The 57,671-nt window shown below is 60.0% G+C and carries 50 protein-coding genes (1 of these 50 running past the window's edge); 16 read left to right on the top strand and 34 right to left on the bottom strand.

From position 1 onward, the window contains the following. The 5 genes from AAA069_RS06390 to pckA all read right to left on the bottom strand — a co-directional run. On the bottom strand, positions 1-158 hold the beginning of the coding sequence (locus AAA069_RS06390; RefSeq protein ID WP_217107928.1) for an MGMT family protein. Its footprint begins 163 nt before the window's first position; only the first 158 of its 321 coding nucleotides appear in the window; the start codon lies at positions 156-158; the stop codon falls past the left edge of the window. Between the two features lie 80 nt (positions 159-238). Beyond that, positions 239-1,093: a DegV family protein gene (locus AAA069_RS06385; RefSeq protein ID WP_346978793.1), complete on the bottom strand. Its 855-nt coding sequence runs from the start codon at positions 1,091-1,093 to the stop codon at positions 239-241. Positions 1,094-1,212: 119 nt separating this feature from the next. Then, complete coding sequence (locus AAA069_RS06380; RefSeq protein ID WP_035137250.1) at positions 1,213-1,662, bottom strand: MarR family transcriptional regulator; 450 nt, start codon at positions 1,660-1,662, stop codon at positions 1,213-1,215. A gap of 170 nt (positions 1,663-1,832) precedes the next feature. Continuing rightward, a complete protein-coding gene (locus tag AAA069_RS06375) occupies positions 1,833-2,552 on the bottom strand; it encodes a phenylalanine--tRNA ligase beta subunit-related protein (protein WP_349127868.1) in 720 nt (239 codons plus the stop codon). 227 nt (positions 2,553-2,779) lie between these two features. Continuing rightward, positions 2,780-4,450, bottom strand: a complete 1,671-nt coding sequence (gene pckA, locus AAA069_RS06370) for a phosphoenolpyruvate carboxykinase (ATP) (RefSeq protein WP_349127867.1) — start codon at positions 4,448-4,450, stop codon at positions 2,780-2,782. A 379-nt stretch (positions 4,451-4,829) separates the two neighbouring features. Between pckA and AAA069_RS06365 the strand changes: the two genes are divergently transcribed. Continuing rightward, positions 4,830-6,410 carry a lipopolysaccharide biosynthesis protein gene (locus AAA069_RS06365; protein ID WP_349127866.1) on the top strand — a complete coding sequence of 527 codons (1,581 nt, stop codon included), beginning with the start codon at positions 4,830-4,832 and terminating at the stop codon, positions 6,408-6,410. 315 nt (positions 6,411-6,725) lie between these two features. Here AAA069_RS06365 and AAA069_RS06360 read toward each other — a convergent pair whose 3' ends face one another. Further along, on the bottom strand, positions 6,726-7,565 hold the full coding sequence (locus AAA069_RS06360; RefSeq protein WP_349127865.1) for a metallophosphoesterase family protein: 840 nt from the start codon (positions 7,563-7,565) through the stop codon (positions 6,726-6,728). Between the two features lie 253 nt (positions 7,566-7,818). Here AAA069_RS06360 and AAA069_RS06355 point away from each other — a divergent pair, with 253 nt between their 5' ends. Both AAA069_RS06355 and AAA069_RS06350 read left to right on the top strand, forming a co-directional pair. Further along, entirely contained in the window at positions 7,819-9,420 is a 1,602-nt protein-coding gene (locus AAA069_RS06355; RefSeq protein ID WP_349127864.1) for a potassium/proton antiporter, read from the top strand. Between the two features lie 413 nt (positions 9,421-9,833). Next, positions 9,834-10,511: a DUF3800 domain-containing protein gene (locus tag AAA069_RS06350; RefSeq protein ID WP_349127863.1), complete on the top strand. Its 678-nt coding sequence runs from the start codon at positions 9,834-9,836 to the stop codon at positions 10,509-10,511. 7 nt (positions 10,512-10,518) lie between these two features. Here the strand turns inward: AAA069_RS06350 and AAA069_RS06345 are convergent, their stop codons facing one another. The 10 genes from AAA069_RS06345 to AAA069_RS06300 form a co-directional block, all read right to left on the bottom strand. Then, positions 10,519-10,731: a hypothetical protein gene (locus AAA069_RS06345; RefSeq protein ID WP_349127862.1), complete on the bottom strand. Its 213-nt coding sequence runs from the start codon at positions 10,729-10,731 to the stop codon at positions 10,519-10,521. Positions 10,732-10,759: 28 nt separating this feature from the next. Next, on the bottom strand, positions 10,760-12,124 hold the full coding sequence (locus AAA069_RS06340) for a hypothetical protein (RefSeq protein WP_349127861.1): 1,365 nt from the start codon (positions 12,122-12,124) through the stop codon (positions 10,760-10,762). A gap of 77 nt (positions 12,125-12,201) precedes the next feature. Next, the gene (brxL, locus tag AAA069_RS06335; RefSeq protein ID WP_349127860.1) at positions 12,202-14,553 is read right to left on the bottom strand and encodes a protease Lon-related BREX system protein BrxL; all 2,352 of its coding nucleotides are present in this window, start codon (positions 14,551-14,553) and stop codon (positions 12,202-12,204) included. 11 nt (positions 14,554-14,564) lie between these two features. Further along, positions 14,565-17,273, bottom strand: coding sequence for a BREX-1 system phosphatase PglZ type A (gene pglZ / locus AAA069_RS06330; protein ID WP_349127859.1), 2,709 nt, complete (start codon positions 17,271-17,273; stop codon positions 14,565-14,567). Positions 17,274-17,296: 23 nt separating this feature from the next. Continuing rightward, positions 17,297-18,265 carry a hypothetical protein gene (locus tag AAA069_RS06325; RefSeq protein ID WP_349127858.1) on the bottom strand — a complete coding sequence of 323 codons (969 nt, stop codon included), beginning with the start codon at positions 18,263-18,265 and terminating at the stop codon, positions 17,297-17,299. A 74-nt stretch (positions 18,266-18,339) separates the two neighbouring features. After that, a complete protein-coding gene (locus AAA069_RS06320; protein ID WP_349127857.1) occupies positions 18,340-18,939 on the bottom strand; it encodes a hypothetical protein in 600 nt (199 codons plus the stop codon). Positions 18,940-18,948: 9 nt separating this feature from the next. Continuing rightward, entirely contained in the window at positions 18,949-21,438 is a 2,490-nt protein-coding gene (gene pglX / locus AAA069_RS06315; protein WP_349127856.1) for a BREX-1 system adenine-specific DNA-methyltransferase PglX, read from the bottom strand. Positions 21,439-21,504: 66 nt separating this feature from the next. Beyond that, the gene (gene brxC / locus AAA069_RS06310; protein ID WP_349127855.1) at positions 21,505-25,167 is read right to left on the bottom strand and encodes a BREX system P-loop protein BrxC; all 3,663 of its coding nucleotides are present in this window, start codon (positions 25,165-25,167) and stop codon (positions 21,505-21,507) included. Positions 25,168-25,244: 77 nt separating this feature from the next. Further along, positions 25,245-25,937 (bottom strand): DUF1788 domain-containing protein, encoded by a 693-nt coding sequence (locus AAA069_RS06305; RefSeq protein WP_320678079.1) that lies wholly within the window; start codon positions 25,935-25,937, stop codon positions 25,245-25,247. Position 25,938: 1 nt separating this feature from the next. Further along, positions 25,939-26,589 carry a DUF1819 family protein gene (locus AAA069_RS06300; protein WP_349127854.1) on the bottom strand — a complete coding sequence of 217 codons (651 nt, stop codon included), beginning with the start codon at positions 26,587-26,589 and terminating at the stop codon, positions 25,939-25,941. 342 nt (positions 26,590-26,931) lie between these two features. Between AAA069_RS06300 and AAA069_RS06295 the strand changes: the two genes are divergently transcribed. The 3 genes from AAA069_RS06295 to AAA069_RS06285 all read left to right on the top strand — a co-directional run bounded on the left by AAA069_RS06295 (position 26,932) and on the right by AAA069_RS06285 (position 29,599). Further along, complete coding sequence (locus AAA069_RS06295; RefSeq protein ID WP_349127853.1) at positions 26,932-27,105, top strand: hypothetical protein; 174 nt, start codon at positions 26,932-26,934, stop codon at positions 27,103-27,105. Positions 27,106-27,238: 133 nt separating this feature from the next. After that, positions 27,239-28,363, top strand: coding sequence for a 3-phosphoserine/phosphohydroxythreonine transaminase (serC, locus tag AAA069_RS06290; RefSeq protein WP_349127852.1), 1,125 nt, complete (start codon positions 27,239-27,241; stop codon positions 28,361-28,363). A 72-nt stretch (positions 28,364-28,435) separates the two neighbouring features. Beyond that, the gene (locus AAA069_RS06285; protein ID WP_349127851.1) at positions 28,436-29,599 is read left to right on the top strand and encodes a phosphoglycerate dehydrogenase; all 1,164 of its coding nucleotides are present in this window, start codon (positions 28,436-28,438) and stop codon (positions 29,597-29,599) included. Between the two features lie 348 nt (positions 29,600-29,947). Here AAA069_RS06285 and AAA069_RS06280 read toward each other — a convergent pair whose 3' ends face one another. After that, on the bottom strand, positions 29,948-30,997 hold the full coding sequence (locus tag AAA069_RS06280) for a hypothetical protein (protein ID WP_349127850.1): 1,050 nt from the start codon (positions 30,995-30,997) through the stop codon (positions 29,948-29,950). Positions 30,998-31,139: 142 nt separating this feature from the next. On the opposite strand from AAA069_RS06280, the gene AAA069_RS06275 reads away from it, so the two are divergent. Beyond that, the gene (locus AAA069_RS06275) at positions 31,140-32,372 is read left to right on the top strand and encodes a M20 family metallopeptidase (RefSeq protein WP_349127849.1); all 1,233 of its coding nucleotides are present in this window, start codon (positions 31,140-31,142) and stop codon (positions 32,370-32,372) included. A gap of 39 nt (positions 32,373-32,411) precedes the next feature. After that, entirely contained in the window at positions 32,412-33,095 is a 684-nt protein-coding gene (locus AAA069_RS06270; protein WP_349127848.1) for a DUF1015 family protein, read from the top strand. A 129-nt stretch (positions 33,096-33,224) separates the two neighbouring features. On the opposite strand, the gene AAA069_RS06265 is transcribed toward AAA069_RS06270, so the two are convergent. From AAA069_RS06265 to AAA069_RS06255, 3 genes are all read right to left on the bottom strand, one after another. Further along, positions 33,225-33,860 carry a histidine phosphatase family protein gene (locus AAA069_RS06265; RefSeq protein ID WP_349127847.1) on the bottom strand — a complete coding sequence of 212 codons (636 nt, stop codon included), beginning with the start codon at positions 33,858-33,860 and terminating at the stop codon, positions 33,225-33,227. A gap of 17 nt (positions 33,861-33,877) precedes the next feature. After that, positions 33,878-34,420 carry a histidine phosphatase family protein gene (locus AAA069_RS06260; protein ID WP_349127846.1) on the bottom strand — a complete coding sequence of 181 codons (543 nt, stop codon included), beginning with the start codon at positions 34,418-34,420 and terminating at the stop codon, positions 33,878-33,880. Between the two features lie 83 nt (positions 34,421-34,503). Continuing rightward, positions 34,504-35,175, bottom strand: a complete 672-nt coding sequence (locus AAA069_RS06255; RefSeq protein ID WP_343000604.1) for a nitroreductase family protein — start codon at positions 35,173-35,175, stop codon at positions 34,504-34,506. A gap of 235 nt (positions 35,176-35,410) precedes the next feature. Here AAA069_RS06255 and AAA069_RS06250 point away from each other — a divergent pair, with 235 nt between their 5' ends. Then, positions 35,411-36,013, top strand: coding sequence for a DUF308 domain-containing protein (locus tag AAA069_RS06250; RefSeq protein ID WP_117797862.1), 603 nt, complete (start codon positions 35,411-35,413; stop codon positions 36,011-36,013). After that, positions 36,014-36,496, top strand: a complete 483-nt coding sequence (locus tag AAA069_RS06245) for a DUF188 domain-containing protein (protein ID WP_006235439.1) — start codon at positions 36,014-36,016, stop codon at positions 36,494-36,496. Between the two features lie 167 nt (positions 36,497-36,663). Here the strand turns inward: AAA069_RS06245 and AAA069_RS06240 are convergent, their stop codons facing one another. Continuing rightward, on the bottom strand, positions 36,664-37,758 hold the full coding sequence (locus AAA069_RS06240; RefSeq protein WP_343000605.1) for a putative manganese transporter: 1,095 nt from the start codon (positions 37,756-37,758) through the stop codon (positions 36,664-36,666). 171 nt (positions 37,759-37,929) lie between these two features. On the opposite strand from AAA069_RS06240, the gene AAA069_RS06235 reads away from it, so the two are divergent. From AAA069_RS06235 to AAA069_RS06215, 5 genes are all read left to right on the top strand, one after another. Beyond that, positions 37,930-38,898 carry a 3'-5' exonuclease gene (locus AAA069_RS06235; RefSeq protein ID WP_349127845.1) on the top strand — a complete coding sequence of 323 codons (969 nt, stop codon included), beginning with the start codon at positions 37,930-37,932 and terminating at the stop codon, positions 38,896-38,898. 353 nt (positions 38,899-39,251) lie between these two features. Continuing rightward, entirely contained in the window at positions 39,252-40,316 is a 1,065-nt protein-coding gene (locus AAA069_RS06230; RefSeq protein ID WP_349127844.1) for a hypothetical protein, read from the top strand. A 561-nt stretch (positions 40,317-40,877) separates the two neighbouring features. After that, positions 40,878-41,222 carry a metalloregulator ArsR/SmtB family transcription factor gene (locus tag AAA069_RS06225; RefSeq protein WP_050766151.1) on the top strand — a complete coding sequence of 115 codons (345 nt, stop codon included), beginning with the start codon at positions 40,878-40,880 and terminating at the stop codon, positions 41,220-41,222. A gap of 63 nt (positions 41,223-41,285) precedes the next feature. Beyond that, positions 41,286-41,504: a heavy metal-associated domain-containing protein gene (locus AAA069_RS06220; RefSeq protein ID WP_035137286.1), complete on the top strand. Its 219-nt coding sequence runs from the start codon at positions 41,286-41,288 to the stop codon at positions 41,502-41,504. Positions 41,505-41,604: 100 nt separating this feature from the next. Next, entirely contained in the window at positions 41,605-43,557 is a 1,953-nt protein-coding gene (locus tag AAA069_RS06215; protein WP_349127843.1) for a heavy metal translocating P-type ATPase, read from the top strand. A 282-nt stretch (positions 43,558-43,839) separates the two neighbouring features. On the opposite strand, the gene AAA069_RS06210 is transcribed toward AAA069_RS06215, so the two are convergent. The 9 genes from AAA069_RS06210 to AAA069_RS06170 all read right to left on the bottom strand — a co-directional run bounded on the left by AAA069_RS06210 (position 43,840) and on the right by AAA069_RS06170 (position 53,484). After that, a complete protein-coding gene (locus AAA069_RS06210; protein WP_148332816.1) occupies positions 43,840-44,229 on the bottom strand; it encodes a metal-dependent transcriptional regulator in 390 nt (129 codons plus the stop codon). Between the two features lie 207 nt (positions 44,230-44,436). Continuing rightward, positions 44,437-45,207 (bottom strand): Cof-type HAD-IIB family hydrolase, encoded by a 771-nt coding sequence (locus AAA069_RS06205; RefSeq protein ID WP_349127842.1) that lies wholly within the window; start codon positions 45,205-45,207, stop codon positions 44,437-44,439. 6 nt (positions 45,208-45,213) lie between these two features. Then, the gene (locus AAA069_RS06200) at positions 45,214-47,073 is read right to left on the bottom strand and encodes an ABC-F family ATP-binding cassette domain-containing protein (RefSeq protein WP_349127841.1); all 1,860 of its coding nucleotides are present in this window, start codon (positions 47,071-47,073) and stop codon (positions 45,214-45,216) included. 205 nt (positions 47,074-47,278) lie between these two features. Further along, complete coding sequence (gene pstB / locus AAA069_RS06195; RefSeq protein ID WP_349127840.1) at positions 47,279-48,151, bottom strand: phosphate ABC transporter ATP-binding protein PstB; 873 nt, start codon at positions 48,149-48,151, stop codon at positions 47,279-47,281. Next, a complete protein-coding gene (pstA, locus tag AAA069_RS06190) occupies positions 48,148-49,074 on the bottom strand; it encodes a phosphate ABC transporter permease PstA (RefSeq protein WP_117770186.1) in 927 nt (308 codons plus the stop codon). Before pstA ends, pstB begins: the two co-directional genes overlap by 4 nt. Beyond that, positions 49,067-49,975: a phosphate ABC transporter permease subunit PstC gene (pstC, locus tag AAA069_RS06185; RefSeq protein ID WP_138112856.1), complete on the bottom strand. Its 909-nt coding sequence runs from the start codon at positions 49,973-49,975 to the stop codon at positions 49,067-49,069. The genes pstA and pstC overlap by 8 nt, the downstream gene beginning before the upstream one ends. A 24-nt stretch (positions 49,976-49,999) precedes the next feature. Beyond that, positions 50,000-50,941, bottom strand: coding sequence for a phosphate ABC transporter substrate-binding protein (locus AAA069_RS06180; RefSeq protein ID WP_349127839.1), 942 nt, complete (start codon positions 50,939-50,941; stop codon positions 50,000-50,002). Positions 50,942-51,330: 389 nt separating this feature from the next. After that, complete coding sequence (locus tag AAA069_RS06175) at positions 51,331-52,767, bottom strand: M20 family metallopeptidase (protein ID WP_349127838.1); 1,437 nt, start codon at positions 52,765-52,767, stop codon at positions 51,331-51,333. 54 nt (positions 52,768-52,821) lie between these two features. Next, positions 52,822-53,484, bottom strand: a complete 663-nt coding sequence (locus AAA069_RS06170) for an HAD hydrolase-like protein (RefSeq protein WP_349127837.1) — start codon at positions 53,482-53,484, stop codon at positions 52,822-52,824. Between the two features lie 156 nt (positions 53,485-53,640). Between AAA069_RS06170 and AAA069_RS06165 the strand changes: the two genes are divergently transcribed. After that, positions 53,641-54,501 carry a DegV family protein gene (locus AAA069_RS06165; protein ID WP_152067858.1) on the top strand — a complete coding sequence of 287 codons (861 nt, stop codon included), beginning with the start codon at positions 53,641-53,643 and terminating at the stop codon, positions 54,499-54,501. 93 nt (positions 54,502-54,594) lie between these two features. On the opposite strand, the gene AAA069_RS06160 is transcribed toward AAA069_RS06165, so the two are convergent. The 4 genes from AAA069_RS06160 to tgt all read right to left on the bottom strand — a co-directional run bounded on the left by AAA069_RS06160 (position 54,595) and on the right by tgt (position 57,428). After that, a complete protein-coding gene (locus AAA069_RS06160) occupies positions 54,595-54,903 on the bottom strand; it encodes a type II toxin-antitoxin system YafQ family toxin (RefSeq protein ID WP_055250871.1) in 309 nt (102 codons plus the stop codon). Positions 54,904-54,905: 2 nt separating this feature from the next. Next, positions 54,906-55,205 carry a type II toxin-antitoxin system RelB/DinJ family antitoxin gene (locus AAA069_RS06155; RefSeq protein WP_152067857.1) on the bottom strand — a complete coding sequence of 100 codons (300 nt, stop codon included), beginning with the start codon at positions 55,203-55,205 and terminating at the stop codon, positions 54,906-54,908. A 112-nt stretch (positions 55,206-55,317) separates the two neighbouring features. Beyond that, the gene (locus AAA069_RS06150) at positions 55,318-56,076 is read right to left on the bottom strand and encodes a TIGR00730 family Rossman fold protein (protein ID WP_152067856.1); all 759 of its coding nucleotides are present in this window, start codon (positions 56,074-56,076) and stop codon (positions 55,318-55,320) included. A 212-nt stretch (positions 56,077-56,288) separates the two neighbouring features. Continuing rightward, on the bottom strand, positions 56,289-57,428 hold the full coding sequence (gene tgt, locus AAA069_RS06145; RefSeq protein ID WP_055285790.1) for a tRNA guanosine(34) transglycosylase Tgt: 1,140 nt from the start codon (positions 57,426-57,428) through the stop codon (positions 56,289-56,291). Between the last annotated feature and the right edge of the window lie 243 nt (positions 57,429-57,671).

The raw sequence follows: 57,671 nt of genomic DNA, 5'->3' as shown, positions 1-57,671 counted from the left end.
TCGCCGGGGCGCGGATTGCTATGCAGGGCATACCCCACATACCGCGCACTTCGTGGTCGACCGGCAAGCAGCGCCACCTGACCATACGTGGCGACCATCCCCTCGGGGATCTGCTCGACCACCTCGTACACCCGTTCAAAAAAGCCCTCAGACGCCATTGCTCGCTCCCTTCCACCCTGAAAAGCATAAACCACCGCAAAGGGGACAGGCACCTTTGTGGTGGTTTATGGCAGGTCAGTTAGTTGGCGGGCTGGAAGAAGGCTACGGCTACGGCGCCAGGGCCTACGTGGGTACCGATGGTGGCGCCGATGGTGTGAACGGGCAACTCGCCCTCGGTGTGGCCAGCCCAAAGTGCCGCGCTGTCCTCGATATACTTCTTGAGCACCGCATCCGAAAGACCCGTATAGCCGAGCGCCAGCGGCATGGAAAAGTCGATGCCGCCCGCCTTTTCGACCTTTTGGTTCAGCAGGTTGCGGCCGTTCTTGGAACCGCGCGCCTTGCCCAGCTGCACGATCAGACCGTCCTCGACAGCCACCACAGGCTTTACGTTGAGCAGCGTGCCCACGGCGCCGGCCGCAGCAGACAGACGACCGCCGCGCACCAGGTACTCCAGCGTCTCGAGCAGGCCGATGACGACCACGCGGTCACGGACGGCCTCGACGGCCGCCGCGATCTGGGCCGCACTACGGCCCTCGTTCACCAGGCGCAGGGCATACTCGACCAGGACACGCTCGCCCAGAGTGACGTTATTGCTATCCACCACGTACACGTCGCCGCCCGGCGCCTCGGCAAGTGCGGTACGGGCACTCTGATTGGTGCCTGATAGCTTAGCGCCCACGGTAATAATCACAGCCTCATCGCCGGCTTCACGAACCTTGGCAATCGCCTGCGAAAACGCGTACGGGTTGACCTGGCCGGTCTTGGGCAGCTCATCGCGCTCCACGAGCATCTCGTAAAAGCGCTGGTGATCGATGTCGATGCCATCCATGTACACATCGGTGCCAAAGGTGACGGACAGCGGCAAAACGGCCAGTGCTGGGTGCTCGACCGGCGACATATCGCTTGCGGAATCGGTAATAATGCGGACGGACATAGCGAATCCTTTCTTGCGCAGGTCCCGCGCAGGGAATTTTGACAGCAAGGCCCCGGCACGGTATACGCGCTCAAACAGGACTATGCAGTTGTTAATTGGAAGCAAAAGCCTTGGCGGCCCTACAGCTCGCGCAGGGTGTTGAGAATCGTGCGCAGCGACGCATACATCTGCTCGCGCTGCTCCACACCCATAGCCTTACCGGTGGTATCGAGCACCTCGCGAATGATGCGGTCCGCTTCGCTCATGCTCTCGCCGCCCAGAGCGGTCAGGCGCACCGGAGCACGATACTTAACGGCGGCATCGCCCGAATCGTCGACCTCGACGTAGCCGCCCTCCTCCAGATGCGCGAGCGTACGCGAGACGGCGGCGCGGGTCACGCCTGCCATGCGAGCCAGGTCAGCGCCAGTCAGGCCGTCCTTGCTGCGCTCAAGATAGTAAAGGCACATAACATCGGAGCCCTTGAGGCCCAGCCTTGCGCCCTCGGATGTCTTAATGCGCTGAATCTCCTTGTAGAGCCCGCTGATCAGTCCGACAAAGTCCTCGAAACGTGTCTCGTCGTTCTGCTGCATGGGAGACGACCGCCTTTCGCTTGCATAATGCTTACGGGTAAACATCTTAGTCGCATAAGGCGACACCCGTACCCAAATACCCCATTTGTTAACCCATCAACATAAAAACCACCACAAAGGGGACAGGCACCTTTGTGGTGGTTTGGGGCATCAATAGGTTCTAGGCGCCGCTACAGCTCCACGCAGGGATTGTCGCGAGTCACAAGCGTCTTAACGACAACCGTCGCTCCCAGATAACGCTCGAGCAACTCAGCGAGGCGATCGATCGCGGCCTGGCATTCCCCCATCCGCTCGGGCTCCACGCACTCAATCGCCAGGAACGCATCGGCCGAATCATCGGACAGCGCCGTGCGAACGCCGTCGCGCCAGTTCCAGCAGCGGCACACAGCGCCCGCATCGTCGATGTAGGCGAGCTCGCCGGGCAACGTCGGATCGTCCGCCTCCTCGCCAAGCGGCAAGAACGCATCGCCACCGTCGGTCACCTTCAAGCGAAGGTCTCCCTCGATCGCATGCAGATCCTCGCCTCCCACGGGCAGCGCGTAGGTCAGCGACACCGTGTTGTAAATATCCACCGCGGGCGTAATGTGGCCCACCGGCTTGCCTTTGAGCACGCGTTTGAGCAAGTTCTCGATCGAGCAGCGCGCGCCTTTCTTGGTCTTGAACAGACGATAGGCCTCGCGCCATGCCTTGACCGGTGCGTTCTCGCTGATAGTGTCGCTGGTCAGATGACGCTCCGCATCGATATTGGCGCGGTCGAGCAACGCCGCAATCGCATCCACGTCCTCTTGAGGAATCTGAGCCGTGGGCTTCATGCCCTCCACGACCACAACACCGACCGCTGCCTGCGGAAACAGCTCCCAGAATGAATCCTCGGCAATAAAGCTCTTCATACGCTCTCCCTTCATTGTGCGCGCCCGAGTGAGGGCGCCTAAACAAAAAGCGCCCTTACGACGGCCACCTTCAAAGTCCTACGGTGCCGTCACAAGAGCGCTTGCGCTGTCCCCATCCGGAGAAGGGGACGATATGTCAGGCGTATTGTAACCCGAGTCTTCCGCGCGAGCAAAACCACCACAACGGTGTCTGTCCCCTTTGTGGTGGATATGGACTCGCGGCGACGCTAGTGGCGAAGTCCCAGCAACCCGCGGCCGCGATGACGAGCGTCGGCGTGTACTTGGGCGTGCGGGCCGGCGGCTTTGACGGACTCGGGCAGGTGCGAGTACTTCTTCTCGAAGTTCTCCTCGAACATCACCGCCAGGTTGTGCGCGGCCTCGTCATAGCGCGCGGTGCTCTGCCAGTATTGGCGCGGCACCAGGATGCCATCGGGCACGCCGTGGCACGTCGTGGGAATGTCGACGTTAAAGATGTCGTCGTGCAAGAACTCGCTGTCCTCGATGGTACCGTCGAGGGCGCGGGCCACCAGGGCGCGCGTGTAGGCAAGCTCGATGCGATGGCCCACACCATAACCGCCGCCAATCCAGCCGGTGTTGACCAGGTACACGCGCGTACGACCGTCGGCGATACGCTCGCCGAGCATCTTGGCATAGACCATGGGGTCGAGCGGCATAAACGGCTCGCCAAACAGCGAGGAGAACGTGGGCGTGGGCTCGGTGACGCCGACCTCGGTGCCGGGAATCTTAGCCGTAAAGCCCGTCACAAAGTGGTACATAGCGGCATCGGCCGTCAGACGTGAGATGGGTGGCAGCACGCCAAAAGCGTCGCAAGTCAGGAACAGCACGACACTCGGAGTGGTGCCCATGCCCTTAGTCCACGCGTTAGGAATGTGCTCCACGGGATAGGCCACGCGCGTGTTGTGCGTGATCGAGATGTCGTCGTAGTTGGGCTTGCGGTTCTCGTCGAGCACCACGTTTTCGCAAATGGCGCCAAAACGGACGGCGTTGAAGATCTCGGGCTCGTGGAAGGCGTCCAGGCCCTCGCATTTTGCGTAGCAGCCACCCTCGATGTTGAAGATACCCATGTCGGACCAACCGTGCTCGTCGTCGCCGATCAGCAGGCGCGTGGGATTGGCCGAAAGCGTGGTCTTGCCGGTGCCGGACAGGCCAAAGAACACGGCGGTCTCGTGCGTGACGGGATCCATGCTGGCCGAGCAGTGCATGGGCAGCACGTCGTCCTCGACGGGCAGCAGATAGTTCATGACGCTAAAGATCGACTTTTTAATCTCGCCGGAGTAGCCGGTGCCGGCGACCAGAATCACGCGTTCCTGGAAGTTGATGACCACCGCGGCGCTGGAGTTGAGGCCCTTGATGGCGGGGTCGCACTGGTAACCGGGCGCTGCGAGCACGCAGAAGTCGGGCTCGCCGGTGCGCGCGATTTCGCGAGCGAGCGGGCGGGCGAGCATCTGCTTAATAAAAAGTGCCTGGCTGGCACGCTCGCAGGCAACGAGCAGTCGACGCGTGTGGTTGCGGTCGGCACCTGCCATGCCGCGGGTGACGAACACGTCGCGCTCGTTGAGATAGTCGACGATGCCGGCCTTGATGGCCTCATAGCTCTCGACGGACAGCGGGCGGTTGACCGCGCCCCAGGCAATCTTGTCGTGAACATCGGGGGTGTCAACGATAAAGCGGTCATTGGGGGAACGGCCGGTACGCTCCCCCGTCTCGATCACCAGCGCGCCGTTGGATGCCATGCGGCCTTCTTCGCGGCGGATAGCGTGCTCGACGAGCTCCGCGGCGGGCAGATCGACCAGCAGACGGGGTTGATTCTCGGCGGGATCTTCGACCAGCGTAATACCAAAATTGGACAGAACTTCTGCAGGGGTAACACCAGGCATGGGGCCTCCTTTAAAAACGCGGCACGTGGACGCGGCGCGCACTTTACTCACGTAAAGCCCGTTGTACCCGATATGCAAAAACGTTTTTGCGGCAAGGGCGGCAAGCCCGCCCAACGGTCAAAAATCGCAGGCAAGCGGCCCAGTCATTGGGGACGTTCTTAAACGACTAGTCATTGGGGACACTCTTGAACAGGCAACATTCAAGGAGTGTCCCCGGATGCCGGCACTTAGGGACGTTCCCAAAGTGCCTGCACATAAGGAACGTCCCTAAGTACCGACTACTGAATGGCGCCGCCGAAATTATTGAACAACCTGTTCAAAAACACGAATGGATACCACCGCGAATATACTAGAGCGCAGCAATAGAAAGGACCCCGCTTTGAGCATCACGCCCCTCGATAGCATTCGCCGCGCCATCGCCCGCCGCAATGGCGTCGCCGACCCCGCCGTAGCGGGCAGCGGCACCGCAAGGGCCCAGGGCGGCCGCATCGAGAACGGCCTCTTCCCTGCCTCCCACACGGCCGAAGAGCTCGCACGCATCCAGGAGCTGAGTCAGCGCAACGCCGGCGGACCCGATAGCTGCCAAGCCACACGTCGCCGGCGCGAACGCGATCGCAAGCCCGGCCCCGTCCGTCGCATGGTCAACGCTTGGTGGAACCGTCTGCTCGGCGCCGTCTACGGCGGCGGGTTCTCCACGCAAGAGGCTGAATACGAAGAGCACGCCACCAGCCGCGACTATCTTTGGAACGCTCTCGGCACCGCCGTGTGGGGCTTGGCGTTTCCGCTGCTCACCATCGTGTCCACACAGCTCGTGGGCGCCGAAGAAGCCGGCAAGTTCTCCATCGCCTTTGTCACCGGCACGCTCATCATGATCGCATGCAACTACGGCGTGCGCAATTTCCAGGTCTCAGACATCGACGAAAAGACGTCCTTTGCCTCCTACCAGCTCAACCGCTGGCTTTGTGGAGCGCTCGCCCTAGGCTGCGGCTTCATGTACAGCAGCGCCCGCGGCTATGATGCGCAGATGGCGACGATCGGCCTGGGCGTCTACCTGTATAAGGTCATCGACGGCGTCGCCGACGTGTACGAAGGCCGCCTGCAGCAGGCCGACAAACTCTACTTGGCTGGAATGAGCCAAACGCTACGCTCCGTCGGCGTCATCGCGGTCTTCAGCGTGGCGCTGTTCCTCACGCGCAGCATGCCCATCGCGGCCATGGCCATGGGTGTCACCGCGATCGCCTCGCTCGTGCTGGTCACCGCGCCGCTCGCCCTGCTCGAGACCGAAAAATCGCGCCACGTGAGCCTGCGCGAGGTCGGCCACCTGTTTGTCCAGTGCGCCCCGCTCTTTGGTGCACTGTTCCTGTTCAACCTTATTGAGAGCATGCCCAAGTTTGTGATGGAAGGCACGCTGGCATACAAATATCAGCTGTACTTTAATGCCCTGTTCTTTCCGGCGCAGGCTATTTTGCTGAGCATTGGATTTATCTATAAACCGCAGCTCCTGCGCTTGTCGAGCATTTGGGCTAATCCTCGCAAGCGTCGTCGCTTTGACCTGATTATTGTTGCCGTTATGGCGCTGATCGTGGTCATCACCGGCGTGTGCGCCGTATTTATGGCAGGTCCCGGTATTCCCCTCATGAGCTTTATGTACGGCCTCAGCTTTGAACGCTACCGTACGCTGGCGCTGCTAATGGTCGTTGCCGGCGGCGTCACCGCGGCCATCGACTTTATCTACGCCATCATCACGGTGCTGCGCCATGCCGGCGACGTCACCAAGGTCTACCTGATTTGTTTTGCCGTGAGCGTGGTGCTGCCGGTGATTCTGATCAATCTGCTCGGCCTGATGGGCGCCGTCGTGAGCTACCTAGCCATCATGGCCCTACTCCTGGTGCTGCTGATAATCGAGTACGCCCACATCCGCCAACGCATCGAGCGCGACCGGAACCCATACGGCGCCTAATTAGCTGCCCCGGTCACCGGAATTTGCGATGGAATCGCCCCGGCTGGGGTCTCGTTGAAGACAATATGCATCGCGTAAAACTAAGTGAGTAGGTTTTTACCGAATCCCCGACCACACCGACAGAGCACAAGTTTGTGACCTGCGGTTTTATTGAGGCAAATATGTTGGGTGCTCGGCATTTCCAAAAAAGTCTACTCACTTAGCCGGCGGGCAGCCAAATGATTATTTAATCCCCGTCCCAGAGAAATCAATTAGCGGGCAGAAGGGCAAAAGAAGTCAAAAAACCCTTCCCAAATTAGCTACCACTTGCACCGATTATTCGCCCGGGTTGATGTTCGCGTAGAACTCGGCCCCGTCGTCCAGTCGCAGGATGCCCACGCGGCCGAACTCGGAGCCGGTGGCGGCGGCGCAGTCGATGTCGATGCGATCGGGCACACCGGCGGCATCCTCGCCGCCCAGGCGCACGATCTGCCCGCGGCCCGACTCCTCATCGAGCCCCGCAAGACCACCGACCTCGCAATAACGCCCGAGCGACACCGTTGGCGTGTGACCGCTCACCACGACCGGACCCTTGCCCTCGGCAGAAAGCAGCCCGGTCGGCACATCCCAATAGCCGTGACGAATCCACAGCAGGTCATCGGACGACTGCACCGCGAGCATCTGCTGCAGCAGCTCGCAATCGGCACCCACCGCTCCAACGCCATCGGCACAATCGACGCCATGCTCAAGCAAAAACGCGCGCGCCGCCTTCATCTCGATTCCAGCATGCACCAGCAGATACGGGCGCTCCTCGGTCTCGGCCACCGCGTAGAGCGGCAGCGCGGCCATCCATCGCACGAGCTCCTCGTATGCCTCAAATTCCATGTCGTTGAGCTGCTCGCGCGTCGTCCAGCCACCGTTGATATCCCAGGTCTCGGCATCGAGCGGATCCTGACCAATGATGGCATCGAGCATGATCTGCTCGTGATTACCCTTGAGCACGTGGGCGTTGGGCAGCGAGCGCACGAGCTTAATAACGCCGACCGGATCGGGCCCGCGATCGATCATGTCACCCAGCACGTACAGCGTGTCGTCGGACGTCAACGAGATCTTAGACAGGGCCTCGTCAAGCGCACGCACGTGCCCGTGAGCATCAGATGTCACATAGATCGCCATGGTACGCCTCTCCTTGCATTGCGGCCGAAGCCCGGTGCCGCAACTAAAACTTCAAGTTGAACTTAAACGTTACCCATTGTACTCCGTTGCAATAAAGCTGGAAAGGGTTTCCGAGCAGAGGCAAAGATGGCAGCCGTCTATGACGATATCGCGCACGCCCGCAATCCAACCCCATAAACCCACCATCTTTGGGTACAAATAACCACAGACAATTGACCGTGCCACGCCAACCACCCAGGAGCGGACACTATCCATGAACCAGATCCTTCTCTTTATCGGCCTCGTCATCATTTTGTGCCTGACCATCAAACCCGTCGGCAAAAAACTCCCCTTCCCCACCCTGCTAATCTTTATCGCGCTGGGCATGCTGTTGGGCGTCAACGGCCCGGCGCACATCGATTTTAGCGACTACGCGCTTACCGAAACCGTCTGCAGCACGGCGCTGCTGTTCATCATGTTCTACGGTGGCTTTAACACCAACATCGACCGTGCCAAACCTGTCGCCGCGCCCGCGGTGCTGCTGAGCACGCTCGGCGTCGTCATCACCGCTGGCATCACCGGCGCGTTTGCGCACTTCATGCTGGGCTTCGACTGGATCGGCGGCCTGCTGCTAGGCTCGGTCGTGGCATCGACCGATGCGGCGAGCGTCTTTAGCGTGCTGCGCGAACACAACCTTTCGCTGAGGGACAGCACCGACTCGCTGCTCGAGGTGGAATCGGGCTCCAACGACCCCGTCGCCTACATGCTCACCGCGGTGCTCGCGACCCTCGCGGCGGGCGGCAACATCGACATTCCCGTGCTGCTGGCCAAGCAGATCATCCTGGGCGTGGGGCTGGGCCTTGCCATCGGCTGGATATCCAGCCGCCTGATTGAACGCGCACATGCAACGGCCGAGGGCGCGCAGACTATCTTTTTGTTCGCCGTGGCGATCGTCGCCTACGCGCTGCCGAGCTACCTAGGCGGCAACGGCTTTTTGGCCGTATACCTGGCGGGCATTGTGCTGGGTGCGAGCGACATCACCGGCAAGGTCGAGATGGCGCACTTTTTTGACACCCTTACCGAGATGGCCGAGATGACCATCTTCTTCTTGCTGGGCTTGCTCGTCACGCCCGCACGCCTGCCGCAAATGCTGCTACCGGGTCTGGCACTCATGGCGTTTATGCTCTTTGTGAGCCGCCCCATCGCCGTGGGCATGCTGCTGGCGTCCTTTAAGACCAATCCTCGCCAGGTCGCACTCGTAAGCTGGGCGGGCCTGCGCGGCGCAGCTTCGGTCGTATTTAGCCTCTTTGCCGTGGTGGCCGGCGTTCCCGGCGGTCACGACCTGTTTGACCTGGTGTTTGTGATTGCCGTGTCGAGCATTGTGGTGCAGGGATCACTGCTGCCGTCGGTGGCGAAAAAGCTCGACATGATCGATGCAGAAGGCGACGTGCGCCGCACCTTTAACGATTACCGCGACGAGGACGGCATGTCGTTCGTTAAGCTCAAGGTGGGCGCGGGCCATCCGTTTGCCGGTCGCTCGCTTGCGGACATTGGCAGCGTCACCGACATGCTCGTGGTCCTGGTGCTGCGTGACGGCGCACACCCCGTGCTGCCTAACGGTGATACCGTAATTGAAGAAGGCGACCTTCTGGTTATGGCCGCGCCGACGTTTGAAGAGCGTGCCGAGGTTACGCTGCGCGAGGTCACCGTGACGCCCCACGGCCGCCTGGCAGGACAGCGTCTGCGCGACGTGCCACAGGGCAAGCACCCCTTTATCGTAGTGATGCTCAAGCGCGACGGCCAAACCATCATCCCCGACGGCAACACCCTCATATACGCCGGCGACGAAGCCGTCATCGCTACACTGGCGTCGTAGCCATCCCCACCCATAAGTTGCGGTGAAATAGGGATTGAATAGGCCTCTGAACAGCCATTTCAGTCCCTATTTCACCGCAACTTATTGAGGGGATGGATTGAAAAACATTTGAATTGACACCGAAATGAAAAAAGCCGGGGGATGTCCCCCGGCATTTTTATGCGAGTTAAGACTAAATACTTCTCGGGAAAACGCCGGCCCATTGCGTCAGCAATTTACGAGCCGCTCTACCCACCTCTGGACGGCTAAGGACTTTTCGCAGGTAGTTTGACGAACATATGTTTGCTTATTATAATATTACTTGAAAGCACCCCTTATCTCATGGTATAAAGAATACGGTTCCCTCCAAAAGAGGGGCCTCCAAGAGCCGGGGTCTTACCCCCGGCATTTTTTTGCAAAAATGGAGGCCCATCATGAGCGAACTCTCCGTCTTTGTTGACGAATCTGGCGACCTCGGAGGCGTCTCCAACTACTACCTCGTCACCCTCGTTTTTCACGATCAAAACGATGCAATCGTTGAACGCATTGACCGCTACGAGCGCGCCCTGTCGCAGTCCTCGCTTCCCAATACGCCTTTTCATGCAGGACCCCTACTGAATGGAAACGGCGACCACAAAGATCTCCCCAAGGAGCAGCGAAGGCACATGTTGAGCGCATTTCGCGCGTTCATTCAGCATCTCCCCATACGCTATCTCTGTCTGCAATACCGAATGAGCGAATTCGCCGGCAATCAAAACGGTCTCGCGGAGAGAATGAGGCGAGACCTCACAGTTGAACTTTTCGACCATCTGGAATTCTTCCAGCGATACGACACCGTTAAGATTTACTACGACAACGGCCAACCGATTGTAACGGAGGTCATTCATTCTGCGCTTGAGTACGCTCTAGCAAGGGATGTCATCGTATACCGAGAAGCCACACCACGAGCCTACCGGCTATTCCAAGTTGCTGACTACATCTGTACGATCGAGCTAACGGCTATCAAGTTTGACAGCAAGGAAGATACAAAGACTGATCGGCTATTTTTTGGAACCCGAAGGACGTTCAAAAAGGGATTTCTCTTATATCTCAGGAAGAAAAGGATGAACTGACCCGGGGTCACCAGTCGTCAGACGCTCCGCAGTCGTCATCGACGGCAAGGTCGCGGGGGTCGAGGCCTTCGCGTTCGGCTCGAGCTAGGAGCTCTTGGGGCGACTCGTCCTCGATATCCATCACATCGAGCATGGCGGCCGGAAAGTCCACACCCGCCGCAGACCCCGCGCGGTCGAGCAGGCTCTCGCGCAGCTGATCTACGTCAACTTCGATCTTCATGATGAAACCTCCTACCAGGCCAGGATCCCTACTCAGCAGCGCCAAGCTCATCCACGGCAGCAACAAAAGCCGCAACCTGCTTGTCGTCCATCTGTGCAGCCAAACGCCCCACTGGCTCGTCGTAGGCGTACTGAACCTTATCGATAAAGCAGTCCCAAGCACGCTCGTCCACACGAACGGCGGCCTCGCAATACTGGCTGAGCTTTTTGAGTCCATACCAAAACGCATTCACATGGCGCATAGGATCCTCATCCAGCACACCATCGTAGCGACGCCCATTAAACTCACGCATGCGCGCCACGGCAACCTCGAGCGAGTCGCCGCCCTCGGTCGAAGCCTCATCCACAAGCTCGGGAATCGGAACCTCACGGCGAACATCATGCCTGGTAGCGCCATCGTACTCGCCCACCAGCACGTCTTCGTCAAGCCGAGAATCATAGTCGAAATAGCTCGAGCCCCTGCAAATACCATGCGGCGAGCCAGAGCCAAACGCACAGAACAACCCGCCGTCGGCAACAACACGACGGTAGGTCTCAAACGACTTCTTAACCTGAACGAGCAGCTCGGAAAGCAAACCGGCATCGCACGCCGTCTCGCATGCAACGCGCGCAGACTCGGGCAACGATACCGGCTCAACCGTGCTCCCCGCAACGCGGGCGGCACGCTCAGCCCGATATGCCTGCGCGGCCAAGCGTGCCCGCTGCGCAGCGCCGTGCACGTTGGCAAGCTCGCGCTCCAACGCCACGTCGCCAGCAACATCACCGGCCACGTCGTCCACAAGCCCGTCAGCGCCCAGCGACCCCGTCGCACTCAGCTCAGACTTAAACGTCGCTGTGATCATGCCCGCAAGGTCCGTCGCATCGGCGGCACAACGCAACTGCTCCAGCTGCGTACACAGCAGGTCGGCATCCAGGGGCACGGCATCCACAACGCGCACGTCACTCAGCCGCACCACGTCCTGTAGCACCATAGCCCCCGCGGCATCATACGCCGCACGAACCCTGGCCGCCGTATTGGCGCGCAGCTTTACCTCGATAAACGCAAGCGTCTGTTCCAGGCGCGTCAGCAGCTCGGCCTTGTCCTCCATGCGCAAAAAGGCAGCATAGCGCCGCTCCATCTGCAGCGGACCTACAACGCCCGCCTGCTTGCGAGCGCGTACAAGGACCGCACCCTCAACACGGCGCACGTACGTATCAACAGCCCGCACGGCAGAGTCGCGCGCAGCGTGCTCGGCAGCCTCGACGCCCCCAAGCACGTCCAGCAGCTCGCGTGAGCGTGCCTTGCGCATCAACTCCCCGCGATCGTACTGCTCAAGCGCCGCTTGACGCTTGGCTACCGACTCAAAGCCAAACAGCTCGTCGAGCAGTTCACCAACAGAACGCTCGCTCGCCATGGCAAGGCCTCCCTACTCGAACACGCCAACATGTACGCGGGGCGCCCGAACACCGGACGCCCCGCTCGCCCTCACCCCTACAGATCCAGAGCCTTTTTCGCGGCGTCGACCGGGTCGCCATCCATGTAGAACACCGGGCTCAACCCCGAGATAATCTCAGACGAAACACTCTGCAAACACGCAATGGCGCTCAGCGGCAAAATCACGCGCTTGGCGCCGGCGTTTTTGGCCACGCGCATAATGTCCTCGAGCCCGCGGATCTCGTCCATAGAGCCCGACATGCGCAAGATTCCCGGAATCGCCAGTGCGGGCATCACCGGACGGTTGCACGCCGCGGAGCACAGGCCCACAAACTCGGCGAGCGAAACTTCCTCGGACAAGCCCTTGCTCTGCAGGTCGTTATAGAACAGCAGATAATCCTTGGAGCCAATGTGCATGCCCGGCGCCACGCGGTTCGCCAGGTTCACAAAGTTGTCAAACGCGGCTTCCAGCGTATCGCGCACCGGCTTGTTAAAGGCCACGCCCTCGTGCTTAAACTTGCACTCGCCGGCAACGGCCTTGTTCTCCAGCTTGTACACGGCGACCTCGCCGCCCTGCGACCTGCCCACGCCAAATACGTGGCCGGACAGCAGAGGCCCATCGGGAATCAGCGTGTCCTCGGTCTGCTCGGGCACGCGCACAACGTGCACGTCCTGTGGGTTGTCGGCATCCATATAGCCCAGGTTGACGTCGATAAACTCGACGCCCGCCATAATCTTGAGCTGTTCCTTTACGCGACGACGGCCCTCGATGGCGTAGTCCAGCAGCCAGCGCACATCGTCCTTGTCCATGGCCTCGTCGGGGAACAGCAGCTTGGCCAGACCGCTAAAGGTCTTGCGCACGGCGATCTCGTCGCGCTTGTTAAAGTCGCTGTTAAAGCGGAAGTAACGGTCTATATGGTGCGTAAAGTCCTTGCGGCGCATCTCTTTGCAAAACTCCGACAGGCAGTCGGTGATCAGACCGTAATGACCAGTCAGCAGGCTCGAGCGCATCTTAGGAATTTCCCAACCCGGCAGGTAATAGTGGATACGGTCAAAGAAGGCCGAATCGTTGTTAAACTCCGGCGGGAACGGATCAAACAGGTGCGTGGTCTTAAGGACATTTTGCACGGTGTCGTTGATGTTGCCCTCAAAGACCATGGAGGCATCGGCGTTAATCTGGTCGCGGCCGCGCGCATAGCTGCCGCTCGCCATGTAGTCCTTCATGATCTGCACGGCGTTGGTGTCCTTAAAGCGCATGCCGGCGACCTCGTCGAACGTCACGCAGTCCCAGTGGCCCACCAAGCCCACGCGATCGGCGCGCATGGAGTTCATGCGGCCGAACAGGTTGGCCGTGGTGGTCTGGCCGCCCGAAAGCAAGATGGCGTAGGGCGAGACCTCTTTGTAGATATGGCTCTTGCCGGTGCCGCGGGGGCCCAGCTCGCACAGGTTGTAGTTGCGCTCGATCAGCGGCACCATGCGCTCGATAAAGTGCAGGCGCTCTTTCTCGGAAAGCTCGCTGGGTTCGTAGCCAGCCGAACGCAGCAGCATGTTGAGCCACTCGTCGCGCGTAAAGTATTGGCGCTCGTCAACCATGGCATCCAAGTCCAAATTGGGCATCTGGATGGGCGTGAGCGAAGCCACGCTAAACGGAGAATCCTCGGGTCCGCGCTTTTTGCGCTTGGCCTTGGAGCGGCGCGGCGCATCGTCGCCAAAGACCTCCATGCCAAACTCGTCTTCCTCATCCACGGGATGGCGATACTCGATGCTCATAATGCACCAAATACCACCCTGCAGAATCTTGGAATAGTCGCGCACGTACTCGGCCGGCATCACAAACGGCTCGATGGTCAGGTTGGCAAACGAGGCCACGTAAATATCTTTGTACTCGTCGAGCTTGGCCGTCACCTTATCGATGATGGTAAAGCGGCCCAGCTCGCGAATCTTGGACTTAATGCGCTCGGACTCGTCGGGGCGCACGTAGTTATCGGTAAGAATCCTGCGAATGCGGTCAAGGCCCTCCGCCACGGCTTCCTCGTCATCGGTTGAGCAATACATGCCCAGCAGGTACTCCAGCACAAAGGTTGGCACGTTGGCGCCACGCTTCATAAGGGCCGTCAGGTCCTTGCGCACGATCTTGCCAGCAAAGTGCTCGAGCAGTTTGCCGTCAAGGCCATCCATGTCGTAGCCGTCGTCCTCGGGAGCCTCGTCAACAGCCTGGTCATAGCCATCGGTCGAGGATTCGTCCTTGGTGGTCGCCGCAGACTCAACGGGCACAGCACCCAACGGCTCCGGGGCAGGCACGGCCTCCTCCGCAGGCACGGCCTCCTCCGCAGGCACGGCCTCCTCCACGGGCACATCCACATCAATCGAGGGAACTTCCCACAGATTGTCGTCATTGCTATCAAACATAGGGCACACTCCTAAAAACCAAAGTCAGCAACAGGGGCAAACGAAACAGCGATGGTATACGTCTCGCACCAAACGATCTTGCCCGTCTCGCGCTCGCGGCAGACCAGATAGTACGGACCCTTGGCCGAGAATCCATCCGCTGCATGCAAGGCAAACTTGGCATGCACTACACGCTCCTGCGAATTAACAGAAGTCTTGTTAGCATGCGCCTTGACCGTATCGCTCACCTCGTTGCCGCTTGCATCGGTAAACACCAGCTCGTATTCGCACGGCAAGACCTTGCCTTGGGCTGGTTCTTCCTGGATCAAGTTGAGCGAGAAGAGCGAGTTGGTCACCCGGCGCCCCTCACTTAGCACGCGCAACGTCGCCGCGCGCGTGTCGACAAAGTCCTTGGAACCCGAGCGCGCACGCCAAAATCCAATAACGGGCACGCAAAGCTCCTGCAGGCTCATGCCGCCGTGGACGTAGTTGTTAGTACCACCGGGACGCTTGAAGTGCACGTTCTCGCGCGGGGCAAACCCCTCAAAGCCGGCACCCAAACGTCCCATGTCAACATTAACAAACACCTCGCGTGCCTCGTCCGAAAGCTTGGCCACGGCCTCGTTGGGCACCACCAGATGACGCTTGCCGTGCATGACGGGAGCGTCAAGGAAGGGAAGATCTGGCTTGCCGAGCATCTGACACTCGCTGAGCTCCCGGCGCGTGTAGATAAAGCCGTGATCCGCCGTTATAACAACACGCGCGCCCGGGGCGTCGGTGCACACGCGGCGCGCCAACGTGGCAAGCTCCTCTACGGTGTCCGCACAGGCATCGAAGACGTCATCCTGCGTAGCGGCCTTCTCGCCCGTGGCATCGATCTTGTTGTGATAGAGGTAGACGAGTTTTGAGTCCTTGAGCAGCGTCTTGCGTTCGGTTCCCGTCATGTTGAGGTATGTGCTCGAGCGTAAAGCGCGGGCCGTGGGCTCAACGTGGGCAAGCACGGCCTCGCGCTGCGGAGTCGTGGCAGTGGGCATGCCGTCAGCCAACACAAACGAGCCATCCGCTGCAAGCTCAAGCGCTTGGTGTGGCAGCAGCGCGGGCATGCCCACCTCAGTAATGGAGGGAAAGACCGCCTGCATGCTAGAGACCTTGACGTTGCCGCCGCGTTCGCGCTCGAGCAGCGCCGCAACGTCGCGGGCAACCTCATAGCGCAGCGCATCGCTCACGATAACGACCGTTGTTTTGGCAGAACCCACAAAGGCGGGTAGCACATGCCAGTAAAACTCATCCTGCCGTGCGGGACCATCGATGTAGCCGCAATCGGCCCACTCCCCTTGCGCAGCAGCCGCCCAGCAGGCATTGACATCCGCCAAGAACCAGTTGCTGTAGAGATTCTCCGCCCAGTCCGCCACGGCGCGGGCAGGTTCCTCGAGCGCATCGCACTCGACGGAGCGTGCCCGCAGATACGCGGTGCACATACGGCGATAGGCAGCGTCCATGGCATACCATTCGGACGTATAGGCATCCCACACCTGCTGGGGCTGCGCCAGATGGAACCCACCCGCGTGCGTCTGCCTAAACGCGCACATATCGGCCACAGCGACAAGCAGGTCAAAGTAGCTCTCGACACGACGGTACCAGCTTAGGTCGCAACGGCGCGCAGCAAAGGCACGCGTATCCTCAACACGGTCTGCACCTTGCGCAAACGAGCAGAACAGCTGCGAGAGCACAACCTCGTTGACGCACGGGAACACATCAAGCGAAGCCAGCGCATCGATCGGCAGGGTCTCGAACCGTGCAAAGAGCCCGCGGGCATCCTCAACTAAACGACAAATCTCAAATAGGTCCTCGCTCGATGCCCGGGCATCGGCGGCCTGGTCCCACGTACGCACCGCCTCAAGGCAATAGGGGCCGTAGGCGGGAGCCATATAGTTTTCGAGCCCCTTGAGCGCTCCCTCGGGAAGTGCGGTGGATGCCGCCGTAAGAAGCACATGGGATGCAAGCATAAGCAGTGAGTCGCGCTCATACAGCGGTCCCTCAAACCCATAGCAGCGATGCATAAAGGCAGAGAGCACATCGCGCACGCAGTACTTGTCCATCAACTCGGCCAGCGCCTCGGGACCCTCGTGCAGCAGCATGGTCATACAGCCACGCAGCACAAACGCGGGGCGCGCGTCACCAAGCTCTTTACCGCCAAAAATCACCGTAAGGATGCCGAGTTCGATATCGGATGCGCCCGAGGCATGCGGAACACACGCGGCAAACTTAGCGCAGCGGGTCTTGGCATCAAAGAACGTCTTGTGCTCGCGAAGGCTCTCGCGCACGGCGTCGATATTCTCGATGCCCAGCTGATCGGCCAAAAGCGAAAGATAGTCAGCCTGGAACTGATCGGCATACAGCTCAACATCGGCAAGCCAATCACCCTCAAGCCTGCCGCGCGGGCAACGGCGATACAGCAAGATATCGCTCGCAAGGTCATCGCGGTTGATGAGCTTCTTGACGGCAAACATACGGCCCTCGCAGGCCTCAACAAAGCGCACCGGGCGCTCAAAGTCACCGTGAGCAGGCATTACGCCGGCATCGGCCCCCACGCCGTCGAAACCCTCGGCAGCCAATCGCTCAAACTCAGGAGCAAACTCGCCGTCCGCATCGTGCCAAACCACCACACGGCGGGGCATGCATGCGAGCAACGGCTGCAAAAATCGCAGCTTGAGCTGTTCTTCTACATCGATCTTGGGCATGAATATCCTTACCGTATCTGCAGTTACTTAATCTTTGCCAGCACATCCTGAAACTTGGCGTAGTTGACCTTGACGCCGTCATCCAGGTCGATCTTAATCATCTGGTCTGCCAAGTGGTGCAGCTTCTCCTCGTAGCCAATGGTCTCTTTGAGCTGGTCGTTGAGCTTTTTGACGCGCTTGTCCAAGCGCACGCGCTCGCCGCGCTCGGCGGTGGCAAGGGAATCGTTGGCATAGCCGATCTGGGCACGGTAGCGCTCCTGCTGCCCGTGCACATAGTCGGTGCGGATGCGAGCCAACAGGTCGGGCTGATAGCGATGCATGTAGACAAGGCACTTAAAGCCATTTTTCTTGCCGCTGTCGAACAGCCAGTAGATGGGGCGCTTCTTATAGGTCTGGCAGTGGTCCCTAAAGAAGTCCTTCAAAAAGTAGGCGCGGATGACCTCGCGCGAGGCGCCCTTGCCGCCGAGTGCCTCGGCAATAAAGGCCAGGTTCTGCTCAAGCGTCTCCTCACCATACACAGTGCGCACAAAGTCGATAAAGTAGCGCACGATGTCGTCGTCAAAGTACTCGTCATCGGTAATGGGCAGCACGTTGTCGCTATCGGGCATAAAGGTCACATGCGCGGGATCGGGCATCTTGGCCAGATAGTCATCGACTGTGGCGCCTTGGTCGGCCAGAACCAGCCCGTCCACATCCAGCGAATAGCGGCCAAACATGCAGCCCACGGCATAGCTTATGAGCGAGGCGATCTCGTCGCGCTTGGTGCGCACGTACTTGTTGCCCTTGTAGCTCTCCGGAATCTCTTCTGCCGTATCGAAGATGCGCGCCACCGAGACGTACTTGTCCTCGACCTCGATGGGCACCTCTCCCTCCATGTTGTAGATCTTGGCAAAAATCCGGTTGAGTTCCTCCTCGTTGGCGCGAAGCTGCTCAAAGTGAGCGTTGACCTCGGCCTTGCGAGCCTCGTATTTATCGGCGAGCAGTGTTGACATGGAACGCCTTCCAGGTAGTAGGGGATTAAAAACAATGATTCAAAGGGGCATTTTATGTGGTAGTCAAGCTTTTCTCACAGCACCCAGGAGGGTCCGTCCAACAACCGGGCACCATCTTCCTCGAGCGTATATTCACTCATCCAAGCCTTACCCAAAATGTCATACATAAAGAGCCAAAGGCTTACCCCATCGCGAAAGGTCCTCGTTGAAACAACGTAATTGGAGCCCTCAACCTCGCCTTCATACGACTCACACGACTCAAAACCGATGTAATCAAAACGACAGGTATCTCCAGGCTCAAGATTAGATACGACTGGCTTTTCCTCCACAATAATTGACGGAATTGGCCGGGGACCTACATTGGTAATCGAAACAATGAATCCGTAATCTTCCTCGAAACTGTCCACCTCAACTTGAGGCTTAGCCTTTTCGCTCCGAGACCTCTCTTCTTCTTGCTTCGTTTCTATGTCGTGCTGATACGAGACCACTGCAATAATGACTGCCGAAAACGTCCCGACTCCATTTAACAAATCCCCCGACGATAAAGAGTTGAGCAACGGAAGCGAGCAAATGCCGGATAGAAATCCAAGAAGAGCTTTAAACAGTAGCGTGAAAACCACTAAGCATGGAATTGAAACAGCCAAAGAAATAAATAGTCGGCGAATGTACCTCATGCTGATCACTCACAATAAGGGGTGACGTTTAAAATCCCAGGAGGTTTCAAACGAGTCCCAGTCGGTTTTTGACAGTTCGATAGCCAGTTCAGCCATGCTAGAGATACGGCCCTCTTCACCAAGGCCAAGAAGCGGCAGCCTTGACACAACGCCCGCATTACAATTAAGAGTTGGGTTAATCATTCTGAGCATCACAGATGCTGCGGATGAATTCAGGTAGGCAATTAGCGGAAGCAGGTTGTCATCTGCAATAAATGCGCAACTTCCAGCATGCTCAAACAGACTGTGTCCGCCGTTGACTCTAAACGAATTGCGATCGGACGTAACGTCTGACCAAGAGATCGACGGCCTAAATTGATCATCAAGGCTGACGGGGCGGAATCCTGACTGTTTTTTCATCTCCAGTTGGCCAGTGACTGAGAAATTCATAACGTTATCTCGGTTGCCATACCACTTGCGATAGCTACCACCTTTGTTACATGGATACCAACACGTTGTGGTTTGGACCTCGTTAATCGATGAGCACTCCCTATCAAACTTTGATAGTTGGACCTCCCACCAAGCTCTAATGAATAAGTCATTGTTTCCCGTTGTGATTCCAGCTTGAAGCGACGCGCGCGTACCAACAGCTGGATTTGATTTAAATGCAGATAGTATTCCGCCCCCAGCCCAGTAGGCTATTGGGGCACCGGGGATCTGCTTGAAGATGTCGGCGTCGCGGCGGTAGAACCAGCCGCAGTCGGGATCTCGGATCGCCTCGAGCAGCTTGAGACGCTTCGCCTCGCTACCGTTGATGTCGACGAGGCGCACGTAGGCGCCCTCGCATGCCGCGCGGCCATTGTAGATGACGTCGGCTGTCACGTTGACGACCTCGCCGCCGATGGCGTCGAATGCGCGAGGGCCGAGATGCGCCATCGAGACGATAGTCTTGCCGCCGGTGAGCGAGGAGCGCATCTTCTCGAAGCTACCCAGGAACATCCAGCTCTGCATAGTGACCATGGCCGCGTAACCGCGGTCCTTTGTAAGGTTGAACCCGCGCTCGATGAAGCACGTACACAGGTCACTCTTCACGTCGGGGTAGTTCTTCTTGACCCACTTGCTCATAAAGGGGTTAAAGCTGCTGCTGCCCATATACGGAGGATTCGCAACGGTGCAGGTGAAACGACGGGACAGCTTCTCGCAGATGGCGGCAGCGCTTTCGAGCTTAGTTTTGGTCGTAGCGGCAAAAAGGTCATCGGAACAGCTCGCGGCAGCAGCCTTAAGCTCGTCAATCTCGTCCTCTGAAGGATTGAGAAGCGAGCCGATCTCGCCCAAATGGCTCAGTTCCTCGGCGAGCTTCTTGTTATCCGGCAGCTCATCCTCTCCCAGCGGAATGCTCGTGAGCACGATAACATCGGCGCGAACGCCACGCCTAAAGAAGCGGCGGTCGTGCTCGCGAGCACACATGGCAAGCGCCAGCTCGGCGATCTGAGCCGCACGGGGATCGATCTCCATGCCAGCGAGGTTTTTGGTCAGGATGAGCTCCGGGATCTCGCGCTCACGGTAGCCGCGCTCCTCGTACATGGCAAAGAGCAGCTCAAACGCATAAACCAGGATATGGCCCGAGCCGCACGCTGGGTCGCAGAGCGAAATCTCCTCGGGACTCGAGATGCGGATGAAGTCCTCGTGCTCAGCATCGGGCTCGATGTAATACTCCATGCGCTCGCGTAGCGAACTCCCCGGATTGTTGAGCATCCACAGACGGCCGAGCGAGTTCTCGACCATATAGCGCACGATCCACTCGGGGGTGAAGAGCTGCGTGGCGGGCGCGATGTCCTCCGCCGCCGCCTTGCGCTTGGACTTGAAGAACTCGTCTTTAACGTCAGCGTTGTAGTACTGATACATCCAACCCAGAACGGTCACGCCCTCGCGCCAGTCCTCGTCAGCGAGGACGGCGTTGAGTTTGCCCACTACACTGTCAGCCATCATGAGGCCCTGGGGCAACAGCAGCTCCATGGCTCCGCCCACGCGTTCAAAGACGCCCGGCAGGCAATCGGCAAGCTCCTCGCACTGAGCAACAAACAGGTAGCGCCACAACGGTTCATCCAAGCCCGCCATCTTGAGCTCGGCTATGCGATCGGTATCGGCCGTCGTTATTTCCACGTCCAGTGCGTTCTCCACGGCCTCGCTGCCATGGCTGCCGTCCGCACGACTCAGCATGCGCATACGGCTGGGAAGCCATCCGCGTGCATCCATAAAGCGAATGGCCACGATGCGGTTGAACCAGGTGTATGCCGCACGATCGCGGAGCGCCTCGTGACCCACCTCTGCCTGCATGCGCAGCAGTTCATCGCGTTGCTCAACCTCAGCCGGACTTAGAGGCAGGCTGTTGACGGTCTCGGACCCAGCGGGCGCAGGTGCAGGTTCGGTGATGCCGTAGCGCACCATCTGCGCCTCCACGCCTTTGATGAGCTCCGTGCGGGCCCAAGTGCAGAAGCTCTTAAGAGCAGAATCGTTCATGGTTGATGAGCCTTTCTAAACGCCATAAGCCACCGGTGCGCGCTTTGGCGCCAGTGGCTCTGCGGGTTAGTTGATACGAATCTCGTCGTTTGCAGCGAGTGCTTGCATAAGGCGGGAGCGCAAGTCGTCCACATAGCGCTCCACGTCCTCTGCGGACAAGAGACGACTCGGCTTGACCAGATCGGCGCGGCGCAAGGCCTTGATCTTGCGCTGGGGCACGGGCGCAGGCACAGGCGCTGACGACGCAGCACCCTTGTTGGAGATCTTCTTGACCACCTCACCCGTACTCGTGACCTCGGTGGTGCGGCGCTCGTTGTCCATACGCATGCGGGCCTCATCCACGGCGTCGTACATCCCGTTGGTTGCCGCGCTGAGCCAATTGCCCCAGTTAGTCGCGGCAACGCTCAGCTCATTAAGGCTTTGAGCACTGTGGGCACGGTTTTTGAATGACTCGTATTTGGCACCGGCGTCCGCTATGGCATCCTTGGCCTGTTTGACAAAGCCCTTTTGGCTCTCAGCCTGCGCCTGCAAGTCTTGCAGATCGCTCTCGATGCGATGCAAAAACTCATTGCGGCGAATGCCCAGCAGCTTCTTCATGTCGTCCTCGACGGGATCCATAAGCGGTTGCAGGTCTTTAATGCGGCCGTAGGGCTTGGGATCTTTGAGGATCTCGCGCACCTTTGCCACGTTCTCCACCGCGCTGGGAATGTCATCAGAGGCATACTCAATACCCTCGGTGCGGCTCAAGAAATCCTTGGCGTGGTCAAACGCTGTTCGTTGGTTGGACTCGAAGAACTCAACCACCTTGTCGAAGTCTTCCTTGGCATCGAGCAAACGGTTCTCATGCTTGGTGAACGTGGTCAAGAACGCCTCGGACTCGTTCTGGTCCTTAAGGACGTCGGCGACCTCCGAGCGCATCTTCTCGCACTCGCTCTCGCCAGGATACGGATAGAGCGGTTTGATACCCGTATAGAAATCGTGCATCATATCGAGGCAGTCTTGACGGAGACTCCCAAGGCGCTCTTTAAGCTCGGCCACGAGCTTATCCTCATCGGAGGGCACGGTATCAAGGTCAAACAGGTCACGCATAAGATCGCCCGTATCGCGCAGCAAACGGTCGCTCATGCGCACGCGTAGACGCACCTGCACCTTATCGGCATCCTTGCGCAAGAACGCCACCATTCGATTGTCGTTGGCTTGGATCGTCTGGCCGCCAAACAGCACTTGCGCGCGTTGCTCAACCACAAGCTGCGCCACCACATTTGCGATATTGACCTCGCGCCAGCCATAGGGCTTTTGCTGGTACTTGCGCTGAATATCGCCCATAGCGGTATCTAAATGACGCTGATGCTGAACTCTGAGGTAATCCTCGACATCCTTGAGGGCACGCGCATTCCCAGCGTCCATGCCATCGAGCCCAGTTTGAATATTGCCCGCCAGCGTGGAGCGGATATCGGAATCGCCCTCGACCGGCGCGCCGATATAGCCAGCCTTACCAAAGATTATGTCGCACAACTGCGCGAGCACCTGGTCGAAGACCTGCGCAGGCTTGGTGGCATGGACCTCAACCATGCGCCCGTTGACGGCGCATCGTGCATGGAGCACTGCCTCGGTCAAAAGGATGTCAGCCTCTTTCTCGTTAGAGTCCTTCTCACGCATTTTGGCCTCGACAATCTGGCGGGTACTCGGCGGTAGCTCCTGCAGGTTGCGGGTCTGGGCGTACATGCAAATCTTGGCGGCGTTGACGAGTGGGGTCCAATAATCCACCTCGTCGCTCAAGGCCACGATGGCTTTATCCACAGATTTCAATGCTAACTCGGCATCGTCGGCGCAGCCCAAGTCGCCGTCCATGGTCACCACGGAAAGTTCCATACCGCCCATGCTGGATCCATGAATCGAGCCATCCACGTAGCGGTCAAAGGGGAAGTCGTTGGCCTCGCGGTTGAGCTTGCGCGCAGTGTAGATGCTCTCGAACAAGCGCTTCTTGATAGACTCGATCACCTTTGCGTTGTCGATCGGGGTCTGCGCGATCTCCTGTGCAATTTCCTGCTCCTCATCGGTAAGGAAGCTGTAGGTATCGCCCTGGCGCGCGACGTAGTTCTCGTGCTCCAAGCGGGCGAGGGATTCCTTGACGCGGTCCTTAAGAGCGCGCTTGTCCACGTCAAGGCTATCAATCATGAAGATGGAGATGTTCTCGACCGAGGCCTTAACGTAGCCGATGTAGCGGATCAAGTACAGGAGCTTAAGCACCCGAACATCGTAGCTCTCAAGACCTTCTGCGTTTTCAGCTGCGCGCTCCGCGCGGTCGACGACCTGATTGATGCCATGCTCAAGGTCTTTGGAGATAGTGTCGAAGAAGCACCAGAACGGCACGAGTGCACCGGTCTGGTCATACTGGATGGCCTGAGCGCTCTCCTGGAACGCGCTCAGCATGGAGCGCTCGCCCGTTGACATGTGCTTGGCCTTGACACCGTGCTTGCGCACCTCGGTCATCACGTCGGGCAGGAGCTTAAACTGGTAGCCCACAAACGGGTAGCTGGCCACAAAATCCTTGGAGTTGGCGTAGCCGGCAAGGTCGGAGCGCGAGCCACCCTCAAAGGTAAAGTTGTTTTTAAGCACGGCGGCGTCTTGCTCGTAGACCTGTGCAAGCATATCGGCCGCCGGCGCGGTCTTCTCGAGCACACGGCGCTGGATGACCTCGTCCACGCTGGAGCTGGAGAGCGAAAGGCGGGTATTGAAGCGGCCCTGGATCTTTGAAAAGTCGTTGCCCACGGGCAGGCTCAGGTTATCGATGGCCTCCTGGCTCGTAACCATCACCCACACGCGGCCACCGCAGGCGGCACCCAGCTCCTCGACGATGGTCTGAAGGCTCAGCATAAGGCTTGGGTCCTTGTCGTTTGTAATAAACTGACCCACCTCGTCGACCATAAAGAGCAAACGGAAGTTGCCGCCGTGGGCCGCTGCCTGAGCGTCTACGTAGTCCTTGACCTTTTTGGCAAAGACATCAGGGGCCAAAACCTCGTCCTCAGAACCCTCGAGCCAGTTCCATGCGGCCTTTTCGCTCATGCCGAGCACGCTCTGCAGCACCTCGACGACGTCGTCCTCAAAGTAGCTGTAGGTATCGCGGGTCTGGAGCCAAGACTCGCCGTTGACGCGCTCAAAGGCCTCGCGGAACTCCCGGGTCTTGCCCAGGGAATCGATGTAGTCCTCGAGCTTTGCAAGCTTGAGGTCCTCGCCGTAGAAGCCGCGCGCCTCGTAGAACATGCGCTCAAAGCCGCGAAGCAGCGCCGTGGGAGCCGTATCACCCTGCTTCCACTGCCCCGCCTTGCTATCGATGTTAAAGAGGATGGCCTGCGTGGGCACCGAGCACGCGCGCTCCATGGCAGCCGCGACCATGGGGTCGACGATTTTGCCGTCAAAGTAGCGAATGGCGCTCATGCCACCGATCTGGCGATTCTCGAGCAGGTAGCTCAGCATCTTGAGGAAGTGCGATTTACCGGAACCGAAGAAGCCACTGATCCACACGCCGATCTTGTCGGTGGGCACATCGATGGCATCGCCGTATGCCTTGAAGAACGTGGCAAGGTGCCCTTGCAGCTCGCGCGTCACCACGTACTCGTCAAGCTCCTGGCGGATGGACCCATCTTTTGAATCCTGGACCTTGACCACGCCGTTGATGGAGCGGTTGATGTCTTTTGCAAAGAGGTCGCGAATGATCGTGTTGTCCATGGGTGCTCCTTTGGGTTTGGGAACGTATGGCAAAGGGTTGTTGCCGGCGGCAGTGCCTTGTCTGCGGGGAGCCGTGCTTACGAGATATCGATGGCGCGGTAGTAGTTGTCGGCCGGCAGACGGTTAAAGAGCTGGAAAGAAGAGCCGTTGAAACTGCCCGGATAGGCGGCGACCACAGGCACCTCATCAAAATCCGCAAGCATGCAGTGGAGAAGCGTGTGTATGCGAAAGAACGGGAAAACCTCGCCCGCGCCGGTGAGGAGAACGACGTCTCCAGGCGCGTGCGGCTCGGTCTGCTCAAGGATGTACACGGCGACTTTCTCGGGCGAGGCGAACTTGGCCACGTCCTCGAGCACGCGCTGGGTACCGCGGCGCTCCTCTTGGTGCGGGATAGCCTTGAGGACACGGCGCTTTTCGAGAATTGCCAGCACGGCGTCGTAAAGGTTCACGACCTTGAGCGTGCACGGAAGCTTGTCGGCCTCGGCATCGCGTGAAAGGGTGTCAAATAATGCACGCGCCTCAAACTCCAGCGCGGGATCATAGCAAAAAGTGTGGAAGCCGATCTCATTGCCTATGCCCTTGTTGGCCAAAAAGTCCTCGCTGCACAGACACTCGCGCAGAAGCTGCGCACGGCGCTCAAATTCCTGACAGGCGCGCTCGGAGCGGGCATGCGCCGCCACGACGCTCTTGCGGGAATGGATACCGATATTGGTGGTGAGATCAGTCGCCGGGGTGATAACAGGGTCGACGGCGCTTTTGACGGGAGCCACGCTACATCACCGCCCTGCCGGTAAGGGCCGCGATAAGCGACTGCTCGCCCAGCTGAACCAAGGCTCGCTCGACATCGGAATCGAGGAAGAGTGGTGACAGGCGCTCGGACTCCGGGCCCTGGCCCTCGCCGATAAGGCCGGCATGGCGGAGCGTCTGGCGGAGCGAGCCCTTAATGCGCTTGACCGTGGCCTCAGTCCAGCGGGCCGCATCCGGATACTCCGTGGTAAAGCGTGTCATAAAGGCGTTGAGGTCAACCGCCGTAAAGGCATAATCGAAGTTTTGTAGGCGCTCCCCTACCTCGACGAGCACGAGCTCGCGCACGATATCGTAGCGGCAGATCATGCTGTAGAAGATGACCTGGTCCGCCTGCGTGGGAGTGCCGGATGCCATGAGCCTGGTTAGGGATGACGCAGCCTCGACGGCGGTTTTGGGGTCGATGCCGCGCGCGGCGCATGCGGCGTCCGTGGGCACCATGGCGTCAAGGCGGCGAAGGCACACGGTTGCGCGGTTGGCGACCATGCGCTCCGTGGGATATTGAAAGAGGTTCTCGCTCTTTACGCGTACAATGACCTGCTCGTCGCTTGCGCCCTGCATACGAAGGGCAGCGACGATGCGCATCTCATGCGGGAGGAATTGCTCGCGGGTGAGCACCCCCCCCCCCGAACGCTTTTTGTGGTTACATCCACAGTACACGCTCCAAGGGTGTCAAAGGCTGTCACAAGTGCGCCGCAACCCGGCAGGCAGGCGCGGCGCACATGACAATAATCATACCTGTTGGTAAAAAAGTTACCACGCCCAGAGTGTCAAATGTTGAGCAACAAAATTTAATCCGGTTAACGGTCATTTTCGCAGCATAGAAACTTTAACGAGGTCGCCCCAAATCACACGTGCCAGACAACCGCGCTTACGAATGCAGGCACGCATACGCACAATGCCACCCTCCGCTACACTCAACATAGAGTTCTACATATGATTCTATGTAAGGAGTTTCATATGCCTGTCGTAAAGCCTATTTCTGATCAGACGCGCGCGCTAACTACCATTCAGGAACGCGAAGATCACATTCAACGTACCATCGCTCATGGTTATGACGACCTCACCAACGGTCGTGTGCGCCCCCGGAAAGAAGCGAAGGCCGAGGCAGATCGGATGCGAGCCATCAGGTAAGGTCACCCCCCCCATGTAACCATCCTGTAAATCATAGCAGCGCACTCGAGTTTTACCGTGATGCGGTCGCGCCTGGCGCTCCACTGTGCTAAAGTATCCCGAACGTTCAAACGACTACGAGGGAGACTAGAAGATGGCACGTGTGCACAACTTCTCAGCTGGCCCGGCCGCACTGCCTACCAGCGTGCTCGCCGAGATCGCCGACGAGATGATGGACTACCGCGGTTGCGGCATGTCCGTGCTCGAGATGAGCCATCGATCTAGCATGTACCAGCAGATTATCGACGACGCCGAAGCAACCCTGCGCCGTCTACTGAGCATCCCGGACAACTACCGCGTCCTGTTTTTGCAGGGCGGTGCCACGCTGCAGTTTGCGGGCATCCCCATGAACCTCATGCGCCGCGGCCGCGCCGGCTACATCGTGACCGGCAACTTTGCCAACAAGGCATACAAAGAAGCCGCCAAGTACGGCGAGGCCGTGCAGCTCGCGAGCTCCGAGGACACCAACTTCGACCGCATTCCCAACATGGCCGACATCAACGCGCGCATTGCCGACGAGGCCGCGGGCGACGGGCTCGACTACGTCTACATCTGCCAGAACAACACCATCTTTGGCACCATGTACCACGAGCTGCCCAACTGCGGCGACGTACCGCTGGTCGCCGATGTCTCGAGCTGTTTTCTGTCGCAGCCGCTCGACGTTGAGCGCTACGGGCTCATTTACGCCGGCGCGCAGAAAAACGCCGGCGCCGCGGGCGTGACCGTGGTCATCGAGCGCGACGACCTCATCGCAGATGGCCCCGCTTTTGCGCAGACGCCGCAGTACATGGACCTTAAGACCCAGGCCGCCAAGGGCTCCATGCTCAACACGCCCAACACCTTTGGCATCTACGTGTGCGGCAAGGTGTTCCACTGGGTCGAGCAAACCGGCGGACTTGCAGCCATGGCCGAGCGAAACTGGGCCAAGGCCAACCTGCTCTACGGCCTGCTCGAGCACAGCGAGCTGTTCCATGGCACCGCGCAGGCCGACAGCCGCTCCATCGCCAATGTCACCTTCCGCACCGGCGATGCCGAACTCGACGCGGCCTTTGTCGCAGGCGCGGCCGGGCACCAGATCCAAAACGTCAAGGGCCATCGCCTCGTCGGCGGCATGCGCGCCAGCGTGTACAACGCCGTCACCATGGAGGACGTGCAGGCGCTGGCCACGTACATGAAGGACTTCGAAGCGCAGCATAGTTTGAGTCCGCGATCTAACTAGCCCGCAGCACGCGGGCCGACCAGCCATCTCAAACCACCCTGTTTAGATCAAAACCTGCTAAGGAGTTTTTCCATGCGTAAGATTAAGACCATCGACGACATCACCAAGGACGGCAAAGTCGAGTTTGGCGAGGGCTACGAATTTGTGAGCACCGCCGAAGAGGCCGACGCGATCCTGATGCGCTCGACCGACCTGCACGGCTACGAGCTGCCCGAGGGCATCCGCGCCATCGCCCGCTGCGGCGCCGGCGTCAACAACATCCCCGTCGAGGAGTACGCCAAGAAGGGCGTCGTCGTCTTTAACTCCCCCGGCGCCAACAGCAACGCTGTCAAGGAGCTCATCCTAGGCATGCTGGTGCTCTCGAGCCGCGGCGTGGTGCAATCGATGAACTGGGTGCGTGACAACGCCGACGATCCCGAGATCCAGGTCGATGCCGAAAAGGCCAAGAAGGCCTTTGTGGGCCGCGAGCTCAAGGGCAAGCGCATCGGCGTCATCGGTCTGGGCAACGTAGGCTCCAAGGTCGCCAACGCCTGCGTCGATCTGGGCATGGACGTCTACGGCTACGACCCATTCATTTCCGTTGAGCACGCGTGGGTGCTGAGCCGCGAGGTGCAGCGCGTGGGCACGCTCGAAGATCTCTGCCGCGGCTGCGATTACCTCACCGTGCACGTGCCCAGCAAGGCCGACACCATCGGCATGATCAGCACCGAGCAGATCAACCTGCTGGCCCCGGACGCCGTGCTGATCAACTACGCACGCGAGACCATCATTGACGAGGACGCCGTTGACGCCGCCCTGCGCGAGGGCAAGCTCAGCTGGTTTAGCTGCGACTTCGCCACGCCCAAGACGGTCAAGATGCCCAACACGTTTATCACCACGCACTCGGGCGCCGGCACTGGCGAGGCCGAGGCCAACTGCGCCGACATGGCCATCAGCGAGCTCAAGGATTACCTGGAGAACGGCAACATCGCGCACAGCGTCAACTACCCCGCCTGCAGCATGGGCAAGGCGCGCGCCGCAAGCCGCATCGCCTGCCTGCACGCCAACGTGCCCAACATGATCGGCCAGATCACGGCCATTCTCGCCAAGGACAACGCCAACGTGCAGCGTATGACCAACGAGTCCGCTGGCGAGAACGCCTACACCATGTTCGACACCGACGAGCACCTGGACAGCAGCACCATCGAGGCGCTCAAGCAGATTCCGTCGATGTATCGCGTGCGCGTGATCAAATAGCGACGGCGCCAAACCTGCCAGGAAGGCCATGAAGCCCATTCGGCCCCCGTCTTCACGAAACGGGGGCCGATTTCGTTGCTCCGGCTGGTTTTGAAAATGCTATCCAGAACAAGTTTTTTCGGATAATCGACAGTCATACCCAAATCACTGAGCGCACCCGCTTTGATAAACAGCTTTATCAGGGACTTAGTAGGTAAAAATCGATCTCTATATACCACATCCAAGTTGACTGTCGATTTTCCGAAACAACTTGTTCTGGATAGCATTTTTAATGCTCTTCCAAGGCGAAACTGAAGCCTTTTTCGCGCCCAAAACTCTAGTTCGCGCGACCGCTTTCCACCTGCACGACTACATTCCCGCCCAATCGATAAAAATCTCTTCACGAAGCCGGCGTTCGAGCTCCTGCTGCCGCGGTGTCTTGTCTTTCAGCGGCGCATCGAGATAGGACATGATGAGCTCCATCACCACGCGGAAGGCATCGGAGTCGGCCAGCTGGCCATAGGTCATCAAAACGACGGGATATCCCATCGCTTGCAAGGCCGTCGTTCGGTCGGAGTCGGAGATCTTGGATTCTATGGATCCGTGTATGGCTTTACCCTGGCATTCAACCAGGCACTCTCGGCTGCCGTCCTTATTTGCTAGCAGGATATCGGCATAGCGCCTATCAAGCCCCGAAATCAGGCGGGCGCCGCGCGTCATACGAATCTCAACGTTATTGGTAAGGCGCAGCCCTTCGCCGCCGCGTAACCTCGTAAGGCCAAACAGCATCGATGCCTGGACCTCGAGCGGCGATGCCGCCATCCCTGTAATGCATTTCGCGGCACGTGTGAACGATTTAGCGCCGCGGAGCCCCCGGATCTTATCGACGTACTCTGCAAGCTCAGAGAGCTCGATCAAGGGTGGTCGTTTCCACAAGTCCGTTGGATTCCCCGAGACATCCTTTACGTTTTCCCAGCCCAACCGCGCGTCACCCCACTGGTCCCCATATGCCTGCACAAGTGCCGACTTTACCTGAGGCGCAATCTTGCACACGGCAAAGGTGCCGCACATCTCATACATGCACATGATCAGGCGCTCGTTTGAGACCGAGGAAGCTAGGGTCAACAGGGTAAAGAACGGGGACGCGACATCGAGGCCAAACTCTGTCTGTCGCACGGAGCCAAACGACCTCTCCCCGTTCCAAACATGCCTGACAATGCGATCACCTTTACGTCCGCAGCTGCCCTGCGCCAAAACGTGTAGCGGGGTGCCCAGAAAATGCGCGACGAGTGGATGCTCGCAAAGACGCTCCCTGCGCGGATCGTCCGCAGAATCGGGCAGGTCCGGCATTATCGCCAAGACCTGTGGAGGTATCCGGTGATACCGAAAGGCAGATATGTCGCACAGCATGTCGTCCATAAAGGCTACGTACCCACTGCGCCGTTTGTGAACCCGCACGAACGGCAAACGCGCTGGCTCGGCCTGCGAACGGTAAATGCTGCTGTGCGCACGTCGCGGATCTCTCGGGAGGCTTACAATCGGTTTGGAAAGCAGACTGATTGTGAGGTTGCATATGGTTGATGAGGACTTTGCCTGGCGGCTTACGCAAGGGCTCGTGCGGATCGACAGTTCCGACCCAGGTGCGTATGAGGGCGAGATTGAACGCTATATCAAAGCGCTGGTTGAGGAACGGATGGCGCAGCTGAGCCATCCGGTACTCGATGCCGTGCAGATTGAGGAGCTCGAAGTGCTCCCCGGACGCCGCAACCTCATGGTCACCGTGCCCGGTTTGAGCGACGAGCCACGGCTCGTCTACATCTGCCACATGGATACCGTCACCTTGGGAGACGGCTGGGACGCAGGCATTCCGCCGCTCGGAGCAATCGTGCGTGACGATAAACTCTATGGCCGCGGTGCCTGCGATATGAAGGGTGGCCTGGCCTGCGCCATTGCCGCACTGGTCCATACGCTCGAGCGCGTGGCGGCAGTAGGCGAGCTGCCCCGCCGTGGCTTTTCGCTCATCTGCTCGGTCGACGAGGAAGATTTTATGCGCGGCTCAGAAGCCGCAATCGATGCCGGCTGGGTCGGTTCGCGCGAATGGGTGCTGGACACCGAGCCCACCGACGGACAGATCCAGGTGGCACACAAGGGGCGTACGTGGTTCGAGATTGAAATGGCTGGCGTGACGGCGCATGCGAGCCAGCCTTGGAAGGGCGCGGATGCCGTCGCCGCCATGGCCGAGGTCGTGTGTTCGCTTCGTCGCGCGTTTGCGGCGCTGCCCGCGCACGATGAGCTGGGGCCTTCGACCATCACGTTTGGCCAAATCGAGGGCGGATATCGCCCCTACGTCGTACCCGACCGCGCCAAAGTCTGGGTCGACATGCGCCTGACCCCGCCGACCGATACGGCCGCCGCGACGCGCATGGTAGAGCAGGCCATCGCCGTCGCCGAAGCCGCCGTTCCCGGTTGCCATGGCAGCTACACCGCGACGGGCGACCGCCCCGCCATCGAGCGCGACCCGAACTCTCCCCTTCTAGCAGCGCTCAAGCGTGCCGCCGATGACGTGACGGACGCGAATACGACCGTCGGCTTCTTTACCGGCTACACCGACACCGCCGTCATTGCCGGCAAGACAGGTAACCGCAATTGCATGAGCTACGGTCCCGGGTCGCTCGCGCTCGCGCACAAGCCCAACGAATATGTGCCCCACGTCGATATCGTTCGTTGTCAGCAGGTGCTAATCGCGCTCGCCGATAACGTGCTCTGGGACGCGAGCGGCCAAGTTGGGGCATAATAAGCCGCGAACAAACCGACTCGTGCGTTAGGACCGCCCATGAAAGCACTTCCGTTTCCCTGCATCCGCCCGGCTCAGGACCGTGTGCTCGAGGCGCTGCCTGCAATGGGCAGTATCCTGAGCGGCAACGATGCTCTGCGCGGAGCCCTTGCCGATGGCCTGATGCTCAAGGACCCGGGTGCGGCGTATTACGTGTACGAATGCTCGGGCGAGCCGGGACGCGTGACGGGTGTCGTGGCGATTTGCCCGACGAGTGTACTTGCGGGCGACAAGAGCGATGCCAGCGCTGACGTGGCCGCTGCTGCGCGCGCGATCGCCGAGCTCAAGGTGCAGCCGCGCCCCGTGTCGCTCGCCTACGAGGCCTCGCCCGTCATGGATATCATCCTGGGCGCCGCCAAAGAGGGCGCGTCGCTCTACGCCGTTACCGACCCCGCGGGCATTACGCACCGCGCGTGGGAGGTCAAGCGCGAGGACGCCGTCGGGGCCATCCGCGCTATGCTCGACCAAGCACCGGAGCCGGCACTGACCGACGACCCCGCCTACGCCGCCGCTCTGACCGGGGCGTCGCAGCTGCTGGCCGATGAGGCCCGTGCCGCCGGAACGTACACCGGCAAGGAGCCGTTCAACTTTACCGTTGCCGTGCTCTTCCCCGCCGCGCAGGTCAGCGGCGCCGCGCCGCAAGTTCCGACAGGTCTGCTCACGCACCAGGTCGCGCGGTTCTAGCAAGACCAGACCGCCCAGCACAATAATCGGCAGCTCAACAAACAGGGGGCGGAGATGCAGCAGGTACATGCATCTCCGCCCCTTTCGCGTCGAGAAGTTATGCCGGCGACCCGTGCCGCCGCGCTCGCGTTATCCGCGCTGCGGACCCGCAGTAGCCACGAGCGGTTCAAGCCCCAGCTCGCGCGCATAATCTTCCTGCGTAAAGACTTCGACCAGCTCAAACGTACCGGCCTCGTCGTCAAACACGAAATGCAGCACCGAGCAGTTGCCCGGCACGCGATCGCGCTCATCAGCCGCCGCACCCTTCACGTGGTCCATGAACTCCTTGATGGCCGAGCCGTGGCTCACCGCGAGCACGCACTCGTGGTCCGGGCGACGCATAAGATCGGTCAACGTCGCCACCATGCGCTCGCGCACCTGCATCTGGCCCTCGCCGCCAAACTGGCGATAGAAGTCGCGCCACGGGCGCTCGGGCATGAGCATCACGCGCTCGGCCTCAAAGTCGCCAAAGAACCACTCACGCAGGCCGTCCAGGCGCTCGTACGCCAAGCCCGGCCACAAGTTGGCGATAGTCTGCTCGGTGCGATGAAGCGTGGAGGTGTAGGCATGATCGGGCTCAATGCCGCGCGCACGTAAAAACATGCCGGCGCGCGCCGCCTGGTCGCAACCCAACTGCGTAAGCGGCGAGTCACTCCACCCCTGAATGATACGCTTGAGGTTGAATATCGTCTGTCCATGACGGACCAGATACAGATCTTTATTCATAGGGGTCCTTTCGTTCGTTACCAATCAAGGAGCGAAAACGCCCCGTCGCAATAGCCAAAATGAAGCACGGCTCCGTTGTCGGGTAGCTCTCCCCTGCCAGTCACATACTCAAGAAACTCCTGGCAGGCTGAGCCGTGGGAAACCGCCAGCACGCAGTCGTGCTGCGGCCTGGCCATGATGCGCGACAGCACCGCGACCATACGCGACTGGAGCTGCACTTCAGACTCGCCACCAAAGGCCACCGGATAATCACCCCAGGGCTGCGGCGGCATATCGCGATTTGATGTGCCCTCCAGCGAGCCCAAATGCCACTCGCGTAGGTCATCGACCAGCTCTATCGAGCAGCCCTCGCCAGCAATTAGCTCAGCCGTACGCCGCGCCCGGCCCAACGGGGAGGAATACACACGGTCAAAGGTCACGCCACGCGCCTCAAACGCCGCGCGCGTCGCCAGCGCCTGCTCGCGCCCGCGCGCCGTAAGCGGCGAATCGTGCCCACCCTGCAAAATGTTCCGCACGTTGAGCTCAGTCTGCCCATGCCGCACCAAATACAGATCGGCCACATGCCCTCCCCTCGTACCACCACAAAGGGGACAGGAGTCTTTGTGGTGATTTTGCCGCCGGATTGCGCCGCAACGACGCACAACTACAGCAGCACGTCGGCAAGCGGACGCTTGGGTACGTGGTGCACCCGCGCCTCGTCGCGCCAATAATTGATGGAGCCGTCGGGGTTGGAATCGATCGCATCGATCACCTGTGTCTCGGCCGGAACGCCAAACGCCATGATCAGCTTGAGCTCATATTTGTCGTTATCGAGCCCCATGGCATCGATCGCGTGGGGCGTAAAGGCCTTGAACATGCAGGCTGCCACCTCGGGCGTGGCGCTGCGGGCGGCGAGCATCATCGTCTGCGCGGCAATGCCCGTGTCGACATCGGTAATGGGAGCGGCGGGCTTGCCCGGAACGGCGCGCTCAGCAAGAATCGCGATGTAGCCGGTCGGGCGCTCACCCTCGGCAGGACCCGGCCAGTCCTTAAGTGCGCCGGCCCATGCGAGCTCGTCAAATACACGCGCGCAGTCCTCTGCACCGCTTACCACATGAAAACGCAGACGCTGAGCATTGGCACCACAGGGAGCCAGGTGCGCAAGTTCCGCCAGCTCGAGCAAAAACTCGCGCGGCACTCGCATAGACTCGTCAAAGCGACGGCACGTGCGGGCGCGGCGAACCAACGCATCAAACGCGTCCAAGCCGAGCTTTTCGCAACCCTGCTTTGCCATCGATTCGACACTCGACGGTGCCTCGGGAACTGCTTCGTTCATAGGGACCCCCAATACAAGCCAATTGTCCTTAGGAAAATCTAACCTAAAACGTAGGCAATAACGAACAGGGCTGCAATGTTCTACACCTGTTGAATAGAAAATCGCGACGTGGGGAACAACGGAAACAATTCGGGACCTTTGGGTTACGTTTCGCCCTCCCCGACCCATACGCCAGCGCCTTTAAGCGATACTGGTTGTAACGATCAAGGCTTACGCCGCACGGAAAGGAGACATTATGGGCATCTTTAAGAACGATGACCAAAAATCGAGCCAGTTTGGATTTGACGAGAAAAGCATGGCGGGCAAAGCCGTCAAGGCCGTACGCTGGATCTACGCCATCACGGGCGTCTTAGCACTCATTGCTGGTATCGCGCTGCTTTTTGCACCCGCCAAGTCCCTCGTCTTTTTGACGACCGTCCTGGGTTTTTACTTTGTAATCACTGCTGCCATCAGGCTGTTCACTGCCATTTTTGAGCCGCTGCTGCCCACCGGCTGGCGCGTGACGAGCATCATCTCCAACCTACTCATTATTCTGGGCGGCGTCATAATCCTGCGCAACCAGGCCTTCTCGACCGCGACGCTCACCACGATGGTGGTTATCGTGGCCGGCTTTGGCTGGATTGTCGAAGGTGTCATGTCCATTCTGGAGTCCGAGCTTTCGTCCAACCGTGCCCTCGCCATCCTGAGCGGCGCACTCTCCATCATCGCCGGCATGTTCGTGTTTATTTATCCGCTGTGGTCGGCCAAGATGCTCGTCATCTTTAGCGGCGCCGCGCTGCTGGTGTTTGGCGTAACGCTGATTGTTCGCGCTATTCAATTTGGCAAACTGGTGCACTAGATGCCGCGAACGCTCTTTATTGATGCCGACGCCTGCCCGGTCACGCGCGAGTCGATTGACTGCGCGCGGCGGGCGGGCGTCGCCGTTGTTATCGCCGGCAACAGCACGCAAAACTTGGAACGGCACATTCGCCGCGACGACCCGCGCGATGCCGAGCACGCGCGACGCGGCTTTTGGGTCACGACGCTCGATGTGAGCGTGGGCGCCGACAGCGCCGACTTTGCCATTGTCGAACGCCTGCAGGCGGGCGACGTAGTCGTGACGCAGGACATTGGCTTGGCGAGCATGGTGCTCGGCCGCGATGCCGCCGCAATCGGTGTGCGCGGGCGCGTCTACGACAAGGCGACCATCGACATGCAACTGTTTATTCGCCACGAGGAAAAGAAGGTGCGCCGCGCCGGCGGACGCACTCGCGGACCGGCGGCATTTACCAGCGAAGACCGCGCTCGCTTTAAGCGCAACCTCACCGAGCTGCTGCGCTAACCAAGGTAGATTTTTGGGACATGTCCGGAAATCTGCTTTTTTGCTTTGGGCGGTGTGAGCGCTCAAAATCCATGGCTCAACAAAAAAGGGGCTTCAAAATGCCATGCGTCGCCGCATTGTGCAGGCGCCGAGCATGGCTATTTTGAAGCCCGTTTTGTTAGGCCCACTTAGAGGCCGAAGGCGGATAGGATGAGACCCCAGCCGGCACCGATGACGTACATCATGATCAGGAACAGGACGTTTTCGCGGGCGCTGCGGTTGGTGCGGAACAGCACCAGATAGCCCACACCGGCAGAGATGAGCGTGCCGGCGAGCATCGGGGCCAGCTGCAGCGCGCCTTCCAGGTACAGTTGTGTGATGACGACGCTGGCCGAGCAGTTGGGGATCAGCCCAACAAGCGCCGAGCCCAGGACCGCAAGCGTCTCGTTGCCGCGCAGGAACTGCTCGATTGCGGACTCGCCGAAGGTCTCGAGTACGGCGACTAGGACCAGCGTCACCAGGAAAATAAAAATCGATACCTGCACGGTGTGCGAGATCGCGCTGCGGATAATCGACAGGACGGGCGCACCTTCGTGTGAGTGGGGGTGACCGTGGCCATGATGGTGTTCATGATCGCCCTCATGACCGTGATCGTGGCCATGTCCGTGTCCGTGTTCGTGCTCGTCCTCGTCTTCATCACAACCGCAATGGTCGCGCTCGCACAGCTCGTGGATGTGGTCGGCGCTCACGCCCGCCTCGGCCACCTCGTCGATGATGTCACCGCCAGTGTGGTCGTCGTGCGCGCAGTTCACGTGGGCCGGGTTGGCCGCGGTTCCCAGCACGGTACGGCGAATCGCCGCATGCGCGCGGGCATTACGACGAAGGCCGCGAATAGCCGCATCCACGATAAAGCCCGTGACCAGAGCGATCAGCGCCTTCGAGGCGAGCAGCATCGCCATGGTCTGCACGGGAACTTGCTCGGCGAGCAACAGCGGCAGCATCTCGTCGGAGGTCGAGAGGAACACGGCGACCAGCGTGCCCAGCGTCACGACGCGGCCAGCGTACAGCGTTGCCGCCATGGCCGAAAATCCGCACTGCGGCACCATGCCCAGCAACGAGCCAACCGCGGGGCCCGCGGCACCGGCACGCTTGATGGCGCCGTTAACGCTGTCGCCCGCAACGTGCTCCAAGGTCTCGAGGGCCAGATACGTCACCAACAAAAACGGCACCAGCGACAGCGTGTCCTTGCCAGCGTCGAGCAAAATATCAATCAGCAAATCCATGAAGGATGGAACCTTTCGTGTCTTTCGGCAGCATTGTAAAAGTCCTAGCGGTCAACTAGGGTATTGTAGTTGTCCTAGGCGCGATGCCAATAGTTGCCCATGGCAAACTATCATCTCGCCATAACTCAATGCCACCGAGCCGCGCGACGCGGCCCGTCCAAGGAGCAGTCTATGAACGTTTCACAAGCACTCGAATACGAGCGCCAGCCGTTTATTCCCATGTTTATCTATGGCGATCACGGCGCCATGGAATCCGAACGTCAGAAAGGCGAAGAGGCCCTCAAGGTGCTCGAGACCGAGTACTTTACCGCCGAGGGCGACCCCGGCTTCGACTTTGCCACCGTGCGCGACCTTGCCGATCGCAACCGCGACCTGTGCGACCAGATTGGCGAGGCGCGCCTGCGCAACGTGACGCCCGCGACGCTTTCGCGCGGCCTGTCCGACGCCGACACCTGCGCCGCCATCGGCAAGATGCAAAAGCGCACTGCCGCGTCCGTCATGCGCGAGATCCGCGGCGACCGCGACGCGCTCGGCGTCGCCTACGCTCGCAAGCCCATCCAAGGCACGGTGCTGGGCATCGACATCGAGACCACCGGTCGCGCGCCCGAGCGCGGCTACATCATCAACGTGGGCTGGGAAATCATAGAGCTCACCAGCGACGCCGTGCCGCATGACGCCGAGGCACACTACTGCGGCCTGCCCGACATCTATCGCGGCGAGGACGTGCCGCTGTCGAATATCCACCACATCACCTGGGACGACATCGACGGCAAAACGCCCTTCCGCGAGAACAAGGAACTGCAGAAGCAGCTGCTCAAGCTTATGAAGAAGTACCCGTACATGGCGCATAACGCCGCGTTCGAGGACAGCTGGTTCAAAATTCATCTGGACGGTTACGCCGAGGCACGCCGCGCCGGCAAGATCATCGTCATCGACTCGCGCCAGATCTGCCGCAGCCTGGATGCCGACGTCCGCTCGCTCCCCCGCGAATCCGCCCCCGCCGCGCTCGAGAACTGGGCGCGCCGCCGTGGAACCCTCGCCGCCGACGCCAACGAGCAGCATCTGGGCCTGGACGACACCGACCTCATGCTCCGCACCGTCCAAGCCGAGTTCAACCTCAAGAACCTATTCGCCAAGTAGAAACGCCTGCGACAAACCCCGGCGTAGATCACGAGCGGCCTCGCAGCGGGACCCCCCCCGCAGCGAGGCCGCCCTACGTTCCACAAATAAATCTGCCATCACAAATTCTGAACCCTCATTTTGAACGATTTCGGCCAATTCCCGACACGTAATTCGTTATCGGATGGTGATGCATCACTATCAAATGTGCGGCAGTTGAGTAGTTATATGCTATAGCTAAGCTGCGAAAACTTTTATCTAGGGCATACCAACTCATAATTGCGTCAAGTTTTTGGACAGCATTTGGTTAGACCTCTAAAACGACTTTTTCACTCAGCGCCATCAACACGGCATTAGCTGACACGATATATACCATGAGTATCGTATTGTCACATACCACTGCAAAAGCGGTCTACCAGGCCGCGCATTCGGTGTCTGCGAAAGGCATCGAGTCCTGTAACCCTGCCGCGATTTACGGATCATGTCCCACCGGAACGCTCCTTGACGCAGCCGCAGAATGGCTCACCAAACATGATGTTTCCCTCGACGCAAATGATTCCCTCGAGGTGATGGTGTTTCATCGCAGGAATGCGCGCTATGCAGTGAACTGTCAATGCCACGTTTCTTCAAAACGATTCTCGAACTCACGCTTTATAGAGCTTGAAGATGGCATCTTCATTGTTAGCGTTGAGCTTTGCGCACTTCAGGCCGCCACCTATCTCCCTTTTCGCGAACTGGTGGAGTACTACTTTGAATTGTGCAGCGCTTACTCCCTTGGAACCGGCTCTTCCACCTCTTATAGCGAGCGTTTCGCGCTCACCTCGACCGAGAGGTTAAAGCAGTTCTTTAATTCCATTACCAGATGCGACGGTCTGGCCCTTGCCCGAAAGGCGATCCAATGTGTGCGCGACGGATGCCGGTCTCCCATGGAAACGGCCTTTGTCATGATGCTAACGCTGCCCAAAAGCGAAGGAGGGCTTGGTATTAAGGGAATTGAGACCGATTACGAGGTGCAGGTCACCGCCGCCGCAAAGAATCTCACGAGACGCAAGAAGTTCTTTATGGATGCGTATCTAAAGAAATCTCGCACAGACATTGAATACAACGGTTTTTATCATGACGCGGAAGAAGACCGCGCCATCGATGAGGAACGCAAGAATGCGCTTGCGTCCATGGGATACGGAATCATCACCGTCTGCCGTTATTCCTTTATGCATGCCAGCGCTTTCGTTAGGGTCATGGAAGCGATCCAACGGAAAGAGGGCATACGCCCCTCGCGTCTGCCAAAAGACTTTCAAATCATGCAAGAGGACCTGAGACAGTTTGTGCTCAGAAGGTTTATAGAAAAAGCGAATTCAGAAGCAGCTTCGCCAGGATTCCGAAGAGCGCCAACGAATCGACCTCGAAAAAGCAACACTCGAAGGCATCACGCTGGATGACCCGACAATTAATGAAGTTCCGGCAATCGATGACATGCAGACTGTCGAATCCGACAGCCCATCATTTGCCCAAACAAGCAGCCTCGCGCCCGAGGGCAGGGTCTTCGGGGCCGGAGACTAGGCCGGCTAACAAGGTAGGTACCCTAGCGACGTGCAAAATTGCGAATATTCAGCAGGGTCGGCCCTCCAACACCCACAAGTTAATCCAAATGAGAAACAAAAACGCTATCGAAGGGGAACGTTAGGCAACATTTGAGGAAGATCTTGTCTGTTTACCGCCCTTGGATAACTCTTGAGCGGCTTTATTTGGCCGGGAATAGATAAACAGACCCCCAATAATTGCAGAATACTCCAATTTTTGCACGGCGCGGGGGCACCCACCTCGGCATCGACTATCAAAACCGCTCAGTCCGGGGTCTCGTCCACTATTCCCCATCATTTTGTCCGATGAATTACTTAAACGTTATTGACATATGAACATGCGCTCATATAATCGGAAGCAAGTTTTATGAGCGCATGTTCATATGAAAGGATATTGCAATGAGCATCCGCGTTGATGAAATGAAACCCGACACCGAGGCCACCGAGCCCGCGATCCCCACCACCTGCTCGCCCGAGGACCTTCCCGACGAGGAGCTTCTCTACGACCTCGCCGACCTGTTCAAGGTCTTCAGCGACACCACGCGCATCAAGATCCTCTATGCCCTCATGGGCCGCGAGCTCTGCGTGGCAGACATCGCCGAAGCGACCGAAACCTCGCAGTCCGCGGTGTCGCACCAGCTGCGCACACTCAAGCAGTCGCACCTGGTTAAATTCCGGCGCGACGGGCGCAATATCCTCTACTCGCTCGCCGACGACCACGTCTACACCATGCTCAACCAGGGCATGAGCCACATCTGCGAATAGCGACCAACCACGGTACCAGCGCGGCCTGCACCCAAGCCGCAAATACAGAGAAAGGAACCCACCATGAAAAAGCAGTTTAAACTCGACGAGATCGACTGTGCCAACTGCGCGCGTGAGCTTCAGGACGAGCTGGCCAAGCTCGAGGGCGTCAAATCCGTGTCCGTCAACTTTATGACCCAGAAGTTGACGCTCGAAGCCGATGACGCCGAGTTCGACGAGGTACTCAACCGCGTTGTAGAGTTTACGGCCGACGCCGAACCGGACTGCGAGATCATTCTCTAGCCCGGGTTTACGCCAACCTGCAAGGCCGCGCTTGCCGCGGCCTTTGCTCGCGAAATTATATGAGCGAGTGTTCATTCATTCAAATGGGAGGATACGAGTCATGACCACCGCCGATCCCAAAAAGAAAAAGAAGAAGCGTAAGAAGAAAGAGTCCCTTGAGCATAAGCGCAATCGTATCCTGGTAGCGCTAGGCATTTTTGCGGTGGTGTACGCCCTCGACGAGCTCGGTACCCTTACCGCCGCATTCGGCACCCCGGGCGACATCTACGCCAGCTTCGCACTGTTCCTCGTGCCGTTTTTGATTGCCGGCTACGACGTGCTCCAAAAGGCATGCAACAACATCCGCCGCGGCAAGGCGTTCGACGAGAGCTTCCTCATGGCCGCCGCGACCATCGGCGCGTTTGCCATGGTGCTCTTCCCCGATACCGACCCGCACATGGCCGAAGGCGCCGCCGTCATGCTGTTCTACCAGGTCGGCGAGCTGTTCCAGGCATACGCCGTGGGCAAGAGCCGTAAATCGATCAGCGCCATGATGGACATCGCACCCGACTACGCCAACGTCGAGCAACCCGACGGCTCACTCGAACAGGTCTTCCCCGATGACATCGCGGTCGGCACCGTGATCGTGGTCAAGCCCGGCGAGCGCGTGCCTATCGACGGCGTCATCGTCGAGGGCGAAACCCAGCTCGACACCGCCGCCCTTACCGGTGAGTCGGTCCCCCGCCCGGCCAAAACCGGAGACGATATCATCAGCGGCTGCATCAACATGACGGGGCTCATCCACGTGCGCACCACCAAGCCATTTGGCGAATCCACCGTCGCGCGCGTCCTGGAGCTCGTAGAAAACGCCAGCGAAAAGAAGGCGCGCACCGAGAACTTCATCACGCGCTTTGCCCGCATCTACACGCCCGCCGTCACCGGCGCTGCCGCGGTGCTCGCGCTCGGCGGCGGCTTGGTCACCGGCGCCTGGTCCGACTGGATCCTGCGCGGCCTGACCTTCCTGGTCGTCAGCTGCCCGTGCGCGCTCGTGATTAGCGTCCCGCTCAGCTTCTTTGGCGGCATTGGCGGCGCATCCAAGCTGGGCGTCCTCATCAAGGGCTCCAACTACCTCGAGACGCTCGCCGATGTGGACACCGTCGTCTTTGACAAGACCGGCACGCTCACCAACGGCACGTTTTCGGTCGTGGCGGTACACCCCGAAGCCGGCTATACCGAGCAGTCGTTGCTCGAGGTCGCCGCCCTTGCCGAGTCGTTCTCCGACCATCCCATCGCGCAGTCCGTGCGTGTCGCCTACCAGGGCGAGGTCGACCCCAAGCGCGTTAGCGACTCCGCCAACGACGCGGGCCACGGCGTGACGGCAACCATCGACGGCAAGCACGTCGTCGTTGGCAACGCAAAGATGCTCGCCGCGGCCGGAGTCGAAGCGCCCGATTGCGAGGTCGTCGGCACCATCCTCCACGTGCTAGTCGATGGCATCTATGCCGGCCACATTGTAATTGCCGACACCATAAAGGCCGATGCCGAGCAGACGATTCGCGACCTGCACGCCGCCGGCGTCAAGCGCACCGTCATGCTCACGGGCGACCGCGAGGAGGTTGCGGCGTCTGTGGCTAAGCGGCTGGGGCTCGACGAGTTCCACGCGCAGCTACTGCCGGGCGACAAGGTCGAGCGCGTCGAGGCATTGCTCGCGGGCGAAAGCGGCAAGGGCAAGCTCGCTTTTGTCGGCGACGGTATCAACGACGCACCCGTGCTTACCCGCGCAGACGTTGGCATCGCCATGGGCGCTATGGGCTCGGACGCCGCAATTGAGGCGGCGGACGTCGTGCTCATGGATGACAAGCCGTCCAACATCTCCCGCGCGATCCGCGTGGCGCGCAAGACCATGTCGATTGTTTGGCAGAACATCATCTTTGCGCTGGGCATTAAGCTGCTGATTTTGGTGCTGGCAGCGCTCGGCATCGCCAACATGTGGCTTGCTGTGTTCGGCGATGTGGGTGTGGCGATCATCGCCATCCTGAACGCCATGCGCGCGATGGGTGTCAAGAACTTGTAGCATACGTGGCTGTCCGGCCGGGGCCGGGCTTGGTTTTGAAAACGTCCTCGCGCATGAGGCCCGTCTTTCCTGCTCCTGCGGAGCAACGGAAAGGCGGGCCTCGCGCTGCGAAGTGTTTTCAAAACCAAGCCCGGTCCCGGCCTGCGATGACGTTGCTGGCGGTTCTTGGGCATCGCTTGCTGGCGGGGTTCCTTGTCTGAGTTGGACTTAGTTGGTGGGACCACTCGTCTCGGTCGCTGTCCCGCACCGTTCCGGCGCGGGAGGCGCGCCGCTGCGGGAGTGCTAGTCGGTCATTATTGGCGCCGAAGCACCGTCCCGTCCCAGCATCGCCCGTAGCTTCTCAAAGCTCTCCTCGCTCAGGCAGTGCTCCATGTGGCAGCCCTCTTGCGACGCCACCTCGGCCGATACGCCTGCATCCTCCAAAAGCCCCACGAAAAAGCAGTGGCGCTCCCACATTTGGCGCGCGACCTCCAGACCGCGCTCTGTCAGATGAACATCTCGTTTGCCCATTTCGACATAGCCGTTGCTTTCCAGCGTCGTCATGGCCTTGGAAACGCTCGCCTTGGTTACGCCGAGGTACTCCGCAACGTCGATCGAGCGCACGATGCCCTGACGTTCCGACAGAACGTAGATCGATTCGAGATAGTCTTCTCCGGATTCACGTAGGGCCATGGGCCGCCTTTCGCAATAATTGCTAGTTAGCCTTTGGATACTTTTCACAGCTTACTTTACCGCAAAAGTTGCCCATGTCTTACTACTTTGCCTAAAAGTTAGCCGTGTTTCACAAAACGTGCGGGACGAAAACAAAATGGGGACGCCCCGCAAGGGGTGTCCCCAGGTGCCGGCAGATAAGGAACGTCCCCAAGTGCCGAGCCGCAGCTATAACAGTCCAAAGTGCTTCGCGGCGTTGTAGATGCCGTCGTCGTCTACGGCGGTCGTAACGTAGGTCGCTGCGACCTTCACGGTATCCTGCGCGTTGCCCATGGCCACACTTGTGCCCACGGCAGAAAACATCGACAGGTCGTTCTCGCCGTCGCCAAAGGCGATCGCCTCGCTTGCATCGATTCCCAGGCGCTCCAGCGTCGCTGCCACGCCCAGGTTCTTACCGCCGTTGGCCGGAATAATATCGCAGAACAGATCACACCAGCGCGTAGTGAGCGAATGCGACACCGCATCGGTCACGATATGCTCGTCGGCCGGGTCCACAAAGGCGCAGAACTGGTAGACCGGCGCATCGAAGGCATGGTCAAACGGCTCCTCGTGGTAGACGATTCCCGCATTGCAGCCGGCAGTCACCACGCGCTCGGACAGGCGGTTCACAAACGAGTTCTCGCCCTGCATGCACAGCGAGTCATAGCGCCCCTGCGCCACCTGGTCCACAATCACCGCAACGTCGTCCGGGTCAATCGGGCAGCTACGGTAGACGCCCTCGGCATCAAAGCAGTGCTGGCCCGAAAGCGTAATGTACGCATCCCAACCCAAGTTGAACAGCCAATCAGGCATCTGGTAGGTCGGGCGACCCGTGGCAATCACGCACACAATCCCCTGCTCGTGAAAGCTGTCGAGCACCTGCTGCGCCGACGCCGGAATCCGGTGGGTCTTAAAGCTCAGCAGCGTGCCGTCGATATCGAAAAACGCGGCTTTGATCATCCTCGTCTACTCCTCGCCCTCGAGCTTTTCGCTCGCCTCGAGCCACGCCATCTCCAGCTCGTCCATGGCGGCGTGGGCCTCGTCGATCTTTGCCTGCTGCTCGCCAAGCGCCGTGTAGTTGGTGGGATCGACCTGGGCCATGGCGGCCTCGGCCTCCTCCACGCGGGCACGCTGCGTTTCCATCTTGCGCTCGAGCGAGCTCACCTCGCGGCGGAGCTTCTGGCGCTCGGCGTTGGACAGGCCGTTGGGCTGCCCGCTCGCCTTGGGCTTATCGGCCACAACCGCTGCGGCGCCGGTGTCGAACGTGCCGGTCTTGGCGCTCGGCGCGCCCACGGGCTCGCCCTCGGCGGTGGCGTTGCACAGGCGCAGGTACTGGTCGACGCCGCCGGGCATATGCGTCAGGTGGCCGTCGAGCAACGCCCACTGCTGGTCGGTCACGCGCTCCATGAGGAATCGGTCGTGCGTCACCAGGATCAGCGTGCCCGGCCAGCCGTCGAGCAGGTCCTCGACAATCGCGAGCATGTCGGTATCCAGGTCGTTGCCCGGCTCGTCCAGGATAAGCACGTTGGGCTCGTCCAGAATTGTCAGCAGCAGCGACAGGCGACGGCGCTGGCCGCCCGAAAGGTCGCCGATGCGGCTCCAGAGCTGCTGCGTCGTAAAGCCCAGGCGCTCGCAAAGCTTCTCGGGCGAAGTCTCCTTGCCGTCGATGACGTAGTACTTCTTATAGTTGCTAAGCACCTCGCGGATCGTGTCGCCCATGTAGGGCTCGAGCTCCTCGAGCTGCTGCGACAGCACGCCAAAGCGTACCGTCTGGCCGATCTTTACACGGCCGCGCAGGGGCGCAATCTTGCCCTGGATTACGTCAAGTAGCGTCGACTTGCCGGCGCCGTTCTCACCCAAAAGACCATAGCGGTCGCCCGCGCCGATAAGCCAGGTCACGTCGGAGAGCACCTGCTTGGGCGCGCCGTCGGTATCCGCATAGCCGGCGTCCACGTCGATCACGTCGATGACCTGCTTGCCCAGGCGGTTCACCGCCAGGCGCTTGAGCTCCAGCTCGTCGCGCACGGGCGGCACGTCGGCGATGAGTTCGCGAGCGGCATCCACGCGAAACTTGGGCTTGGTGGAGCGCGCCTGGGCGCCGCGGCTCAGCCACGCGAGCTCCTTGCGCGCCATGTTGCGACGACGCTCCTCGGTAACTGCGGCCATGCGGTCGCGCTCCACGCGCTGCAGGATGTATGCCGAGTAGCCGCCCTCGAAGGGATCGACCTGGCCGTCGTGGACCTCCCACATGCTGGTGCAGACCTCGTCCAAGAACCAGCGGTCGTGCGTGACCACGAGCATGGCGCCCTGGCCGCGCTGCCAGCGGGCCTTTAAGTGACGCGCGAGCCAGTTGATGGTGCGCATGTCCAGGTGGTTGGTGGGCTCGTCGAGCATGAGCACGTCGTAGTCGCCGATCAGCAGGCGCGCAAGGTCCACGCGACGGCGCTGACCGCCCGAAAGCTCGCCCACCGTGCCCTCCCAGGGCACATCGCTAATGAGACCGGCGAGGATCTGGCGCGTACGCGGACTCGACGCCCACTCATACTCGGGCGTGTCGCCCACGACGGCATGGTGCACGGTGTCGGTGTCGACAAGCTGGTCCTTTTGGCCGAGCAGACCGATCGTGGTGCCTCGGCGGTGCGTCACGCGGCCGTCGTCGGGATCCAGCGTGCCGGCGAGCACGCTCAGCAGCGTCGACTTGCCGTCGCCGTTTTTGCCGACGATGCCAATACGGTCGCCCTCGCCCACGCCGAGCGTTACGCTATCGAAAATATGCTTGGTGGGAAACTCTAGGCTGATGGAATCGCATCCCAAAAGAATCGCCATATGCCCTGCTCCTTCGTAGAAATTCAACGTTGTCCATGATAGCAGCGAGCCCCACCCCAAACCACCACGAAGGTGCCTGTCCCCTTTGTGGTGGTCGGTCTGGCAGCGACACAAAAAGGCGGGCCATCTCACAAAAGAGATAACCCGCCCCTCCAATCAGTCCCGTGGCGACCGTGGCCGCCGCGGGCCTCAAGCATGTCCCGGACTAGGAGAACATGCCGGTGAGGTAATCATTCAGCCGCTTATCCTTGGGCCGTTGGAAAATCTCGTCAGTCTCGTCGTACTCGACCATATCGCCCATGTAGAAGAACGCCGTGCGGTTGGACACGCGCGACGCCTGCTCCATGTTGTGCGTCACGATGACGATGGCGCGCTCGGCCACAATCGACGACATAAGGTCCTCGATCGCCAGCGTCGAGATGGGGTCGAGCGCCGAGCAGGGCTCGTCAAACAGGATCACGTCGGGGTTGAGCGCCAGCGTGCGCGCAATGCACAGACGCTGCTGTTGACCACCCGAAAGCGCATAGGCGCTCTTGTCGAGCTTGTCCTTGACCTCGTCCCAAAGCGCCGCGCCGCGCAGGCTTTCCTCGACCATGCGGTCGAGCTCGTCGCGGTCGGTGATGCCGTGGCGCTTAGGCGCAAACGTGATGTTGTCGCGAATGGACTTGCGGAACGGGTTGGGCTGCTGGAACACCATGCCAATGGAACGGCGCAGCTCGTAGGTGTTTTCGGTCTTGGTGTTCACGTTGCGCCCGCGATAGTTGATCTCGCCCTCCACGCGGCAGCCGCGAATCTCGCGATTCATGAGGTTGAGGCTACGCAAGAAGGTCGACTTACCGCAGCCCGAAGGCCCAATGAGCGCCGTGATCTCGCCCTTGTGGAAGTCGAGCGACGTATTGTGCAGTGCATGGTGGTCGCCATAGTACACGTTGACGTCCTTGGTGGAGAGCACGACCTCGTCGCTCACGGCCTTGCCGCTCACGCGCACGCGCTTCTCGCTCTCCCCCACGCTCGACAGGAAGTCCTGGGTCTCGGACGATGCCGCTTCGGTTGCGGGCGTTGCATTCATCTCGCTCATTCGGCCGTCATCCTTCTTGCCAGTTGCTTGCCCACGATACGGGCGACTACGTTAAACAGCAGCACGCAAATCATCAGCAGCGCCGCGGTGCCCCAAACAATCTGCTGGGCCTCGGGGCTGCCCTCGCCATAGATCTTGTAGATGTGCACGGCGAGCGACTCGCCGGGACGGAACACGTTCCAAGCGCAGGTGGGGCTCGACAGGTTAAAGCTCAAGAAGTTCAGGCGAACCGGCGAGCTCATACCCGAGGTAAAAAGCAGTGCTGCGGCCTCGCCAAACACGCGACCGGCCGAAAGCACGATGCCCGTCACGATGGCAGGCATGGCCTCGGGGATCAGGATGTGCAGCGTGGCCTCCCAGCGAGTGAGGCCCATGGCCAGGCACGCATCGCGCTGGGCCTGCGGCACGTCCTCGAGCGCCTGCTGGATCACGCGCACCAGGATGGGGATGTTGAACATGGTGAGCGCGACGGCGCCGGAGATGATGGAGTACTTCCAGCCCAGCTGCACCGAGAACACCAGAAAACCGAACATGCCGACGACGATGGAAGGCAGCGAGGACAACGTCTCGATGGCGGTGGAGGCGATGTCGCGGATGGGTCCGTCCGGCGCGTACTCAACCAAAAAGACCGCTCCGCCCAGGCTGATGGGCACCGAGATGATCAGGGTGATCAGCAGCAGGTAGAACGAGTCGAACAGCTGGTAGAGCACGCCGCCCTGCGTTCCGTTGGCGCGCGACGGCTCCGTGAGAAAGCCCGGCTGGAACAGCGTCGAGATGCCCTCGAACAGGATATAGGCCACCATGGAGACGACGATGAGCATGACGATGGCGACGATCGCCGTCAACACGCCCGTGGCGAAGCGGTCCTGCTTTTGGACACGCCCGAGCCTCGCCTCGTCGATGTGGATACGCGTGCTAGCCACGAGCCTTCGCCCCCTTGCGGCCGATAAGGTGGATGATCAGGATGAAGATGAGACTCATGCCCATCAGCAGCAGGCCGAGCGCCCACAGAACATCGTCTTGGGCCGAGCCCTCGGCATAGACTGCCATGGACGTGGTGAGCGTGGTGGTGATGGTCGAAGCCGGCGACAGCAGCGACGTCGGCATGGCCTCGATACCGCCGATGACCATGCGCACGGCGAGCGTCTCGCCAAAGGCGCGGGTCATGCCCAAGATAACCGCGGTCATGAGCGACGGCATGGCGGACTTGAGCACCACGTGCCAGATGGTCTGCCAGCGGGTGTAGCCCAGCGCGAGCGAGCCCTGGCGGTAGCCGTCGGGCACGGCGCGCAGGCCATCGACCGAAAGCGTGGTCATCGTCGGCAGAATCATGACCGCCAGCACGATGGCGCCGGGCAAGATGCCCAGGCCCGTGCTCACGTGGAAAACGCTCTTCATAAGACCGACGACAACGTGAAAGCCGATCAAGCCAAAGACGACCGAGGGAATACCGGTCAAAAGCTCAATAAGCGGCTGAAAAACCTTGGAACCAAACTTAGGCTGGATCTCGACCGCAAAGATGGCAGAGCCGATGGCGATGGGCAGCGCGATGAGCGTGGAGAGCACCATGACCGCAAACGAGGTGACGATCAGGGGCAGGGCGCCGGTATAGGGCAGGCCGTTTTCGGCTGTGTTGGCCAGGTCCCACTTGGTGCCGGTGAAAAACTCGACGACCGAGACGCCGTCCTTGACAAAAGCCGAGAGGCCCTTTTGGGCGACCATAAAGATGAGCGCGGCAACGACAAGCGTCACGAGCGCTACGCACGCGCCCGTGACGCCCAGGCCCACGTTCTCAAGGTCGCGCTTTGGCAGCTGTTTTGCCATTGCAAACCTTTCCGGGGCGATTACTTATTTAGCAGAGACCTTGCCGCTGGCGTCCTTGACGACCTTCATGGCAGAGACGGGGATGAAGCCCTGCTCCTCGACGAGCTTGCCCTGGACGTCGTCGGAAAGCATGAACTCCAGGAAGGCCTTGGTGGCCTCGTCGGCGTCCTTGGAGCAGTACATGTGCTCGGTAGCCCAGATCTTGAAGGAGTCATCAGTGACATTCTTGCTCTTGGGCTCGACGCCCTCGACCTTGATGGCGTTGAACTTGGAGTCATCGAAGTGCGAGAAGTCGAGGTAGGAGATGGCGTTATCGGTGCTGCCCATCTGAGTCTGGACGTCGCCGGACTTGTCGAGCTCGGCGTCGCCCTTAAAGTCGACGGCCTCGTCGCCAAAGACGGCGGCCTCGAAGGTGGCGCGGGTGCCGGAGCCGGCCTTGCGGTTGAGGACGACGATGGTGGCGTCGTCGCCGCCGACCTCCTTCCAGTTGGTGATCTGGCCAGAGAAGATGCCCTTGAGCTGCTCGAGGGACAGGTCGTCGACCGTCACGTTCTTGGAGACGACGGGACCCATGCCCACGACGGCAACCTCGTGGTCGACGAGGTTCTTGACCTGGTCGGCCTCGAGCTTGGTCTCGGCGAAGACGTCGGAGTTACCGATGGTGACGGTGCCTGCGGCGACAGCGGTCAGACCCTTGCCCGAACCGTTGCCCGAGCCGGAAACGGAGACGTCCGGGTTGGCATCCATGAACTTCTCGGCAGCAGCCTCGACGAGAGCCTGGAACGAGGAGGCACCGTCGTAGGTCACCTCGCCGGAGACGGACTCGGCAGTAGCAGCGGCGCTACCCTTGTCGGCGGCGTCGGATGCGCCGGAGCCGCCGCAACCAACGAGACCGAGACCGACGATGCTGGCAAAACCACCAGCGAGGCCGAGGAACTGACGACGAGAATAAGCCTGATCGAGCATGATCTTCCTTTCGTACATGCGACTCGCGGGCACCCTGCCCGCTTTGCTGTTTGGAAAGATACGACCCCGACCGGGCAGCGCCCGCGCCAACTGCGGTTTTTTACGGGCATCTGATAGACCCTTACCGCAAGCTCTGTCCAGCCTTTACAAACGGATAACAATCCAGCGCCGAACATGGCGCACCTTTTACACCAAAGGAACGTCCCCAATGACTACCCCACCGCAACAGAAAAAGCCCGGGCCGAAGCACCGGGCTCGTAATGCAAGTTTGTATCCAAGCAGGATATAGGGGTTTCCCAGGTGCCCGAGATTGCCCCGAAAGAGGAGCGCCGCGTACTTTGGTACGCAAGCGACGGTTTGAGGGGCAAGGTCGGGTGCCTGGGGAAGCCCTACAGTTCCAGTTCGTTGAGACGAAGGATCGCCACGATGTAAATCTTGAGCGCCTGTTTAAGCTGTTCTTCGCTGGCACACTCGTTGGGGCCGTGCATCTGGCCGCCCCACGCGGGCAGCTCCAGGCCGGTCTCTTCGGGGCCAAACGAGACGGCGCGGGCAAAGTTGCGCGCGTACGTGCCGCCGCCCATGGCAAAGGGCCCAGCATGCTTGCCGGTGAACTCGTTATAGGTATCGATAAGCGCCTTCACGGCCGGATCATCGGCAGAGACTGAGAACGGCACCTTAGCGCGACCCAGCTGGCACGTCACGCCAAAACGGCCCACGAGCGGGTCGAGCTGCTCGCGGATGGTATCGGCACTCGTACTGTCGGGGAAGCGCACGTCGATGACCTGCTCAATATGGCCATCCGCCACGCGGATGACTCCAGCGTTGCAGGTAAGCGGGCCAAACGCCGGACTCGTCGCATCGATACCTAGGCCGCGGCCATAGGCATCCGCATGCACAAAGGCCAGGAACTTGACGAATTCGTGCTCGGCAGGCGTCAGCAGGCGCTCGTCGCGTGCACCAAACGCGTCCTCGGCCTCGCGCAGATACGACACAATCAGGCCGACGGCGTTGATGGCGCCCTCAGGCATCGAAGCGTGGCCGCCAATACCGTGGGCGAAAATCTGCGCATGGCCATTGTCGAGCGCCGTGATCTCCAGGCGGTCGGCGTTCTCAACGGGCGCCGGCAGCTCATCGGCGGCAATCGAAAGCTCGCAGATGGACTGCGACGGAATGGCATTGCTCGCCTCGGAGCCGCTCCACGACACGATGCGCCCGCCGTCGATCTTGGGGCTCACGAACGTCGCCCCAAACTGGCCCTTCTCGGCATTGCAGACCGGGAACTCGGCATCGGGCGTAAACAAAAAGTCGGGGTCTGCGTGATTCTCCAGATAATGGTGAACGTCGGACATGCCCACTTCCTCATCGCAGCCCAGCAGCGCGCGGAAGGTATAGCGCGGCACAATGCCGTGCTTGAGCAGGTAGGCACCGGCGTAGAGCGACAACACCGCCGGACCCTTGTCATCAATCACGCCACGGCCGAGCAGCCAGCCCTCGCGACGCTCCATCGCAAATGGGTCGGTGTTCCAGCCGGGGCCGGCGGGCACCACGTCCACGTGGCAGATGGTCGCGAGCTGCTTGTCGCCGCGACCCGGGATATCGGCAATGCCCACATAGCCCTCGTCGTCGCTCGTCTGGTAGCCGAGCTTTTGCGCAATGCCGAGCGCGCAATCGAGCGCATCACGAACCGGGCGGCCAAACGGCGCGCTAGGCTCCGCATCGGCAGCAACGGCTACGGACGGATAACTCACCAGCTGCTCGATATCGGCGACGACGTCCTCCCAGACCTCGTCGACATACTCGGTAACGCTCTGCTCCACCTGATTCATGGACGACCTCCTTACCAATGAGCGACGGGTACGCCCGCCCCTCACATCAAATACTTATATAGCGAAAAGTTTAGCAAGCTCGGCCACCGAGTGCACCACCGCATCGGCGCCCGCAGCCTCGTGCTCCCCCGGCGCCGCCGCACCCGAATAGATGCCAATGCACGGCACGCCCACCGCGTGCGCGCCCTCGACGTCGTTAAAGCGGTCGCCAATCATCACGGCCTCGTCCGCGGTCGCGCCCAGGGCCGCCAGCGCATCGCGGACCGAATCCGCCTTGGTCTCGCGGCCCTGCGGCGGATTCATGCCAACCACGGCCTCAAACTGAGAAAGCCCCAGTTCACCCACCATGTCAACGCACTTTGCCTCCATGCGCGACGTCGCCACGGCCAAGCGCTTGCCCTGGGCGACCAACCCATCCAGCAGCTCGGGGATCCCGTCGAACACGGGATACTCCTCCGGTCCCAGCTCGTCAAAAAAGGCGCGGTACTCGTCGGCCACCACAAGCGACTCCTCGCGGGAGAAGCCATAAAAGTCGTGAAAACTCTTCCACAGGGGCGGCCCGATCATGCGACGCAGGTCACCCATCTGCGCCTCCGAAAACCCGCGTGCAGCCAGCGTCTTGCGCGTCGAGGTCATCACCGCCCGACCCGTATCGGCCACCGTGCCATCAAAATCAAACAGCACGACCGGCCGCTTGCATATCTCCAGCGCCTCCATCGGCATCCCTCTTCCCCAGTTGACGATTTCCACACCGACACTTCAAACTGTTGACTATTCAACAATTTAACCTAGCAATGTAGAGCAACTCCACTATACTTGTCGCACTTTGCTCTCAGAAGGCGGCGCCGTCGCGCCCCAACGAAAGGTGCAATTATGTCTTTTGCCATCATAACCGACTCCACGTCGGACATCTCCCCCGCCCGCGCCCAAGAGCTCGGCATTTACGTGATTCCGCTGCATGTGATTATCGAGGGCGAGGACCTGCTCGACCAGGTGCAGATTACCGCCCAGGAGTACGTCGCGCGCATGGCCGGCTCCGAGCAGCTGCCGCACACCTCGCAGCCGAGTGCCGGCGAGTTCAAGGAACTCTTTGACCGCGTGCGCGCCGACGGTCACGATAGCGCCATCTTTATCTCGCTGTGCAGCGAGTGGTCCGCCTGCTATGCCAACGCCAGCCTGACGGCCGAAACGCACGAGCTCGACGTGCGCTGCATCGACTCGCGCACCGGCTCGGGCGCCGAGGGCCTGCTGGTGGAGTACGCGCTGGCCATGCGCGAGGACGGCCGCAGCCTGGACGAGACCGAGGCGCAGATCCGCGCGACGCTGCCCGACGCCCACCTGCTGCTGATTCCCCGCACGCTCGAGAATCTCGTTAAGAACGGCCGCGCGCCCAAGCTCGCCGGCCAGCTCACGCAAATGCTCAACATTCGCCTGGCCGTTTCGCCGGAGTGGAAATCGGGCGAGATCAAGGCCATAAAAAAGGGCCGCGGTGCCAAACGCATCGTTACCAACACCATGGCCGATTGCCTCGCATTTTTGGCCGAGCATCCGGGCTCCAGCGTGCGCGTGCTCACGACCGGCGCCGCCGAGGAGCAGGAGCTCGTCAGCCAAGCGCTCGCAGGCCAAGACTATGTAGACGCCGGCACCGGCCCCATCGGCTGCACCATCGCCACCCATGTAGGCGTCGATGCCATAGCCATCAGCTACTGCCCCCGCTACCAGCCCATCCACTAGGGACGCCCACATCAGTTGCGGTGAAATAGGGACCGTTTTTGGCTTATTAGCTGTCAATCAATCCCTATTCCACCGCAACTTGGAAATCGGCGATCAGCCCAGCGGACCCTGAAACAGCTCCTGATGAGTGCCCATTCTCACCAGCCTAATCACTGGGTTAGTCTTATGGGGAAGATAAAGAACGACCACATCGACCAAGCCATCGGATAGGTGGAAATCGATGTGGCCGTTGTAGTTTCCGCCCGGGTTTGAGAGCTCGTGGGCGCCATACTCCGCCGGAAGTGACCCATGAGCCACAAGCTCTGCAACCGCCGCTTTAAACTCACTTTTTAGCTGCGGATGCATGCGCATCGTTCGTTTGTAGTCCACCTTAAATTGAGCCTCGACTTTAATCTCGAACATCGCTATTCCTCATCGAGGAATGACATAAGCTCATCAGCGTTATTGAATGACAGGCTATCGTCCGGCAAAATCCCCAACTCATGAGCCTCGGCAATCACCATGGCGCGCCTCGTCGCCTCGTTGGGCACCTCCGCCCTTCCTACAATCTCAAAAGGAATCTTTCGCTGATTTACAAGCTGCCGAACGGCAAGATTGAGATAGGAATTGAGGCTGAGGCCGACCGAATCCAAGAACTCAGTCGCCTGTTCCTTGAGCCCCTCTTCGATGCGAACCGTCGTAGGCTTAACCGTTGCAGTAGACATATGCGACCTCCTCGCCTCGTCTTTTGCATCAGTATACCCAATATAAATGGCAATCTGATGTTAGATAACATCAGATTGCCATGCGTATTCATGTCGCGTGGGCACGATTGATCTACATCAGCCCGCTCAGGGCGATGTCGACGGCTTCGTTGAGGTCGTCGGTGATGTGCACGAGCTCGGGATCGAGCGGGCTGATCATGCCGGCGTCCATCACCGGGCCGTTGAGCCAGTCGAACAGGCCCTGCCAGTACTCGGTGCCCACCAAAACGAGCGGCATACGCTTGACCTTGTGCGTTTGCACCAGCGTGAGCACCTCGAACATCTCGTCGAGCGTGCCAAACCCGCCGGGAAACACAATAGCGCCCGAGCTGTATTTGACGAACATGGTCTTGCGCACAAAGAAGTAACGGAAGTCCATGCCGAGGTTCACGTATTTGTTGAGCCCCTGCTCGTGCGGCAATTCAATGCCCAGGCCAACTGACTTACCATTGACGCTCGCCGCTCCCTTGTTGGCCGCTTCCATGATGCCGGGGCCGCCACCGGTGATAACCGCCACGCCGCGCTGGGCAATCTTACGCCCGACGGTGCGCGCCGCCTTGTAGAGCGTATCGGTCTTGGGCGTGCGGGCGCTACCGAAGATGGTCACCGCAGGTCCGAGCTCGGCAAGCGCGCCAAAACCGTCGACAAACTCGGCCTGGATGCGCAGTACGCGCCACGGATCGGCATGCAACCAGTCGGTCGACTCCTCGGGCGCCAGCAGGTTAGCGTACGTATTGTCCTTAGGAATCATCGGGCCGCGCATGACCACGGGGCCGCGGCGGTACGTCTCGTCGTAGGCAGGCTCGCCCTCGACATTCTCGTTCTTAATCATGGGTACTCCTATCGAGAAAAAGAAAACGGGCGGGGTCGACGCCATGCGTCAAACACCCGCCCGAACATCAACTATTCGGTATGGTACCCACGATGCATCATGCGCTTGCAAGGCATCGGTCAGCGGTCGCGCAGACAGTGTTAGCGAACGCGACGACCGGCCGGCGCTCGCCCCTTGCCGTTGCCCGCGCCCTGCAAGCGCCCGCGCCGCCCTTAGTAATCCACCGCCGCAGGGCTGTTCATCCAGTCACTCACGAACGCGCCGTAACGACCCTCGATAATGGCCTGGCGAGCACGCTGCATAAGGTTGAGCAAGTAGTAGATGTTGTGCATCGACAGCAGAATGCCGCCGAGCATCTCCTTCTGCGTGACCATGTGGCGAATGAGCGCGCGGCTGTAGCCGCCCGTGCACACCGGGCAGGTGCAGGTGGGATCGATGGGACCATCGTCGTGCGCAAAGCGAGCGTTGCGGAAGTTGAGGCGACCCTCGCTGGAGAACGCCGTACCCATGCGGCCCGTGCGCGTCGGCAGCACGCAGTCGAACATGTCGATACCCACGCCCACACCGCGCACGAGGGTGGTGGGGTTGCCGACGCCCATCAGGTAGCGCGGCTTGTGCTTGGGCATGTACTCGCTTACGAGCGGTGCCAGGGTCTCGAACATGGTCTCGTGGTCCTCGCCCACCGAGTAGCCGCCAATGCCGTAGCCCGGGAAGTCGCCGCACTCCTCCAGATGGCGCAGCGAGCGCAGGCGCAGGTCCAGATGCATGCCGCCCTGAACAATGCCAAAGAGTGCCTGGTCATCGCGGGTGTGAGCTTTATAGCAGCGCTCGGCCCACATGCTCGACAGCTCAACCGCGCGCTCAACGTAGGCGCGCGTGGCAGGATAGCCGGGGCACTGGTCGAGCTGCATGCAGATGTCGGAGCCGAGCTTCATGGCGATTTCCATGTTGTCCTCGGGCGTCCAGAACACGTGGCGGCCGTCGTAGTCATTGACGATAAAGCGCACGCCCTCGTCGGTGAGCTTGACGGCGTCGTTATGGCTAAAGACCTGGAATCCGCCCGAGTCGGTGAGGATGGGGCCGTGCCAGTTCATGAACTTATGCAGTCCGCCCAGCTCGGCGATGGTATCCTCGCCGGGGCGCATGGACAGGTGATAGGTATTGGCAAGCACGATCTGGGCGCCGAGCTGTTTGACGGTCTCGGTAGGAATGCCCTTGACGTTTGCCTTGGTGCCCACGGGCATGAAGATCGGTGTCTCGATGTCGCCGTGCGGGGTGTGCAGCACGCCGGCACGCGCATGCGTCGTCGGGTCCTCGGCGATCAGGTCGAATTTAAAAAGGCTCTGGTCCATAAACTGGAACTCCTTGGTTGCGGTTCATACGCAAACCATTATACGGGCAACCCGCAAGAAGCACCGACTCGACAGAAACTGATGCAAAGGGGTCATAGTCGTTTAAGAACGTCCCCAACGACTAAGTCATTACCAACAACAAAGGTAACGCCGATGTTTTGGTACCGACAGACACTATGACCCAATCCGAGGGCACTAAAAAGATAGGAGCCCCCGCTCGTGACCGCGGGTCGGGGCTGCGAC

This window comes from Collinsella sp. CLA-SR-H006 (assembly GCF_040097075.1).
In the GTDB taxonomy this organism is placed as follows: domain Bacteria; phylum Actinomycetota; class Coriobacteriia; order Coriobacteriales; family Coriobacteriaceae; genus Collinsella.
The sequence above is the reverse complement of the archived record's forward strand: the minus strand, read 5'-3'. Positions and strand labels throughout refer to the sequence as shown.

Bases quoted from the DNA above. Each gene is read 5' to 3' on its own strand.
- AAA069_RS06270 (WP_349127848.1), top strand. From the start codon at position 32,412: ATGAAAGCACTTCCGTTTCCCTGCATCCGCCCGGCTCAGGACCGTGTG.
- AAA069_RS06350 (WP_349127863.1), top strand. From the start codon at position 9,834: ATGAGCGAACTCTCCGTCTTTGTTGACGAATCTGGCGACCTCGGAGGC.
- AAA069_RS06225 (WP_050766151.1), top strand. From the start codon at position 40,878: ATGAAACCCGACACCGAGGCCACCGAGCCCGCGATCCCCACCACCTGC.
- AAA069_RS06155 (WP_152067857.1), bottom strand. From the start codon at position 55,205: ATGTCTACTGCAACGGTTAAGCCTACGACGGTTCGCATCGAAGAGGGG.
- AAA069_RS06360 (WP_349127865.1), bottom strand. From the start codon at position 7,565: ATGGCGATCTATGTGACATCTGATGCTCACGGGCACGTGCGTGCGCTT.
- tgt (WP_055285790.1), bottom strand. From the start codon at position 57,428: ATGGACCAGAGCCTTTTTAAATTCGACCTGATCGCCGAGGACCCGACG.
- AAA069_RS06325 (WP_349127858.1), bottom strand. From the start codon at position 18,265: ATGTCAACACTGCTCGCCGATAAATACGAGGCTCGCAAGGCCGAGGTC.
- AAA069_RS06210 (WP_148332816.1), bottom strand. From the start codon at position 44,229: ATGGCCCTACGTGAATCCGGAGAAGACTATCTCGAATCGATCTACGTT.
- AAA069_RS06200 (WP_349127841.1), bottom strand. From the start codon at position 47,073: ATGGCGATTCTTTTGGGATGCGATTCCATCAGCCTAGAGTTTCCCACC.
- pglZ (WP_349127859.1), bottom strand. From the start codon at position 17,273: ATGCCCAAGATCGATGTAGAAGAACAGCTCAAGCTGCGATTTTTGCAG.
- serC (WP_349127852.1), top strand. From the start codon at position 27,239: ATGGCACGTGTGCACAACTTCTCAGCTGGCCCGGCCGCACTGCCTACC.
- pckA (WP_349127867.1), bottom strand. From the start codon at position 4,450: ATGCCTGGTGTTACCCCTGCAGAAGTTCTGTCCAATTTTGGTATTACG.
- AAA069_RS06235 (WP_349127845.1), top strand. From the start codon at position 37,930: ATGAACGTTTCACAAGCACTCGAATACGAGCGCCAGCCGTTTATTCCC.
- AAA069_RS06250 (WP_117797862.1), top strand. From the start codon at position 35,411: ATGGGCATCTTTAAGAACGATGACCAAAAATCGAGCCAGTTTGGATTT.
- brxL (WP_349127860.1), bottom strand. From the start codon at position 14,553: ATGTTTGATAGCAATGACGACAATCTGTGGGAAGTTCCCTCGATTGAT.
- AAA069_RS06255 (WP_343000604.1), bottom strand. From the start codon at position 35,175: ATGAACGAAGCAGTTCCCGAGGCACCGTCGAGTGTCGAATCGATGGCA.
- pglX (WP_349127856.1), bottom strand. From the start codon at position 21,438: ATGAACGATTCTGCTCTTAAGAGCTTCTGCACTTGGGCCCGCACGGAG.
- AAA069_RS06160 (WP_055250871.1), bottom strand. From the start codon at position 54,903: ATGTTCGAGATTAAAGTCGAGGCTCAATTTAAGGTGGACTACAAACGA.
- brxC (WP_349127855.1), bottom strand. From the start codon at position 25,167: ATGGACAACACGATCATTCGCGACCTCTTTGCAAAAGACATCAACCGC.
- AAA069_RS06170 (WP_349127837.1), bottom strand. From the start codon at position 53,484: ATGGAGGCGCTGGAGATATGCAAGCGGCCGGTCGTGCTGTTTGATTTT.
- AAA069_RS06320 (WP_349127857.1), bottom strand. From the start codon at position 18,939: ATGAGGTACATTCGCCGACTATTTATTTCTTTGGCTGTTTCAATTCCA.
- AAA069_RS06245 (WP_006235439.1), top strand. From the start codon at position 36,014: ATGCCGCGAACGCTCTTTATTGATGCCGACGCCTGCCCGGTCACGCGC.
- AAA069_RS06215 (WP_349127843.1), top strand. From the start codon at position 41,605: ATGACCACCGCCGATCCCAAAAAGAAAAAGAAGAAGCGTAAGAAGAAA.
- AAA069_RS06165 (WP_152067858.1), top strand. From the start codon at position 53,641: ATGTCTTTTGCCATCATAACCGACTCCACGTCGGACATCTCCCCCGCC.
- AAA069_RS06385 (WP_346978793.1), bottom strand. From the start codon at position 1,093: ATGTCCGTCCGCATTATTACCGATTCCGCAAGCGATATGTCGCCGGTC.
- AAA069_RS06375 (WP_349127868.1), bottom strand. From the start codon at position 2,552: ATGAAGAGCTTTATTGCCGAGGATTCATTCTGGGAGCTGTTTCCGCAG.
- AAA069_RS06380 (WP_035137250.1), bottom strand. From the start codon at position 1,662: ATGCAGCAGAACGACGAGACACGTTTCGAGGACTTTGTCGGACTGATC.
- AAA069_RS06355 (WP_349127864.1), top strand. From the start codon at position 7,819: ATGAACCAGATCCTTCTCTTTATCGGCCTCGTCATCATTTTGTGCCTG.
- AAA069_RS06175 (WP_349127838.1), bottom strand. From the start codon at position 52,767: ATGAATCAGGTGGAGCAGAGCGTTACCGAGTATGTCGACGAGGTCTGG.
- pstB (WP_349127840.1), bottom strand. From the start codon at position 48,151: ATGAGCGAGATGAATGCAACGCCCGCAACCGAAGCGGCATCGTCCGAG.
- AAA069_RS06345 (WP_349127862.1), bottom strand. From the start codon at position 10,731: ATGAAGATCGAAGTTGACGTAGATCAGCTGCGCGAGAGCCTGCTCGAC.
- AAA069_RS06205 (WP_349127842.1), bottom strand. From the start codon at position 45,207: ATGATCAAAGCCGCGTTTTTCGATATCGACGGCACGCTGCTGAGCTTT.
- AAA069_RS06340 (WP_349127861.1), bottom strand. From the start codon at position 12,124: ATGGCGAGCGAGCGTTCTGTTGGTGAACTGCTCGACGAGCTGTTTGGC.
- AAA069_RS06280 (WP_349127850.1), bottom strand. From the start codon at position 30,997: ATGGACGACATGCTGTGCGACATATCTGCCTTTCGGTATCACCGGATA.
- AAA069_RS06220 (WP_035137286.1), top strand. From the start codon at position 41,286: ATGAAAAAGCAGTTTAAACTCGACGAGATCGACTGTGCCAACTGCGCG.
- AAA069_RS06265 (WP_349127847.1), bottom strand. From the start codon at position 33,860: ATGAATAAAGATCTGTATCTGGTCCGTCATGGACAGACGATATTCAAC.
- AAA069_RS06230 (WP_349127844.1), top strand. From the start codon at position 39,252: ATGAGTATCGTATTGTCACATACCACTGCAAAAGCGGTCTACCAGGCC.
- AAA069_RS06180 (WP_349127839.1), bottom strand. From the start codon at position 50,941: ATGCTCGATCAGGCTTATTCTCGTCGTCAGTTCCTCGGCCTCGCTGGT.
- pstC (WP_138112856.1), bottom strand. From the start codon at position 49,975: ATGGCAAAACAGCTGCCAAAGCGCGACCTTGAGAACGTGGGCCTGGGC.
- AAA069_RS06295 (WP_349127853.1), top strand. From the start codon at position 26,932: ATGCCTGTCGTAAAGCCTATTTCTGATCAGACGCGCGCGCTAACTACC.
- AAA069_RS06240 (WP_343000605.1), bottom strand. From the start codon at position 37,758: ATGGATTTGCTGATTGATATTTTGCTCGACGCTGGCAAGGACACGCTG.
- AAA069_RS06150 (WP_152067856.1), bottom strand. From the start codon at position 56,076: ATGATTAAGAACGAGAATGTCGAGGGCGAGCCTGCCTACGACGAGACG.
- AAA069_RS06285 (WP_349127851.1), top strand. From the start codon at position 28,436: ATGCGTAAGATTAAGACCATCGACGACATCACCAAGGACGGCAAAGTC.